The 57,671-nt window shown below is 65.5% G+C and carries 52 protein-coding genes (1 of these 52 running past the window's edge); 21 read left to right on the forward strand and 31 right to left on the reverse strand.

Going from position 1 to position 57,671, the window contains the following annotated elements:
• The 7 genes from IEY68_RS14850 to IEY68_RS14880 form a co-directional block, all read right to left on the reverse strand.
• The coding region (locus IEY68_RS14850) for a hypothetical protein (RefSeq protein WP_189094288.1) at window positions 1-206 on the reverse strand (206 nt) is incomplete at its 3' end.
• A 7-nt stretch (window positions 207-213) separates the two neighbouring features.
• A complete protein-coding gene (locus IEY68_RS14855; protein WP_189094289.1) occupies window positions 214-1,395 on the reverse strand; it encodes an amidohydrolase family protein in 1,182 nt (393 codons plus the stop codon).
• A 155-nt stretch (window positions 1,396-1,550) separates the two neighbouring features.
• Window positions 1,551-2,762: a CaiB/BaiF CoA transferase family protein gene (locus IEY68_RS14860; protein WP_189094290.1), complete on the reverse strand. Its 1,212-nt coding sequence runs from the start codon at window positions 2,760-2,762 to the stop codon at window positions 1,551-1,553.
• 64 nt (window positions 2,763-2,826) lie between these two features.
• A complete protein-coding gene (locus tag IEY68_RS14865) occupies window positions 2,827-4,425 on the reverse strand; it encodes a GMC family oxidoreductase (RefSeq protein ID WP_062997503.1) in 1,599 nt (532 codons plus the stop codon).
• A 350-nt stretch (window positions 4,426-4,775) separates the two neighbouring features.
• Window positions 4,776-5,060 carry a hypothetical protein gene (locus IEY68_RS14870; protein ID WP_062997501.1) on the reverse strand — a complete coding sequence of 95 codons (285 nt, stop codon included), beginning with the start codon at window positions 5,058-5,060 and terminating at the stop codon, window positions 4,776-4,778.
• A 40-nt stretch (window positions 5,061-5,100) separates the two neighbouring features.
• On the reverse strand, window positions 5,101-6,312 hold the full coding sequence (locus tag IEY68_RS14875; RefSeq protein ID WP_062997499.1) for an amidohydrolase family protein: 1,212 nt from the start codon (window positions 6,310-6,312) through the stop codon (window positions 5,101-5,103).
• A gap of 381 nt (window positions 6,313-6,693) precedes the next feature.
• Window positions 6,694-7,149 carry a MaoC family dehydratase gene (locus IEY68_RS14880; protein WP_062997498.1) on the reverse strand — a complete coding sequence of 152 codons (456 nt, stop codon included), beginning with the start codon at window positions 7,147-7,149 and terminating at the stop codon, window positions 6,694-6,696.
• Between the two features lie 186 nt (window positions 7,150-7,335).
• Here IEY68_RS14880 and IEY68_RS14885 point away from each other — a divergent pair, with 186 nt between their 5' ends.
• Window positions 7,336-8,016, forward strand: coding sequence for an SDR family NAD(P)-dependent oxidoreductase (locus IEY68_RS14885; RefSeq protein ID WP_062997496.1), 681 nt, complete (start codon window positions 7,336-7,338; stop codon window positions 8,014-8,016).
• Between the two features lie 137 nt (window positions 8,017-8,153).
• Here IEY68_RS14885 and IEY68_RS14890 read toward each other — a convergent pair whose 3' ends face one another.
• Window positions 8,154-9,353: an acetyl-CoA C-acetyltransferase gene (locus IEY68_RS14890; RefSeq protein WP_062997495.1), complete on the reverse strand. Its 1,200-nt coding sequence runs from the start codon at window positions 9,351-9,353 to the stop codon at window positions 8,154-8,156.
• 37 nt (window positions 9,354-9,390) lie between these two features.
• Entirely contained in the window at window positions 9,391-10,530 is a 1,140-nt protein-coding gene (locus tag IEY68_RS14895) for an acyl-CoA dehydrogenase family protein (RefSeq protein ID WP_062997493.1), read from the reverse strand.
• A gap of 101 nt (window positions 10,531-10,631) precedes the next feature.
• Here IEY68_RS14895 and IEY68_RS14900 point away from each other — a divergent pair, with 101 nt between their 5' ends.
• A complete protein-coding gene (locus tag IEY68_RS14900) occupies window positions 10,632-11,210 on the forward strand; it encodes a TetR/AcrR family transcriptional regulator (RefSeq protein ID WP_062997491.1) in 579 nt (192 codons plus the stop codon).
• A gap of 171 nt (window positions 11,211-11,381) precedes the next feature.
• On the opposite strand, the gene IEY68_RS14905 is transcribed toward IEY68_RS14900, so the two are convergent.
• Entirely contained in the window at window positions 11,382-12,173 is a 792-nt protein-coding gene (locus IEY68_RS14905) for a spirocyclase AveC family protein (RefSeq protein ID WP_229718791.1), read from the reverse strand.
• Window positions 12,174-12,248: 75 nt separating this feature from the next.
• Between IEY68_RS14905 and IEY68_RS14910 the strand changes: the two genes are divergently transcribed.
• Window positions 12,249-12,914, forward strand: a complete 666-nt coding sequence (locus IEY68_RS14910) for a TetR/AcrR family transcriptional regulator (protein ID WP_062997489.1) — start codon at window positions 12,249-12,251, stop codon at window positions 12,912-12,914.
• 65 nt (window positions 12,915-12,979) lie between these two features.
• Here the strand turns inward: IEY68_RS14910 and IEY68_RS14915 are convergent, their stop codons facing one another.
• The 3 genes from IEY68_RS14915 to IEY68_RS14925 form a co-directional block, all read right to left on the reverse strand.
• Entirely contained in the window at window positions 12,980-13,465 is a 486-nt protein-coding gene (locus tag IEY68_RS14915; RefSeq protein ID WP_062997487.1) for a MaoC/PaaZ C-terminal domain-containing protein, read from the reverse strand.
• Window positions 13,466-13,972 carry an acyl-CoA thioesterase gene (locus IEY68_RS14920; RefSeq protein WP_062998011.1) on the reverse strand — a complete coding sequence of 169 codons (507 nt, stop codon included), beginning with the start codon at window positions 13,970-13,972 and terminating at the stop codon, window positions 13,466-13,468.
• A 227-nt stretch (window positions 13,973-14,199) separates the two neighbouring features.
• Complete coding sequence (locus IEY68_RS14925; RefSeq protein ID WP_062997485.1) at window positions 14,200-15,048, reverse strand: NAD-dependent epimerase/dehydratase family protein; 849 nt, start codon at window positions 15,046-15,048, stop codon at window positions 14,200-14,202.
• A gap of 69 nt (window positions 15,049-15,117) precedes the next feature.
• Between IEY68_RS14925 and IEY68_RS14930 the strand changes: the two genes are divergently transcribed.
• On the forward strand, window positions 15,118-16,095 hold the full coding sequence (locus IEY68_RS14930) for an aldo/keto reductase (RefSeq protein ID WP_308434968.1): 978 nt from the start codon (window positions 15,118-15,120) through the stop codon (window positions 16,093-16,095).
• 76 nt (window positions 16,096-16,171) lie between these two features.
• On the opposite strand, the gene IEY68_RS14935 is transcribed toward IEY68_RS14930, so the two are convergent.
• From IEY68_RS14935 to IEY68_RS14965, 7 genes are read right to left on the reverse strand one after another with little or no spacing between them, the layout of a single operon-like run.
• On the reverse strand, window positions 16,172-16,756 hold the full coding sequence (locus tag IEY68_RS14935) for a (2Fe-2S)-binding protein (protein ID WP_189094291.1): 585 nt from the start codon (window positions 16,754-16,756) through the stop codon (window positions 16,172-16,174).
• Window positions 16,756-17,595: an FAD binding domain-containing protein gene (locus IEY68_RS14940; protein ID WP_062997483.1), complete on the reverse strand. Its 840-nt coding sequence runs from the start codon at window positions 17,593-17,595 to the stop codon at window positions 16,756-16,758. Before IEY68_RS14940 ends, IEY68_RS14935 begins: the two co-directional genes overlap by 1 nt.
• 10 nt (window positions 17,596-17,605) lie before the next feature.
• Window positions 17,606-18,334: an enoyl-CoA hydratase gene (locus IEY68_RS14945; RefSeq protein ID WP_062998008.1), complete on the reverse strand. Its 729-nt coding sequence runs from the start codon at window positions 18,332-18,334 to the stop codon at window positions 17,606-17,608.
• On the reverse strand, window positions 18,331-20,676 hold the full coding sequence (locus tag IEY68_RS14950; protein WP_062997481.1) for a xanthine dehydrogenase family protein molybdopterin-binding subunit: 2,346 nt from the start codon (window positions 20,674-20,676) through the stop codon (window positions 18,331-18,333). Before IEY68_RS14950 ends, IEY68_RS14945 begins: the two co-directional genes overlap by 4 nt.
• Window positions 20,673-21,407, reverse strand: a complete 735-nt coding sequence (locus tag IEY68_RS14955) for an SDR family NAD(P)-dependent oxidoreductase (protein WP_229718792.1) — start codon at window positions 21,405-21,407, stop codon at window positions 20,673-20,675. Before IEY68_RS14955 ends, IEY68_RS14950 begins: the two co-directional genes overlap by 4 nt.
• A 35-nt stretch (window positions 21,408-21,442) precedes the next feature.
• Complete coding sequence (locus tag IEY68_RS14960; protein WP_062997476.1) at window positions 21,443-22,249, reverse strand: MBL fold metallo-hydrolase; 807 nt, start codon at window positions 22,247-22,249, stop codon at window positions 21,443-21,445.
• Complete coding sequence (locus IEY68_RS14965) at window positions 22,246-23,028, reverse strand: SRPBCC family protein (protein ID WP_063916246.1); 783 nt, start codon at window positions 23,026-23,028, stop codon at window positions 22,246-22,248. The genes IEY68_RS14960 and IEY68_RS14965 overlap by 4 nt, the downstream gene beginning before the upstream one ends.
• A 207-nt stretch (window positions 23,029-23,235) precedes the next feature.
• Between IEY68_RS14965 and IEY68_RS14970 the strand changes: the two genes are divergently transcribed.
• Window positions 23,236-23,694: an acyl-CoA thioesterase gene (locus IEY68_RS14970; protein ID WP_062997474.1), complete on the forward strand. Its 459-nt coding sequence runs from the start codon at window positions 23,236-23,238 to the stop codon at window positions 23,692-23,694.
• A 63-nt stretch (window positions 23,695-23,757) separates the two neighbouring features.
• On the opposite strand, the gene IEY68_RS14975 is transcribed toward IEY68_RS14970, so the two are convergent.
• Both IEY68_RS14975 and IEY68_RS14980 read right to left on the reverse strand, forming a co-directional pair.
• Complete coding sequence (locus tag IEY68_RS14975) at window positions 23,758-25,305, reverse strand: solute symporter family protein (RefSeq protein ID WP_062997472.1); 1,548 nt, start codon at window positions 25,303-25,305, stop codon at window positions 23,758-23,760.
• Window positions 25,302-25,673, reverse strand: coding sequence for a DUF485 domain-containing protein (locus tag IEY68_RS14980; RefSeq protein ID WP_063916245.1), 372 nt, complete (start codon window positions 25,671-25,673; stop codon window positions 25,302-25,304). The genes IEY68_RS14975 and IEY68_RS14980 overlap by 4 nt, the downstream gene beginning before the upstream one ends.
• Window positions 25,674-25,897: 224 nt before the next feature.
• On the opposite strand from IEY68_RS14980, the gene IEY68_RS14985 reads away from it, so the two are divergent.
• From IEY68_RS14985 to IEY68_RS14995, 3 genes are all read left to right on the forward strand, one after another.
• On the forward strand, window positions 25,898-27,475 hold the full coding sequence (locus tag IEY68_RS14985) for a class I adenylate-forming enzyme family protein (protein WP_062997468.1): 1,578 nt from the start codon (window positions 25,898-25,900) through the stop codon (window positions 27,473-27,475).
• Window positions 27,476-27,556: 81 nt separating this feature from the next.
• Window positions 27,557-28,669, forward strand: coding sequence for an alcohol dehydrogenase catalytic domain-containing protein (locus tag IEY68_RS14990; RefSeq protein ID WP_062997467.1), 1,113 nt, complete (start codon window positions 27,557-27,559; stop codon window positions 28,667-28,669).
• Window positions 28,626-30,155, forward strand: coding sequence for an NAD-dependent succinate-semialdehyde dehydrogenase (locus IEY68_RS14995; RefSeq protein ID WP_062997466.1), 1,530 nt, complete (start codon window positions 28,626-28,628; stop codon window positions 30,153-30,155). The genes IEY68_RS14990 and IEY68_RS14995 overlap by 44 nt, the downstream gene beginning before the upstream one ends.
• Before the next feature lie 36 nt (window positions 30,156-30,191).
• Here IEY68_RS14995 and IEY68_RS15000 read toward each other — a convergent pair whose 3' ends face one another.
• Entirely contained in the window at window positions 30,192-30,848 is a 657-nt protein-coding gene (locus tag IEY68_RS15000) for a TetR/AcrR family transcriptional regulator (RefSeq protein ID WP_062997465.1), read from the reverse strand.
• Window positions 30,849-30,958: 110 nt separating this feature from the next.
• Here IEY68_RS15000 and IEY68_RS15005 point away from each other — a divergent pair, with 110 nt between their 5' ends.
• Complete coding sequence (locus IEY68_RS15005; protein ID WP_062997464.1) at window positions 30,959-32,080, forward strand: XdhC family protein; 1,122 nt, start codon at window positions 30,959-30,961, stop codon at window positions 32,078-32,080.
• Between the two features lie 220 nt (window positions 32,081-32,300).
• Here the strand turns inward: IEY68_RS15005 and IEY68_RS15010 are convergent, their stop codons facing one another.
• Together IEY68_RS15010 and IEY68_RS15015 are read right to left on the reverse strand one after the other, a co-directional pair.
• On the reverse strand, window positions 32,301-32,963 hold the full coding sequence (locus IEY68_RS15010; RefSeq protein WP_062997463.1) for a GntR family transcriptional regulator: 663 nt from the start codon (window positions 32,961-32,963) through the stop codon (window positions 32,301-32,303).
• A gap of 100 nt (window positions 32,964-33,063) precedes the next feature.
• Window positions 33,064-34,389, reverse strand: coding sequence for an MFS transporter (locus IEY68_RS15015; protein ID WP_062997462.1), 1,326 nt, complete (start codon window positions 34,387-34,389; stop codon window positions 33,064-33,066).
• Window positions 34,390-34,522: 133 nt separating this feature from the next.
• On the opposite strand from IEY68_RS15015, the gene IEY68_RS15020 reads away from it, so the two are divergent.
• Genes IEY68_RS15020 through IEY68_RS15045 form a run of 6 tightly spaced genes read left to right on the forward strand, consistent with a single transcriptional unit; the run spans window position 34,523 to window position 42,575 of the window.
• The gene (locus IEY68_RS15020) at window positions 34,523-35,665 is read left to right on the forward strand and encodes an acyl-CoA dehydrogenase family protein (RefSeq protein WP_062997461.1); all 1,143 of its coding nucleotides are present in this window, start codon (window positions 34,523-34,525) and stop codon (window positions 35,663-35,665) included.
• 1 nt (window position 35,666) lies between these two features.
• Entirely contained in the window at window positions 35,667-37,784 is a 2,118-nt protein-coding gene (locus IEY68_RS15025; protein WP_189094292.1) for an acetate--CoA ligase family protein, read from the forward strand.
• Window positions 37,778-38,152, forward strand: coding sequence for a hypothetical protein (locus tag IEY68_RS15030; RefSeq protein WP_062997459.1), 375 nt, complete (start codon window positions 37,778-37,780; stop codon window positions 38,150-38,152). The genes IEY68_RS15025 and IEY68_RS15030 overlap by 7 nt, the downstream gene beginning before the upstream one ends.
• A complete protein-coding gene (locus tag IEY68_RS15035; RefSeq protein ID WP_062997457.1) occupies window positions 38,149-39,018 on the forward strand; it encodes an alpha/beta fold hydrolase in 870 nt (289 codons plus the stop codon). The genes IEY68_RS15030 and IEY68_RS15035 overlap by 4 nt, the downstream gene beginning before the upstream one ends.
• Complete coding sequence (locus tag IEY68_RS15040; protein WP_062997455.1) at window positions 39,015-41,126, forward strand: 3-hydroxyacyl-CoA dehydrogenase NAD-binding domain-containing protein; 2,112 nt, start codon at window positions 39,015-39,017, stop codon at window positions 41,124-41,126. Before IEY68_RS15035 ends, IEY68_RS15040 begins: the two co-directional genes overlap by 4 nt.
• Window positions 41,127-42,575: an NAD-dependent succinate-semialdehyde dehydrogenase gene (locus IEY68_RS15045; RefSeq protein ID WP_062997453.1), complete on the forward strand. Its 1,449-nt coding sequence runs from the start codon at window positions 41,127-41,129 to the stop codon at window positions 42,573-42,575.
• An 839-nt stretch (window positions 42,576-43,414) separates the two neighbouring features.
• On the opposite strand, the gene IEY68_RS15050 is transcribed toward IEY68_RS15045, so the two are convergent.
• From IEY68_RS15050 to IEY68_RS15060, 3 genes are read right to left on the reverse strand one after another with little or no spacing between them, the layout of a single operon-like run.
• On the reverse strand, window positions 43,415-44,938 hold the full coding sequence (locus IEY68_RS15050) for an aldehyde dehydrogenase (RefSeq protein ID WP_189094293.1): 1,524 nt from the start codon (window positions 44,936-44,938) through the stop codon (window positions 43,415-43,417).
• 23 nt (window positions 44,939-44,961) lie between these two features.
• A complete protein-coding gene (locus IEY68_RS15055; protein ID WP_062997451.1) occupies window positions 44,962-46,317 on the reverse strand; it encodes an MFS transporter in 1,356 nt (451 codons plus the stop codon).
• Window positions 46,318-46,341: 24 nt separating this feature from the next.
• Window positions 46,342-47,742 carry an FAD-binding protein gene (locus tag IEY68_RS15060; protein WP_063916244.1) on the reverse strand — a complete coding sequence of 467 codons (1,401 nt, stop codon included), beginning with the start codon at window positions 47,740-47,742 and terminating at the stop codon, window positions 46,342-46,344.
• Window positions 47,743-47,896: 154 nt separating this feature from the next.
• Between IEY68_RS15060 and IEY68_RS15065 the strand changes: the two genes are divergently transcribed.
• The 5 genes from IEY68_RS15065 to IEY68_RS15085 all read left to right on the forward strand — a co-directional run bounded on the left by IEY68_RS15065 (window position 47,897) and on the right by IEY68_RS15085 (window position 53,936).
• Entirely contained in the window at window positions 47,897-48,673 is a 777-nt protein-coding gene (locus IEY68_RS15065) for an IclR family transcriptional regulator (RefSeq protein ID WP_062997447.1), read from the forward strand.
• Complete coding sequence (locus IEY68_RS15070) at window positions 48,670-49,875, forward strand: CaiB/BaiF CoA transferase family protein (RefSeq protein ID WP_062997445.1); 1,206 nt, start codon at window positions 48,670-48,672, stop codon at window positions 49,873-49,875. The genes IEY68_RS15065 and IEY68_RS15070 overlap by 4 nt, the downstream gene beginning before the upstream one ends.
• Window positions 49,872-50,732: a citryl-CoA lyase gene (locus tag IEY68_RS15075; RefSeq protein WP_062997443.1), complete on the forward strand. Its 861-nt coding sequence runs from the start codon at window positions 49,872-49,874 to the stop codon at window positions 50,730-50,732. The genes IEY68_RS15070 and IEY68_RS15075 overlap by 4 nt, the downstream gene beginning before the upstream one ends.
• On the forward strand, window positions 50,729-53,350 hold the full coding sequence (gene acnA, locus IEY68_RS15080) for an aconitate hydratase AcnA (RefSeq protein WP_062997441.1): 2,622 nt from the start codon (window positions 50,729-50,731) through the stop codon (window positions 53,348-53,350). The genes IEY68_RS15075 and acnA overlap by 4 nt, the downstream gene beginning before the upstream one ends.
• A gap of 121 nt (window positions 53,351-53,471) precedes the next feature.
• A complete protein-coding gene (locus IEY68_RS15085) occupies window positions 53,472-53,936 on the forward strand; it encodes an acyl-CoA thioesterase (protein WP_189094294.1) in 465 nt (154 codons plus the stop codon).
• A gap of 12 nt (window positions 53,937-53,948) precedes the next feature.
• Here IEY68_RS15085 and IEY68_RS15090 read toward each other — a convergent pair whose 3' ends face one another.
• Together IEY68_RS15090 and IEY68_RS15095 are read right to left on the reverse strand one after the other, a co-directional pair.
• A complete protein-coding gene (locus tag IEY68_RS15090; RefSeq protein ID WP_062997437.1) occupies window positions 53,949-55,133 on the reverse strand; it encodes a thiolase family protein in 1,185 nt (394 codons plus the stop codon).
• Between the two features lie 371 nt (window positions 55,134-55,504).
• Window positions 55,505-56,335 carry an SDR family oxidoreductase gene (locus IEY68_RS15095; RefSeq protein ID WP_062997434.1) on the reverse strand — a complete coding sequence of 277 codons (831 nt, stop codon included), beginning with the start codon at window positions 56,333-56,335 and terminating at the stop codon, window positions 55,505-55,507.
• A 76-nt stretch (window positions 56,336-56,411) separates the two neighbouring features.
• Here IEY68_RS15095 and IEY68_RS15100 point away from each other — a divergent pair, with 76 nt between their 5' ends.
• A complete protein-coding gene (locus IEY68_RS15100; RefSeq protein WP_189094295.1) occupies window positions 56,412-57,053 on the forward strand; it encodes a TetR family transcriptional regulator in 642 nt (213 codons plus the stop codon).
• Window positions 57,054-57,190: 137 nt separating this feature from the next.
• On the opposite strand, the gene IEY68_RS15105 is transcribed toward IEY68_RS15100, so the two are convergent.
• Window positions 57,191-57,671, reverse strand: the end of a protein-coding gene (locus tag IEY68_RS15105; protein WP_062997430.1) for an alpha/beta hydrolase. The gene runs 497 nt beyond the window's last position; only the last 481 of its 978 coding nucleotides appear in the window; its start codon lies off the right edge, out of view; the stop codon is at window positions 57,191-57,193.

The following is a 57,671-nucleotide window of genomic DNA, read 5'->3' on the forward strand; positions in this document are numbered from 1 at the left end:
ACCAGATCGGACCTGGCGGCCTTCATCGCTGCCAGCCGCCTCGACACGAGGTCCACCGCCGCCTCGGAACCACCGGATGCCTGCAAGGCAGCCAGTTGTTCTGTGGCCGTGGCGATCTCGTCGTCGAGTCGCTCCGCTGCTTCTGCTCGTGTCAGCAGGTCGGTATCGGTCCAGTCGTCCGCCGCGATCTGTTTGCCCTCGCTCACAGCGGCCTCAGCTCGACTGTCCCGCAGGCACCGGATCGGCGACCGGCAGGTTGTAGAGTCGTCGCGCGTTCAGTTCGACGATCTTGTGCACCTCTTCGTCCGGCACGTCCTGGAACGCCTCTTCCGCGCGTTTACGGCTGGCGGGCCAGAACGAATCCGAATGCGGGTAGTCGCACTCCCAGGTGATGCGATCGATGCCGACGCGCTCACGGTTGGAGAGACCGAAATCGTCCTCGATGAAGCAACCGTGGAAATGCTTGGCGAAGATCTCCGACGGCTTCACATCCTGGTTGATGTTCTGGTAGAAGCGGTGCTTGCGCCACACGTAGTCCGCCCGCTCGATGATGTACGGAATCCAGCCGATCCCGCCCTCGGACAGGCCGATCTTCAGATTCGGATGCTTGTGCAGCGCGCCGGAGAACACCCAGTCGGTGGTGGCGTGCATGCTGTTCGTGCCCATCAGGTTCGTCATCACCGCGAACGGCGCGTCCGGGGCGATCTGCGGGATCGAAGTCGCGCCGCCGCTGCCGAAGTGCTGGCACAACGGCATTCCGGTCTCCTCCGCGGCCGAGAACACCGGATCCCAATAGTCCGAGTGCACCGACGGCAACCCCAGCGCATGCGGAAGATCCGGGAACGAAATTCCCTTCGCACCTTTACCCGCGGTCCGATGAATTTCCTTGACCGCCTCCGTAACATCCCACAAAGGCAGTAGCACGATCGGTATCAGGCGGCCCGGTCCCGCCGCGCACCACTCGTCGAGTACGAAATCGTTATATGCCTGCACACACAGCAGTGCCAGATCCTTGTCCTCGGCCTCGAGGAACACGGTGCCGCAGAACCGCGGGAAAGACGGGAAGCACATCATGGCCTCGACGCCGTCGATATCCATATCCGCCAGCCGAGCCTTCGGGTCGTAGCACCCGGGGATCATATCGTCGTAGCGTACGGGGTCCAGTCCGTATTCCTCCGGCTTCTTTCCCGCCACAGCATTGAGACCGATGTAGGGATAGATCCGGTTCTCGTACACCCACACCTGCGCGGGTGGGCGCCCCTCTCCCAGTGACTGCTCCACGATCCGGGGGCCGGTCTCTTTCAACGCGGCCGGCAACCGGTCCTGCCACACCCTGGGGTGTTCGATCAGGTGGTCGTCGACAGAGATCAGTTTCATCCACGGCTGCAACGGCATTGCACATACTTCCTGTCATCGGTCGGCGCCGGCGATAACGCCCGGCGACGCCACTTCGGCGTCGCCGGGCAGCTACCGGCGCTTGCGGTTGTTCGAACGGCTATTGATTTGTACGGCGTGGGCCACGATCGACGTGGCAAGCTCGCGGCGTCGCTCTACAGCACTGCCGAATCGACTTTGAGCTCGACGATCCGATCCCAGTCGAGGCCGAGCTCCTGCAGAATCTCGTCGGTGTGCTCGCCGTGTCCGGGTGCGCACCGCAGCGGCGGCGACTGCTCGTCGAACTGCACGGGGTTGGCCGCCAGCGCGAAGGTGTTGCCGTTGGCATCGGTGGTCTTCGGCAGGTAACCGTTCAGTTCGACCTGCGGGTCGTCGTGCAATTCGAGTGCCGACTGGAACACGTCCCAGACGCCCTCGAAGCTCTCCAGCCGCTGCACCCAGTGCGCCAACGGCTTCGACTCGAACGTACGCCGCAGTTCGGCGATACATTCCTTCCGGTTGACGAAACGCACCTTGGCGTCGGCGAACCGCTCGTCCTCGACCATATCGACCCGCTCGATCCGTTCGCACAGATCCGACCAGAACCGATCGGCCTGCAGCAGCACCAATGCGAGGAAGCGGTTGTCCTGGGTCCGATAGATATTCGCCACCGGGTTGGGCATCTCCGCCAGGTCGAACTTCGGGATGTTCTGCCCGGTTACGCCCGCCCCGACGATATCCGGCGCGAGTTGCCAGATCGCGGTGGCCAGCAGCGAGACGTCGACAATGCTGGGCACGCCGGTGCGCTCGCGCTTGAACAGCGCGCCGACGATCCCCGACGCGATCGCGAAACCGCCGAACAGGTCACCGAAGGCCGGCCGCTGCGGCGAAGGATACGATCCGTCCTCGGCCGCCAGCGCGTCGCCGATACCACCCCGTGCCCAGTAGGCGGCAAGGTCGAAACCGCCGCGTTCGGCCTGCGGCCCTTTCGGTCCGTAGCCGTGCCCGCGGGCGAAGATGATCTTCGGATTGCGTGCGCGGATCGATTCGACGTCGATACCGAGCCGCCGCTGCGAATCCGGGAGCAGATTCGTCGAGAATACGTCGGCCTGCTCGATCAGCTTGTACAGGATCTCCCGGCCCTGCGGATTGGCAACGTCGAGACCGATACTGCGCTTACCGCGATTCGGCTGCTCGATGAAATGGTTGACACCGCCGGCGCCGGCCACCACACCGGAGCTGATCAGCGCACGCTGGGGATCCCCGGTCTCGGGATGCTCGACCTTGATGACATCGGCACCCCAGTCCGCCAGGACCGCACCGGCCGAGGGCACGAACGTCCACGCGGCGAGCTCCACCACTTTGACGCCTTGCAGAATCGATTCCACTACCAATCCCTTTCTTCTTGCAACGGTTGTAGAGCGCGTTCACACCGGCCGGGCAGGCGGCGGCTCACGCGTCTTCCAGAATCATTCGGGCAGCCAGGGTCGCCATGGCCATCAGCGGTGCGTTCAGGTTGCCCGCCACCATCACCGGAAGGACCGAGGCGTCCATGATCCGAAGGCCATCGATACCGCGGACCCGCAGCTTCGAATCGGCGACCGCCTCGTCGTCCGGACCCATCGCGCAGGCTCCGTACGCGTGGAAACTGGTACCGCCGTTCAGCAGGGCGTGCGCGATCACCGAGTCGTCGTCCTGAACCGCCCAGCCGGGCGAGGTCTCACCGGCGATCATGTCGGCGAAGGGGTGCTGCGCGGCGATATCCCGCATGCGCCGGAACAGCGCGACATACTTCCGGCGGTCCGACTCGTCGAAATCGTAGTTGGGAACGATTCGAGGGTGCGCGAACGGGTCGTCGGACACGACGTGCACACTGCCGGTTGTAGTGGGGCGCAACGGGTTACCGATGATCGAGGCGCCGGGCCGCTCTTCCAGGCTCACGTCGAGCGGCTTGATTCCCTGGGTGAACGGAGTCATGAGAATCTCCGCGTCGACGCGCGGCTCACTGGGATCGGTCTTCATGAACCCGACGAGATCGTAGGCCGGCGAAGCGATCGGGCCTTTGCGCGAAACCAGGTACTTCGCTCCGGCGACCGCCTGACCGATCGGACTGCTCAACCGCCTGTTGTAACCGAGGGCGGGATCGTTGAGCCGGAGCTGCAGGGTGATGTAGCGATGCTCGATCATGCGCTCCCCGACGGTGGGCCGATCCAGCACGACCTCGATACCCGCGGATCGGAGGATATCCGCGCCGCCGATACCCGACAGTTCGAGCAGTTTCGGAGTCTCGAGGTTGCCGAGCGACAAGATCACTTCCTTGTCCACACGGACCTGCTCGAAGCCCTTGCCGGTGGCGACGAGGACCCCCACCGCACGGTCACCTTCGATAACGATCTTCGTCACGGTCGCGCCGGTTCGCACGGTGAGGTTACCGCGCTTCTCGGCCGGCTTGATGAACACCTTGCCGGCGCTCTGCCGCACACCGTTCTTGATATTCGCCGGTGCGTATCCGGCACGTTCCTCATCGGAGCCGTTCAGATCGTCCACACGCTTCAGGCCGATGTTCCCGGCCGCTTCGAGCATCGCTTCGTCGACCGGATCGCCGCCCTGCTGCACACTGATGTGCAGTGGTCCCCCCGCCCCGCGGAGCTCGGACTCACCTAGTTCATGGTCCTCGATCTCCCGATAGACGGGCAGGATATCGTCCCAACCCCAACCCGGATTTCCGCGCTCCACAATGGAATCCCAGTCCGGGCGAGCTCCGCGGTTGTAGACCATTCCGTTGATGGCACTGGACCCACCGAGCACCCGGCCCCGGGACCACAGCTCCGTCTGGCCGAGCGGTCCGAACGGTTCCGTGCGGTAGACGAACGAGTGCTTCGGGTTCTCGATGGTGAAGGCGAAGCCCTTGGGAATGTGGAAGACCGGATTGCTGTCTCGCTTGCCCGCCTCCAGCAGGAGAACACGCACATGCGGGTCCTTGCTCAACTCCGCGGCCAGGGCGCAACCGGAACTGCCTCCGCCTACCACGATGTAGTCGTACGACGCCATCCAAACCTCTCGATCTCACCGGCATCACAGCGCCGGGATGCAGCTGTTCACACCTCAGGGACGAATGCGCCACCGGAATCTCGAGCCGAGACGAGCAGAAGGCGGTGTGATACGCGACACGCTATCCCACATTGCCCACCAAGTCAATTAATAATTTAGCTATTAATAGCCCTGCGTGACAACATCACAGTCGCACGACCTGCCTCGATCCGCGAACCGCTCCACACCAACTGACAGGGTGCCGCAGACTCCGACGGACGAAATGGAACGCGGCCGGCAGCGAATACGCGCCACCGAGAAGAATCGGAACCGCGGCCGGGTCATGAGCACGGGCCGAACGGACGCCGTCGTCAGGTGCTGACGTAAGCGGCGCCGGGAACTGCCACGCTGCCCGATGAGGCGATAGCCATGGCAAGTGCCGACGGCGCCACCGATGCCACGATCAGGCCGCCATCGGGCAGACAGCACAACTGGTCAGCGAGCACCGGCGCAGGACGGTCCTGTATCAGGGCGATATCGGCGAACCCGAGACGGTCACCCAGCTGGTCGAGGCCACCCCTCGACCAGCTCGGGGAGAAACTGCTCGGCCGGATCGCGGAACGAACGCCGGCCGAGTGGAGCAACCCGATACACATCCCACTGATCGTTCATTGCCCACAGCAGACGCCGAAACCCCTACGCGACAGCGAGTTCGGCGGGATTGCGCACCGGCAGACCCAGGAAGCGCCGGGCGTTGTCACCCATGAAGTCGTAGGTGCGCTTCTCGTCCATTCCTTCGGCGTACCGGAAGAAACCTTTCGGTTCTTCGAGGCCCTCGGGGTGGGGGAAGTCGGAACCGAACATCACCCGGTCCCAGCCGACGGTCTCGACGACGTCGGCAACCGAACCCTCCCAGAACGGACTGACCCAGATATTGCGGCGGAACACATCGATCGGGTGTTCCGGGAACGCCTGCGGCATCTTCTTGTAGAAGTCCTGGTAATCGTGGAACAGCGGCTGCAGCCACGCGGAGCCGTTCTCGATACTGGCGACACGCAGTTTCGGGAACCGCGTGAAGGTACCGTGAGTGATCAGGCTGGTGATCATATCGGTGATCTCGCGGTGTCCCAGCGCGATCCAGCGGAAGGCGCTCATCTCGGTGAACACCTGCGAGTTCGGCGGCTCCCACATATTGATGTAATCGTCCAGGGGCGGCTGGCTCGCGTGCAGCACAACCGGCAGGTTGGCCGCTTCGACCTCACGCCAGAACGGGTCGAACTCCGGCAGCGCCGGGCTGCGCCAGCCCTTCCAGTTCCGCACCGGAGCCGGCTTGATCAGGATGGCCTTGGCCCCGTTCTCCAGCACGTACTCCAGTTCACGCAGTCCTTCGTCGACCAGACCCAGGTTGATGACAGGAGTCATGAACAGGCGATTCTCATGGGTGAAGCCCCAGGTCTCAACCATCCACCGGTTGAGTGCGTGGATCATGGCACTGCACAATTCCGGATCCTCGCTCGCCGAGTGCTCGACGAGGTTGGCCAGCGTCGGGTAGATCAGCGCCTCCTGCACACCCTGTGCGTTGAGCGAATCGATCCGGGGCTCCGGGGCGCGGAAGGACGGGATCGCGTCCATCACACGCTCCCTGGCCATCTCGGTCAGGGTTTTGCCCTCGTGGTTCTCGGCGGCGAAGAACGCTTCCCACGCGCCGGGGGCGGCGACCTTGTCGAAGGTCGGATTCGGGATGTAGTCGCGAATCTTGCCGAGGATGGAAATGCGGGTCTGCCGGCCCAGCTGCACGAAATGCACGGCCGACTTGTACTTCTCGGGGAGGTACTTCGTCAGGGCATCCGGGGTTTCGTACATGTGCTGGTCGGCATCGAAGATCGGTGCGTCGGTGAACTGAGTCACGGGTCTCCCTCTCGGAACGGCGAACTGTGCCGGTGGTGCTACTACTCCACCGTAGGCTTAGTTGACAGAAACGTCAAGTTAACGAGTCGAGGCTAGCTCTCAGCTTCTGAAGCTGGGAACTCACACGCGGATGACTACGACGATAACGTCAATTGAGCACCTGGTAGACGTTCAAGCGGTAGAACGGCAGCCAGGGCTGCGGCAGTGATACGCACACTGTCATCGCTTGCCGGCGGCACGCTTGCGTCGGCGAGGTCGGCGTTCCGGGCGCGCCGGTCCGATCTCCACGAGGCATTTCGCACTATGCGGCCGAGCCGGGTCGCACGAGCCCGTCGTGATTCGGGATCGAGACTCGATGCCCGAACCGCGACGCTCCAGAGATCAGAAATAGTATCGAGCGATCAATTCGGCTACACAGGACGGCTTGGACTGCCCTTCGGCCTCGATGACGGTGCGGGTCTTCAGCTCGACACCGTCCTCGCCGATCCTCGCGCACTCGATCAAGGTGCTGCGCGCCCGGATCCGGCTTCCGCCGATGACCGGCGCCGGGAAGCGAACCTTGTCGAGCCCGTAGTTGACGCCCATCCGAACGCCTTCGATACGCCGCAGCTGATTCAAGAAGTACGGCACCAGCGAGAGCGTCAGGAAACCGTGCGCGAGGGTGCCCCCGTGCGGGCCGGCCGCAGCCCGTTCGGTATCCACATGGATCCACTGATGATCTTCGGTGTCATCGGCGAACCCATCTATCCGCTTCTGCCCCATGGTGAACCAGGGTGTCGGTCCCAGTTCGCGACCTACTGCCGCCTCGAGGTCGTCGATTCCTCGATAGATTTCCATATCCTCTTCCTCTACCACGCGGTCGCCCGCCGGCTACTCCAGGCGGCGGCCCGTGCCACCGCATCTCTCGAATCGGACGCGACGACACGACTCCCCGCGTCGCACCCACGTCCGGGTCTAATATCGCATTAATTGTACTATTAGAATGAGTAATCTATTAAGTGGCCGCAAGAGGAGGCGTTCGGAATGAAGGTCCTGGTGATCGGAGCAACCGGCGATGTGGGGCGGGGCGTCCTGACGGCCTGTCTCGCGCGGGGATGGGAAACCGTCGCCGTCGGCCGGACGGCAGAGAAACTCGCCGACCTCGCCGCAGAGTACAAGGACGAACGCCTGTCCACTGTGGTCGGTGACCTCGCCAGCGAGAAGACTACGGCCGCACTGGCCGATGCTGTCGACCTGGAATCCATCCACGCCGTCGTGGTGACCGTGAGCGGACCGTGGTCACCCACACCCGTCCGCGACTGCGGTTGGGACGCGGTGTCGGAGACATTCGACCGGCTGCTGCGCCCCCACGTGAATGCCGCCCGGGTGCTACTCCCCCAGCTCCCCAGCGGGGCGACATACCTGACCGTCGGTGGCGGGATGGCGGACGCGATCTTCCCGGGCATGGCACCGGTCGCTATGTCACAGGCCGCTCAGCGCAACTTCGTCCGGGCGTGGCACAAGGAGCACCGCGACGCACCGGTCGCGGTGCGCCAGCTCACGATCGCGGCCATGGTCAACGGTCTCAGCACCCGAGAGGTGGCCGGGCCGGACTGGCTGACCGACACCGAGATCGGCTCTCGAATCTCTGCGATCCTCGCCGACCCCCAGGCATTTCCCGGGCCGGTGCTGAACTTCTCCGTCGCCGACAGGAATCCGGCCTGATCGAGCGGAACGACGCGCCGCCGGACGAAACGCAGGCCGACCCGCTGTCGGGCCTGCGTTTCGCCACGAACGCGTCGACACCCTGACGGCCGGCCGCAGACCCTTGGATGTCCCCTGCGGCCTGCGAACGGAACGCGTCAAGCCACGCTGGAACTTGCCGGAACGCGCAGAATCAGGGCGTCACCTTGGCCGCCCCCGCCACACAGCGCGGCAGCACCGACACCGCCGCCACGGCGTCCGAGTTCCAGAGCCAGATGCAGCGTGATCCGGGCGCCGGACATACCGATCGGGTGGCCGAGCGCGATAGCACCACCGTTGACGTTCACCCGATCGGCTTCGATACCCAGGGCACGAGTGGAGGCGATACCGACTGCGGCGAACGCCTCGTTGATCTCGACCAGATCCAGCTCGGCCGGGGCGATACCCTGCGCGGCACAGGCTGCGGTGATCGCGTTCGACGGCTGCCACTGCAAGCCCGAATCCGGGCCGGCGACCATACCGTGCGCACCGATCTCGGCAATCCAGCTCAGCCCGTGCGCCTGCGCGTACTCCTTGCTGGTCACCACCAGCGCGCACGCACCGTCGTTGATAGTCGAGGCATTGCCCGCGGTGATGGTGCCACCGTTACGGAACGCACCGGGCAGCCGGGACAGAGTCTCGCCGGTGGTGTCCGGGCGGATGCCCTCGTCCCGGGTCAGCCGGGTACTCGGACCCTTGCGGGCCGGGATCTCGACCGGGATCACCTCCCCATCGAAAACCCCGCTGTCCCAAGCCTTGGCGGCCAGCTGATGTGAGCGCGCGGCGAAGGCGTCCTGGTCTTCGCGGGCGATGGTGTCGCGGTCGTTGCCCGCCTCGGTCAGCAGCCCCATGGGCTGATCGGTGAAGGCGTCGTGCAGTCCGTCGTAGGCCATATGGTCGAGCAGGGTGACCTCACCGTATTTGTAGCCGGTGCGGGAACCGGGCAGCAGGTGCGGTGCCCGGCTCATCGACTCCATACCACCGGCGACGATCACCTCGAAGGCACCGGAACGGATGAACTGGTCGGCCAGGATGATCGCCTCGACGCCGGACAGACACACCTTGTTGATGTTCAGGGCCGGTACCGACATCGGGATACCGGCTTTCACCGCGGCCTGCCGGGCAGGCATCTGACCCGACCCGGCGGTCAGCACCTGACCCATGATCGTGTACTGGACCCGGTCCCGGGCGACGCCCGCTCTGTCGAGGGCGCCGCCGATGGCGACGGCACCGAGCTCCGCTGCGGTGAATCCGGCCAACGCACCTTGCAGGCGGCCGATCGGAGTGCGGGCACCGGCGATTATCACGGAAGTGGGCATATCGACCTCTCGAAACTCTGCGGAAGCGGCGGTCCGGTCAGCCGGCGAGGTGGCGGCTGATGACCAGGCGCTGGATCTGGTTGGTGCCCTCGAAAATCTGCGTGATCTTGGCTTCCCGCATATAGCGTTCGACCCGGAAATCGCGCGTGTAGCCGTAACCACCGAGTACCTGCACGGCATCGGTGGTGACCTTCATCGCGGCATCGGTGGCGACGAGTTTGGCCACCGACGCGTTGCGGGAGTACGGCAACCCCGCATCTCGGCGCCGCGCGGCATCCAGATAGGTGGCGCGGGCCGAATCCACAGCGGCGGCCATATCGGCCAGCAGGAAACCCAGCCCCTGATGGTCGATGATCTTGCGACCGAATGCCGTCCGCTCCTGCGCGTACGCCACCGCCGCGTCGAGCGCGGCCTGCGCAAGCCCGACGGCGACCGCGGCGATCCCCAACCGGCCGGAATCCAAGGCGCTGAACGCGATCTGCAAGCCCTGCCCCTCCGCTCCGATCCGGCGTTCGTCCGGTACGAAGGCGTCGTCGTAGTGCGCGGAGGTGGTGGGTACGGCATGCAGGCCCATCTTTTCCTCCGGCTTACCGAAGCTCAGCCCCGCGGTGTCGCGCGGCACCAGGAAGCACGAGATCCCCTTGGATCCCTCCCCCGTGCGCGCGAACAGGTTATAGAAGTCGGCGATACCACCGTGGGTGATCCATGCCTTCGAACCACTGACCCGGTATCCACCATCGACCGCGGTGGCCTTACAGGCGAGCGCCCCGGCGTCCGAACCGGCCTGCGGTTCGGACAGACTGTAGGCGCCGATCGTGGCGCCGCCCAGCATCTCCGGCAGCCACCGACGCTGCTGCTCCTCGGTTCCGAACGCCATCAGCGGGTGGCAGGACAGGCTGTGCACACTCACCGCCACGGCCACCGCGGCCCAGCGCGCGGCGATCTCTTCGAGCACCTGTAGGTAGACCTCGTAGGGCTGACCACCGCCACCCCACTCCTCGGGATACGGCAGGCTCAGCAGGCCCGCCTCCCCCAGCGTGGCGAATACACCCTCCGGGTAGGTCTCCGCTTTTTCGTGGTCGTCGACGATCGGCGCCAGCACCTTGTCGGCCACATCGCGGGTCAGCTGGATGAGATCCCGGGCCTCGTCGGTGGGCAGGAGTCGATCGACGGCCACAGAAATCTCCTCGCGGTGGTACGCAGCACAGTACTCGGATGCGCTTCAGAGTACTGTCCACGGATCAGTACTGCAAGGCGCTCCGCAGTACTATCGCCTGCATGGAACAGCGCACGGCCTTCGCGACCACCCGCCGTACCGAACTCTTCGACGCACTCGTCGCACTGTTCCTCGCCGAGGGCTTCGCACATCTCACCCTCGATGCCATCGCCGCCCGGCTCAAATGCTCCAAATCCACCCTCTACACCCTGGCCGGCAGCAAGGAACAGCTGGTCACCGCAGCCACCGTGCACTTCTTCAAACGCGCGACAGATACCGTGGAAGCCGAAGTCGCCACCGGCAAAGGGCCGCGCGAACGCATCACCACCTACCTCACCGCGGTCGGCGAAGCGCTGGCCGCGGCCTCGGATCAGTTCATGACCGACCTCGACCACTTCACTCCGGCGCGCGCGGTCTACGAACGAAACACCCGCATCGCCGCCCGCCGCGTCCAGGAACTCATCGACGAAGGTGTCGCCGCCGGCGAATTCCGCGGCGTCCACGCCGCATTCGCCGCCGACCTGGCCGCCACCATGATGGTCCGCATCCAGCAGGGCGGCGTCCGCACCGGCACGGGTCTCGACGACGCCGCGGCCTACCGCGAACTCGCCACCGTCCTCACCCACGGAATCAGCACCTGACAACCCATTTCCCGGCTTGCTCCTCGGGCTGCAGCGCTGCGCGGCCGGCACGTTCTTCGAACGCAGCACCCGGTTCACGCCGGCGCTCTCGCTGCCCTGGAGAGCATGGTCACGGTTTCTTCCGCGCACCGATGCGGTCGGAGAGCCAGTGCGAGATAGCGACTTCACGGCTCATGGGTTGGGCACCCACGGGTTATCGGGGAAGAACAGGATGCGGGCGATCACCAGAGGCAGCGTCAGGAACACCGCGTACAGAACGTTCATGCCCAAGATCCAGGCAATGATCTGATGCATGCGCTGCCCCCATCCGGCGATAGCAGGTTTGACGCCGAGCACTCTTTCGAACCACGGGCGCCCGGTTACATCGCGGCGGTCGAGGCTCACGACCACGGCGACAGCAAAGAGAGACAGCGGAATACCCTGATAGATCAGCTGCAGGCCGCCCTTCTCGGTATGGATGGTCGGCCCGATCGACTCCAGGTATTGGAACCAGTTCGTCACATAGGACACGCCGTCGGCGGTGACGAAGTTCCACAACATGAATGGAATGAACACGGTTATCAGCAGGGCCACGGTGTAGTTCACCGTCGAGTAACGGCGGCGGAACCAACGGAACAGAGCCGATACCGCCGCGAACCCGCCCGCGTAGAACCAGCCGTACCCGGCCAGCACATAGACCGGTTTGTTCGGGGTGGTGTACGGGGAAGACCCCCATGGCAACAGTGCGAGATCAGGGTTGTAGTACAGGTAGGCACCCCAGTCGGCGTAGAACTCCTGCCACCACATGGTGAAGCACCCGATGAAGAGCAGTGCCGCGGTGTCGGGCTGCCCATTCTTGCGCCAACGGTAGAGCAAGAACGCTGCCACACCGGCGAAGGCGATCCACCCGCCGATCTCTACCAGCCATGCGGCGTTCGACGGCGGAAGGGGGCCGCCTGCTACAAGTTCGGTCCGTGCGGGCATCAAGGCGCCTCCTTTAACATGTGTCCGACATAATTTGCAATCTGTCGGACCCGATACACTTAAGGTGACTGTGTGATGTTTGTCAACCTCGAGCTGGATGGAGGCGAATTGGCTCGGCCGGAACGCAATCAACGTGGCGCCTGGGGTGCCGATCTGCCGTTGAACGAAGAAGAGGCCCGAGAGCGACTACTCGCCGCCGCCGAAGCCTGTTACGCCGAACGCGGACCGAGCCGCACCAAAATGGGCGACATCGCCCACAAGGCCGGCGTGCACCGCTCGACGGTGTATTACTACTTCCCGAACAAGGACGCCGTGCTCGCCGCGGCGTTCGTGCGAGCCCTCGCTGGAGTGCTCGCAGCAGCCGAGCACTGCTGGCACACCGATGAGCCGTTCCTCGATCGGCTCGTCAACGCTTGCCTCGTCGGCAACGAGGCGGCCCGCCGATCCCCGACAGCCCGTCTGCTGATCACCAACGACGAGGCGACACACACCTATCAGGTGGCGGAGGCGTCCGAGATCTGGCGCTCGACTCTCGGGTACGCGCTGGGCGAGAGGCTCGCGGTCGCCGCAGCCGCCGGCGATTTGCGCGACGACCTACCAGCAGAAACTTTGGCGCGCTGGGTAACCCGCGTCAATTTCAGTCTCATGGCCGAACCCCCGGACATCGAAGACGGCGGCGAAGAAGGAGTGCTACGCCACCTGCTGGCGCCGTCACTGGCACCGCGCCCCGCGACATCTTGACGGCTGGGTTCTGTATCGAAGTGAGTTGACAGAACCAGCACTGCCACAAGGTGGCGCCCGCGTCGTCAGAGAACAGGGCGGCTATCGATCACAGCTGCGGATGTCCGAGCTCGTAGGTACATCTCGGTGACCATGGTCAGAACCCTCACCCCCTCGCTTGTCACAAGCTCCGCGGCGGCAGTCACGAGTCCGCGCGATCGATTGTCCAGTTCGATCCCCTCGATAGTCAATGAACCGGTGAGCACATCGTTCGGACGCAACGGAGACAAGAACTTCACCTCTCGAAACTGACGCCCGGCAATCATGTTCCATCGGGAATAAACGCTGAGGACGACCAATCGCTGACATATCGCGATCGTGTGGATACCGCTCCCGATCACACCGCCGAAATAGCCTTCGCCTGCCACCACATGATCGGTATGGAACAGTTGGGGATCCCATTGCCGGGCAAATCCGATCAGCTCCTCCTCGGAGACCGGGTGCACACCCAACTGATACGAGTCACCGACGCGGAGATCGTCTGCACAGGCGACCTCAGGTATTCGGTCCATTCACCTCGTCCATTCGTCTCGCCCGGATGGGCGTAGCTGCAGTTCTCGGAGCATCTCTCGCGCAAAGCCCACTATCGGCGTAGGTCCTTCGTCACCCACCGCGACGAGCACGGTATCGCAGACACTGACACATACTCCGTCACGAAAGAGCGCCGAAGAGGCCACGAACGAGGTCCGGCCGATGCGACCAACGCCCACACCGGTCTCTATCACCGCGGGCCAATGCGCTTCGGCGAGGAAGTGGACGACGTTTTGCGATGTGATCAACCGCAGTTGTCGCGCACCCGGGTCGTGCACGCCGGGGAAAACCCGCGCAGTCAGGGTGGCTCGCGCGTCTTCGTGCAACGACTCCAGCGCCAGATTGTTCAGATGCGCATTCGGGTCCATATCGGCATAGCGGGCCCGGGTCTCCCCGGTCACGGGATACAGCTCGAGCCTGGACCGCGCGGGATGCGGCCGATGGGTCGTCGCCGACAGTGACTCAACCGATTCGACGCCGCTACTCATGAATTCGCCCTCTCGTACCAACCGGGGGTCTCTCGTTCGAGCCGTCCGGCACTTATATCAACTAGTTATACTAGTTCATGAGGTTAACCCGGCCACTCCGGGAGATATCACATTCATCCATCCGGTACGCAGCCGACGGATCATTTCGGTGAGCATCCACCGGACCCAGCGGCCGCCGGACAGCTCGAACGAATCACAAGAGGTCCGACGAGGAGAGGTGAGCGGAATCACCGCCAGCCGAACTGCGGCTCGTAGCCGAGCTCGCGGCGCGCCTTGTCGATACAAAGTAGTGTCTCGTGGCCGATGAGCTCGCGGGTGATGGGAATTTCGGGGAACTGCTCGGCGACGAGCTCGGCGGTCGGTCGGTCCATCACGGTGTCCGCGTTCGCGATGACGAATACCTCGTAACCCACGATCGCCCGTTCGAGCGCTTTTCGCACCGCCTGGGCACCGTCGCGGGTGTCGATATAGGCCCACAGGTTCCAGCGCCGGAGCGTCGCGTCGGCCTGATGCTCGGCGAAGCGTCCGTAGTCGGCGTCGTCGAGCACATTCGAGAACCGCAACGCGGTGAGCGACAGGCCCGGATTCCAGCGGGCGATCTCCACGGCCATCGTCTCTTCGAGGTGCTTGGCCAGCGAATACGACGATTCCGGGCGAGCCGGGTAGTTCTCGTCGACGGGCAGATAGGGCGGCGGGGTCTTGAAAGGGATTCCGAGCAGCGTCTCGCTCGACGCCCATACAACCGTGCCCACGCCGGCGCGGACCGCCGCCGTGAACAGGTTGTAGGTGATCATGAGATTGTTCTCGAATGTCGCCGAGTTGGTGGCCAGACCCGGCCCGGGGATCGCCGCCAGATGCACGAGCGCGTCGATTCGGCGGAACCTGCTGTCGACAGTGGTCAACACCTCCGTCGCCTGGCCGAGGTCGCGCAGGTCGGCGACCACCGACGGAACGTCGCGGTCGGGGTGCGTTACCTTGTCCACGACGACCGGTTTCCACCCGTGTGCGCGCAGGTCCGCCACGACCGCCCGGCCGAGCTTGCCGCTGCCGCCGGTCACCACCACTCGTCGCGCCATCGAATCTCCCTGTGTTCGGACGTCGATTCCTGAAATATAACCTAGTTTACTTATAATGAAAGGTAGGCGATGAACATGAAGTACGTGAAACTGGGCAACAGCGGCCTCGACGTGTCCCGCTTGGCACTCGGCTGTATGAGTTACGGAACCCCCGGGGCGGGTGGACACTCATGGACGCTCGGCGAGGATGACGCCCGCCCGCTCCTCCGTCGGGCAGTGGAGGCCGGGATCAACTTCTTCGACACCGCCAATGCCTACTCGGCCGGGACGAGCGAGGGGATCGTCGGCCGCGCCTTGCGCGAATTCGCACAGCGCGAGGACGTCGTGATCGCCACCAAGCTGTACATAGGGATGCGTCCGGGCCCCAATAGTCGCGGACTGTCGCGCAAGGCCATCTTCACCGAGGTGGATGCGAGCCTGCGACGACTCGGCACCGACTACATCGACCTGTACCAGATCCACCGGTGGGACTACGGCACCCCGATCGAAGAGACCTTGGAAGCGCTGCACGATGTGGTCAAGGCCGGAAAGGTCCGCTACCTCGGCGCCTCCTCGATGTACGCATGGCAGTTCGCCAAGGCCCTCTTCACCGCCGAGAATCACGGCTGGACGCGCTTCATCTCCATGCAGAACCACTACAACCTGCTCTACCGCGAAGAGGAACGGGAAATGCTGCCACTCTGCGCGGATCAGGGCATCGGAGTGATCCCGTGGAGCCCGCTGGCCCGCGGACGCCTCGCGCGTGAGTGGAACGAATCCAGCGCCCGAGCAGACACCGACGAATTCGGCAAAACTCTGTACGGCGAGAACGACCGGCCGATCGTCGACGCCGTCGGAGCGATCGCCGAGAACCGCGGACTCAGCCGTGCTCAGGTGGCGCTCGCCTGGGTGGCCGCCGGTCCGACGGTCACTGCTCCCATCATCGGAGCGACGAAATCCGCGCACCTCGACGACGCCCTGACCGCGATCGATATCGAACTCACCGAAGCCGAGCGCGCGGCTCTTGTTACGCCCTATCGCCCCCGGTCGACCGCTGGGTTCATCTGAGCCGGCGACTCACGAAGCGATGATCGGGATCTCGGCGCTGCGGTAGTAGACCGGCGGCATACCCGCGTTGTCCTCGTTATGCGGGCGAAGAGGGCTCTGGACCCGCAGCGACTTCGGCCTGCGTTCCGGATCTGCTCCCCTGCGCCGAGCCTTCCCGCTCGGCGGCCGTGCCTTCCCGAAAGGGCTCCCGGCCCGTGCGGTTCATCTCCGCGGCTGCCTCCTCGACAGCGTCGACGATTCCGATATATCCGGTGCACCGGCAGATATTGCCCGACATTTCTTCTCGGATCCGCTCCCGGGTGGGCTCGACTTCCCGGTGCAGAAGATCGAGCGCCGACATGAGCATCCCCGGGGTGCAGAACCCACACTGGAGCCCGTGCCGGTCGCAGAAGGCCCGCTGCAAGGGGTGCAGAGTGCCGTCGTCGGCGGCCATGCCTTCGACTGTGGTCACCGACGATCCATCGGCTTGTACGGCGAACATCAGGCAGGCCCGCACGGGGCCGCCGTCGACCAGGACGGTGCACGCACCGCAGACCCCGTGCTCGCATCCGAGATGGGTACCGGTCAGCCCGAGATCTTCGCGGAGGGCATCGGCAAGGGTCTTGCGGGGCTCGATGTCGATCGCGACTCTTTCCCCGTTGACCGTCAATTCGATACGCATCAATGCGCTCCTACCTTGTTTCCTATCGACTGGGTCAGCGCGCGCAGTGTGAACTCCTCGACCATCGCAATCCGATACTCGGCCGAGGCGTGCAGATCGGAAGCCGCAGTGATCTCGTTCGCGGCAGCGCGCGCGGATTCGGCGATCCTCTCGTCGGTCATCGGCCCATCCGCAAGGATCGACTCGGCCGCGACGGGACGGATCGGGATCGTGCCGACACCCCCGATGGCTATCCGAAGGACCCCGCCCACCTCTGCCACCGCGACCGTTACGAGGCCGAAATCACCGTGCCGGCGGGAGAATTCGGCGAACCCGTACCGCTCCGGAACCGGGAAGTCGACAGCGATGACGATCTCGTTATCGTCCAGGGAGGTCTCGAGAGGGCCGACGAAGAGATCGTTCACCGATAGTGCGCGGATACCTTCAGGGCCCTGGACGTGGACGAGCGCACCCAACGCGGTGGCCACCACCGGTAACTCCGCGGAGGGATCGGCGTGGGCGATACTGCCGCCGGTGGTTCCGCGCGTCCGGATGGCGCTGTGGCCGATCCACTTCGCCGCCTCCGACAGCAATGGGAGATGTACCTGCTCGACCAGCATCGAGTGCCGGACGAGCGCGCCCACCCGCACGGTGGAGTCATCGATGGTCTCGATCGTGTCGAGTCCGGGCACTCGGTTGATGTCGATCAGAATCGCCGGACGTCCGAGGCGCATCGCCAGCACCGGGACGAGGCTCTGTCCCCCGGCCAGGACCTTGCCCTCACCGTCGGCGGATTCCAGGGTTTTCACCGCCTCGGCGATACTCGAGGGCCGGCTGTAGTCGAACGGTGCAGCCTTCATGGGCGCGCCCTCACTTTCCCACGAATTTCGGCATACGGTTCTCCGCCCGCGCGAGTTGGCTCTCGGTGAAGTCCGCGCTCGCCCAGCATTGCTCGAATTCCTCGTCGAGGCGGGTCTCCCAGGTACCGGGTTCGGTCAGCGCCTGCACAGCGTGCTTGGAGTATTTCAGCGAAAGCGGCGCATAGGACGCGATCTCCCGCGCGAGTGCCCGCGCGTCGTCGGTGGAGCCGATTCTGTCCGCCAGCCCCCGGGTGAGGGCGGCGGGTGCGTCGAGGGTATCGGCGGCGAGCAGCAGCGCACGCGTGGTCGCTCCCCCGGCCAACGCCGCGAGACGGCGGATCGTCCACGGGTCGACGGCGAGGCCGTTGCGGGCCGTCGGGACCGCGAACTTCGCGGTAGGTGCGACGATGCGCAGATCGCAGGCGATGGCCAGTTGCGTACCCGCTCCTATCGCGGGCCCGTTGACCGCGGCGAGCACTGGAATCGGCGCCGAGGTGATCGCGCCCAACGCGGTGTAGAGGGCGGCGCGGAACCCGTCACCGTAGACCCCGCCCAAGTCCGCACCAGCGCTGAACGTGCTGCCTGCTCCGGTGATGACCAGCGCCCGGCTCCCCGCCGACACGCATTTGCCGACCGAGGCCGTGAGCTGGGTCAGGTGTGCGAGGTCCAGGGCGTTACGCTTTTCGTGACGATCGAGGGTGATCTCCGCGACGTCTCCGTGCTCGGTGACGGTGATCATCGCATCGCCTCCCACAAGGTGGCCGGTGTGATCGGCAGATGGTGGATCTCGATAGCGACCGCGTTGTGTACCGCGGCGGCGAGCACGGCGTTGGGGCCGAGCGTGCCGCCCTCGCCGACTCCGCGCACCCCGAGTGGATTGTCGGCCGGGACGGAGATGTGCTCGATGATCATCTCCGGCACCTCGTGACTGGTCGGCATCAGGTAATCCATCAGCGTTCCGGTCGACAGGTTGCCGGCGTCGTCATAGACCAGGTGTTCGTACAGGGCCCCACCGATACCCTGCGCGATGGACCCGACTATCTGCCCCTCCACGACCATGGGGTTGATGACGCGGCCCGCATCCTCGGTGCAGACCCATTTGAGGATTCTCAGGTCACCCGTCCTGCGATCTATCTCGATCGTGGCCGCCTGGGCTCCCGCGGCGAAGGCACCGCGGATCGGATCGAAGAATCGGGTCGCCTGCAGGCCGGGTTCGATTCCTTCCGGGAGCCGATTGGATTCCAGATAGGCGATCCGGGCCAGCTCTGCCAGCGTGGCCAGCGGTTTCGTGTCATCCGGACCCCAGACCTCGCCGCCTCTGCAGTCGAGGTCTCCGGCGTCCACTCCGTGCAGCGCGGCGGCGAGTTCGAGCACCTTCGCTTTCACCGCTTCCCCGGTCCGGTGTGCGGCACCGCCGCCGATGACGGCCTGCCGCGAGGAAAAGGCCCCGAATCCCCACAGGGATTCGTTGGTATCGCCGATGCGCACGTTGACATCCTCGTAGGGCACGCCCACCGCGTCGGCGACGATCTGGGCGATGGTCGTCTCCGACCCCTGTCCCTGGGTAGTGACTCCACTGAGCACTGTCACCTTGCCGTCGGGATCGACACGCACAGTGCACGCGTCGTGGCCGGTGCGGAAAGGCATCCGCGGGCCGGCCGCGGCGGCCCGCCCGAGTCCGGTGAGTTCGTTGTAGCAGGCGAAACCGATACCGATCGGGTTCTCACCCGTTTGCCGTCTACGCTGTTGTTCTGCGAGGAATTCGTCGTAGCCGATCGCCTCGACGCATTTGTCCAGACATGCGCCGTACCAGCCGGAGTCGTCGACGAGCCGACTGGGCATACGGTACGGGATCTCTTCCGGAGTCACGAGGTTCTTCCGTCGGATCTCGAGAGCGGTCATCCCCAACTCGGCAGCGGCGGCGGTCAGCACCGATTCCATCGCGAACACGGTCGCGGGCCGGGCCACTCCGCGGTACGGGCCCGCGTAGGCGGTATTCGTGGTGACACCGCGGGTAACACACCGGTAGTTGTCGAGCCGGTAGGGTCCGGACAGCAGGCCACCGGCCATGAGGGGTTCGATACCCGCGGTCCACGGATACACCGAGTAGGCGCCGACATTGCAGGTGATGTCCGCGTCCAGGGCGAGCAACGTGCCGTCCTTCGCGAACCCGGCCTTGACGAGGTACCGGTGATCGCGGGCGTGGGCGGCGGCTTGTAGATGCTCGGCTCGGTCTTCCACCCACTTGAGTGGGTATCCCCTCATCTCGCGTGCCATCACGCACAACGCGAGATCCTCCGGGTACAGCACAGCTTTGGTGCCGAAACCGCCGCCCACATCGGGAGCGATGACCCGGACGTTGGACTCCGCCAGACCGAGCAACTCGGCGAGCATATTCCGTACCAGATGCGGAATCTGCGTACCCGACCACAGGGTGAGTTTGTCGTCGACCGGATCCCACAACGCGACTCCCGCCCGGCATTCCATCGGATTTCCGGCGTGCCGATTCGTGGTGAGTTCCCGTTCGACGACGACATGCGACCTCGCGAAGGCCTCCTCGACATCTCCGGCGTCGAACTTTCGTTCCAGCAGGACGTTGTCGGGCGCCTCTTCGTGAACCGGGACCTCCGGCGGCTGCCACGCGATCACCGTGGCGGGCAACTGATCGTAGTCGATATCGATCCGTTCGATCGCGTCCTCTGCGAGGTAGCGGCTTTCCGCGACGACCGCTGCCACCGCCTCACCCGCGAAGCGGACCTTCTGCCACGCCAGGATCGGCTGCGCCGTCTCGACGTAACTGGTGAGCGCTGACTGCGCGCGTAGTGCGATGGACCGGAACGCGGGCAGCGCGCCCGCGAACACGCCGTGAACCCCCGCCAGGGCCTCCGCCGCGGCAAGGTCGACCTTCGTGATGGTGGCGTGACCGTAGGGACTGCGCAGGAAGGCGATATGCCGCATCCGCGGCAGGTCGAGATCGGAAACGTAACGGCCGTGACCGGTGATCAGTCGCGCGTCTTCCTTACGGCGAACGGACCTGCCCACGGCACCGGCAACGGGTTCAGCAGCGTGCTCGATCGTCATGGCATCGAATACCCACCATTGACGGACACGATCTGGCCGGTGGTCCAGGACGACCTCGGCGAGGACAGCAGCAGGATCGTGGGGGTGACATCGTCGGGCGTTCCGAAGCGGCGCAGCGGATACGCCGCGAGAATGCGCTTCATCTTCGCGTCGTCGGCGTTGCCGGTATGGGCGTCGAGGCTCCCGGTCTGCACGAGTGCGATCGAGACGGCGTTCGCGCGGATCTTGTGGCGTGCGAGTTCCTTCGCCAGCGATTTGGTCAATCCCACCGTGGTAGCGCGGGTGGTCGCGGTGACGAGGAGACGGGATTCGCCCACGCGGCCGGAGTCGCCCATCAGGTTGATGATCGAGCCCTCGACATTGCAGTCGACCATTTGCCGGGCGACGGCTTGGGTGACACGCAGCGTGCCGGCAACGGTGATCTCGATCTGCGGAGCCCAATCCTCCTCCGTGGTCTCCAGGAACGGCTTGCTCTGAGTTACGGCGGAGTTGTTGACGAGGATGTCGATCGGCCCGAGTTCGGATTTGACCGCCTCGACCGCGGCATTCACAGCAGCCCCGTCGGCCAGGTCGGCGCCGACCGCGATCGCGCGCACTCCCAGTGCCGCGGCTTCCTTTGCAGCTTCCTCGGCGCCGTGGGCCGACGCGTTGTAATGGAAGGCGACGTTCGCGCCTTCCGCCGCGTAGGCCGCGCCGATCGCACGGCCGAGGCCTTTGCCCGCGCCGGTCACCAGGACGGTCTTGTCTGCCAGACCGAGGTTCATTGTCAGTTCTCCTTGTTGTAGGTCCAGCGCGGTGCACCGTCGATGGTGGTCAGCCGGCCGGCTTGCATGCCCGGGAAGTGGGCGGCGAGGATATCGGTATCGGTATCGGCGAACTCCGAGACGAAGTCGGCGCGGACGGCGGCGGCCGCGACGGAATCGAAGTCGAACGCGAAATGCCAGTGCGGTTCGACGAGTTCGATCGGGGTGTGGGCGAGATCGCCGATCAGTGCGGCGCGCTGTCCCTCGCTGGAGACGATGAGGGTGGTCGAGCCCGGCGTATGCCCCGGGGTGTGGCGGGCATCCAATCCGGGGGCGAGGGTCGCATCACCGGCGAAGAGCTCGAGTCGGCTCTCGAGCGGCCTGAGCTTGCGCACGGCGCCGGGTTCGGCGGACGGGCTTTCGACGAAATGCTCCCAGTCGAGCTCGTGCACGCGATACGCGGCATTCTCGAAGACCACAGCGCCCTTCTTCGACGCCCATCCGACATGGTCGAAATGCAGGTGCGTGAAAATCACATCGGTGATTTCGCCCGGCTCCAGCCCCTGCGCTTTCAGGCTCTCGAGAAACTGGCCGCCACGGTACTTTCCGTTGTCGATCGTCCCGACGCCCGCATCGACGAGGATGTTGCGATCGCCCGAGCGGATCAGATACCCGCCGACGGCGAGTTCGAGACGCCCATCGTCGGTGAGCAGTTCTTCGTGCTCGTCCCAGGGGTCGCCCGGGACCTCGGGCCGGAGCAGTACCTCACGGGGATCCTCCTGGCCTGCGCCGTCGAGGAGGGGCGTCAACAGCAGCGAACCCAATTTCATCGGATCTCCTCGGTGTTGCCCGGGTTGGACGTGTTGATCGGACCGGTCTCGGCGAACGGCCCGTTGTAGCCGGAGTAGGTGGGAAAAATGAGGTTGATGGTGAGCGGGAGGCCCGCAGCCGGGTAGCCGCCGAATGCCCCGGGCCGGGCGGGCCCGGCTCGGCCGCGCCCCCTCCTGGTCAAGAGCACGATCAACGTGACCACTGCGGCCAACGCCCCGGCGCCGGGTAATGCGTACTTCGCCACGATGCCGCTCATGCTGCCCATGACATCGAGGGGCTCGACCTCGTCGATCGTCTTGGGTCGCGCTGGGGCGCCCCCGGTCAGGTCCGCTGCGCCGCCGGATATCTCGGCTTCGAGATTCCGCACGAACTGACCGAGAAGTTTGTTGGAGACATCGGCGATTACGCCGCGTCCGAAACCGGCGACGCGGCCGGACAGTGCGAGATCGGTCAGGACGTGGACGCTGGTACCGGTTCCCTGCTCCGACAGGGTGACAGTGATCGTCGCCTTGGCACCGCCCTGACCACCCACATCTTTACCCTCGGCCCGGATAACGATCCGGTGGCCGGTGGCATCCTTCTCGACGAAGCGGCCGGCCCCCTTGTACTGGGCCGAGACCGGCCCGACCTTGATCTTGACAGCACCCTCGAAGTCATCGCCGTCGATACCCAGGACCGCGGCACCGGGAAGACACGGGATCACCCGCCCGATATCGAGGAAGACGTCCCAGGTCTGCGCCACCGGGAGATCCACGGAGAAGGTGTTGATGAGTTCCACAGAGCCATCCTAACTAATACTCGTTAGTATCGAGGTTACGGAGCACGTCCAGCCGTGTCAAACCTCCCCGGAGGCTCGCGGAGCACCGTTTCGCAGCCGAATCCGGGAGGGCCGATCGGCAACGCAATTGCCCACTCCAGCAATGGATTCGGCCATATCCGTCCGGGACACCCGGGTGCTTTTCGAACGAGAGACAGGAGAACGATCATGAGCGCCGAAACAGTCGATCTGCGCGAGAACCCGACCGTGGCGGACTTCCCGGTGCGCCGTGCAGTCACCACACGGTGGTCCGACAACGATATGTACGGTCATCTGAACAACGCCGTCTACTACCAGCTCTTCGATGCGGCGATCAACAGCTGGATCATCGAGCGATCCGGACTCGACCCGGTCGGCACCGCCGCCTTGGGTGTCGTCGTCGAGTCCGGGTGCCGATACCTCGAGCAACTGCAGTTTCCGCAAACCCTCGAGGTCGGCATCCGCGTAGCCCGGCTGGGCCGTACCAGCGTCACCTACGACCTCGGACTCTTCACCGCCGGCACGCCGGCGACGGCGACGGTCGCCGCTCGCGGCCGGTGGGTCCACGTCTATGTCGATCGCGGCACGCGGCGCCCGGTACCGATTCCCGCCGATCTGCGCCGGCTTTTCGAGACGGCCACCGGATAGTCGCCCAACGACCGCACCCGGTTCTGTGGCTGCACACACCGCCGCAGCCACAGAACCGCGATCCTAGGATTCCTCGGCGCCGAGCCCGACCTGCGACCGCACACGCAGCTCGGTGAAGGCCGGCTCCTGACGGGGGTCCGGTTTCCCGACCATGGTTCCGACCCAGCAGGCCACGAACCCGACGGGGATCGATACCAACACCGGGAAGGTCAGCGGGAAGGGCGCATCCGCGGCGCCTCCCGGCCACACCTGAGGGCCGAGGATGATCAGCACGACGGAGCTGACCAGGCCGGCACCGATTCCGATCACCGCCCCGAGAGTGTTGAAGCGCCTCCAGCTCAGACTGAGCGCGAGAGCCGGGAAATTCGCACTCGCCGCGATCGACAACGCCAACCCGACGAGCAGCGCGACATTGATTCCCGGTCCGAGTAGAAGTGTCAGCACGATCGCGACCACCCCGACACCGGCAGCCGCAATCCGGGCGACGATCGCACCTTCGCGTTCGGTCGCAGTGCGTCGCTTGACGACATTGAACCAGAGGTCATGGGACAGAGCACCCGACGCCGACAGCACCAGGCCGGCCACCACAGCCAGAATAGTGGCGAACGCGACCGCGCTGACCAGGGCGATGAAGACATCGCCGCCGAAACTTCCCTCGCCGCCGCCGAGGTACTGCGCGAGCAACGGGGCGGTCAGGTTTCCGCCGGCAGTTTCTTTTTCCGATCCGGCCGGAAGGATCGCGCGAGCTCCGTACCCGATGATCGAGGTCATGATGAAGAAGACACCGATGATTCCGACAGCCCATCCCACCGAGCGTCGCGCGGCTCGAGCATCGGGAACAGTGAAGAATCTGATCAGAATATGCGGAAGCGCGGCCGTGCCGATGGCGTAGGCGACCGCCGAGGACAAGGTGTTGAGCGGGTTCGCGCTCGACCCGCCCGGGGCCAGGTAGGCGTCGCCGGCGGGATGCTTATCGGCGGCCGCTTCGAACAAGCTCAGGGGGTTGAAATCGAACTTCCAGAGGACGCTCACACACAGGGCCGCGCCGACGATCAGCAGCAGCGCCGCCTTGATGATCTGAACCCAGGTCGTCGCGAGCATACCGCCGAATACGACGTAGAACAGCATCGCGACGCCTGTAATGATCACGGCGGGCGTGAAGTTCATTCCGGTCAGCGCTCGGATGAGTACGCCCGCGCCGACGAGTTGGGCGATGAGGTAGAAGACGACCACCACCAGTGTGGCCAGCGAGGTGGCAGCCCGCACGGGACGCTTGCTGAAGCGGAACGAGAGCACGTCCGCGATCGTGTACTGGCCGGCATTGCGCATCTTTTCCGCGAACAGCAGCAGGATCAACAGGAACGAGAAGATCGCGGCCGTTGCCAGCACCCACCCGTCGAACCCGGTGAGGAAGATCAAGCCGGTGAAACCGAGAAAGGTCGCCGCCGACATCAGGTCCCCGGAGATCGCGAACCCGTTCTGGACGCCGGTGACGCTGCGGCCGGCGGCATAGAAGTCCGATTGGGTGCTCGTCCGACGAGCGGCCCAGAACGTCACGATGACCGTGACGGCCAGTACGGCGGCGAAGAAGAACAGCCTGGTGGGGTTCATGCGGGGCCTCCAGACGAAGAGGTGCCCGTAACCGCCTCCAGTGCTCTGTTTTCGAGCGGGACGAAGACCCGTGTCGACGCACGGAGGTACGCGGCGGTGACCACCCACACGAGAACGAACTGCGACAGGCCGAGGGCATATGCCACCGTGACCCCGCGAGCGACGAACTGCCCCATGAAGTTATGGGCGTAGGCGGTCAGAATTACGAATGCGCCGAACCACAGAATCGAGCCCGCGAGTGCGACTCGGACGAATCCGGTTCTGCGATCGACCAATTCCGCGAAGTCGGGTGAGGCCGCGACCTGCTGGAAATCGGGGTCGACAGGTGCGTACCGAGTACGCCCGATCGTGGAGTGATCCACTGCCATGATTCCTCTCGAACAGGCCGCTGGAGATGGCAGCCACGTATAACTAACTAATATGCGTTAGTATGTGGGTGTGATCGCCCTCACGTCAAGAGGTCGCAATGACGACGACCCGGCAACCCTGCGATCACACACACCCGCACACCATCGCGCCGCCACACCCCCCTTTCGCCGGGGCTACCCGAGCGGTACGCTAACTAACGCTCATTAGTAGACTCGGAGGTATCGTGCTGCACACCGACGTGATCGTGCCCGTCCCCCAACTGCTGGCCAAGCACGCCGCGGAGCGACCCGGACAGGTCGCTTTTCGAGACCCGGGCCAGGCCGTGACCTACGCCGAACTCGATTCTCGAACGGCTCGCCTGGCCGGCCATTTCCGTGAACTCGGCCTGCAATCAAGCGACCGCTTTCTGATGTATCTGGACAACTGCGTCGAAGTAGCGGAAGGGTATTTGGTGGCCCCGCGTGCCGATATCGTGACCGTCTGCGCCAATCCCGGCGGGACGAAGCACGAGTTCGAGCACATCCTCAGGGATTCCGGCGCCACCGCCGTTCTCACCGACCGCGCACATCTGCCGACCGTGCTCGAGCTGATCGACGGCGGGGCCGGCCGCGCGCCCGTGAAGTTCGTCGTCGTCACCGGCACACCCACCCATCTCTCCTACGCGGGCGATACGAAAGTGGTGTTCTACGACGATCTGGTCGCGCAGGAACCCGCACGCCGCGCGCCCGACTCCACCCACCTCGACGCGTGGTGCTGGATGCTCTATACGTCCGGAACCACCGGCCGGCCGAAGGGGGTGCGCCTCACCCAGCGCAGCTGCCTGTGGGTGGTGGGCGCGTGCTGGGTGCCGATCGCCGGGCTGAACGAATCCGACGTGCTGCTGTCCGCACTCCCCCTCTTCCACTCCTACACCCTGGTGCTGTGCGTCCTGGGAGTGGCCGCCACCGGGGCGAGCGAGTACCTCCTGCCCAAGTTCTCCCCCACCCAGGTGCTTCGGGCGGCAGCCGAGGACGGGATCACCTTCCTACCCGGCGTACCGACGATGTTCCGGTACCTCATGGATTCGGCCGGCGGCACCCGGCTCGATGCGCCTTCGCTTCGCCTGTGTGTCTCCGCCGGCGCGCTGATGGCCACCGCGCTCAACGAAGCATTCGAGGAATTCGCCGCGGTGCCGTTGCTCGACGGCTACGGAATCACCGAAACATCCACCATGGTCACGATGAATTCACCGACCGGCGGCAGGGTCCTCGGTTCCTGCGGCCTGCCGCTGCCCGGCCTGACGGTCCGCCTGATCGATCCCGCGACGGGCACCGACGCCGCACCCGGCGAGGAAGGTGAACTGTGGGTACAGGGACCCAACGTGATGCAGGGCTACCACGAATTGCCACAGGCGACCGCGGACGTGCTGACCGATGGCTGGTACCACACCGGCGATCTGGCCCGCCGCGACGAGAACGGGTTCATCCGGATCAGTGGACGGGTCAAGGAGTTGATCATCCGCGGCGGGGAGAACATCTATCCGGCCGAGATCGAGGATATTCTCATCGCTTGCGCGAGTGTGGCCGATGCGGCCGTCGTAGCCGCGCCGCACGATGCACTCGGGGAGGTCCCCGTCGCGTTCGTGGTCGCCGTGGGCGACGACGGTATCGACGAGGACGAGCTGCGAACCCGCTGCGCCGAGGCATTGTCCTACTTCAAGGTCCCGACCGAATTCATCGCGGTCCCCGAGATTCCGCGTACCGGGTCGGGGAAGATTCAACGCCACCTGTTGCGGCGGCAGGAACCGTCCACCGTCGAATAGTCAGCCGCCACAGCGCATATGGCACAGCCGAGGAGCAGGCAGCGGCTGTTCATCGCAGCACGCAGACGAAGGAAATCATTGATGAAGGTTCACGGAGCAGTCCTCGAGGCGAGCGGCAGGCCCCGGCCGTACGCGGAATCGACGCCGATCTCGATCGCCGAATTGGAACTCGACCCTCCCGGATACGACGAAGTCCTCGTCCGGATCGAAGCGGCAGGCGTATGCCATTCCGACCTCTCGGTGGTCGACGGCAACCGTCCGCGGCCGATCCCGATGCTGCTCGGTCACGAAGCCGCGGGCCGGATCGAACAGCTCGGCGAGGGGGTATCGGATCTGACGGTCGGCCAGCGCGTTGTCATGGCGTTCCTGCCGCGCTGTGCCGATTGCGCCGAATGCCGGACCGAAGGCAAGCTGCCCTGCGCCCCCGGCAGCGCGGCGAACAACGCGGGAACCCTCCTCGGTGGAGATATCCGGCTGCACCGCGGCGGCGGCGATATCAAGCACCATCTCGGCGTCTCGGGCTTCGCCACACACGCGGTCGTAGACCGGCATTCGGTCGTTCCGGTCGGAGACGATGTTCCCCCGGAGATCGCGGCCGTACTCGGTTGTGCCGTCCTCACCGGTGGCGGCGCCGTCGTCAATGCCGGCCGGCCGGGACCAGGACAGACCGTCATGGTCGTCGGGCTCGGAGGTGTCGGTATGGCGGCGCTGATCACCGCGGTGTCCCTCGGGGAAGGCGAGGTGATCGGTGTCGATTCCAATCCCGACAAGCTCACCCAGGCGGCCGAGCTGGGCGCGTCGGCCACGTTCACTCCGCAGGAGGTCGCGGAACTGAACATCAAGGCGCCGATCGTCATCGAGGCAGCGGGTCATCCACGCGCTTTCGAGACCGCCGTCGATGCCACCGCCCCCGGCGGCACGACCGTGACCGTCGGACTCCCGGCACCGGACGCCCGTTCCTCGATCTCGCCACTGGGGCTCGTGGCCGGGGCACGCACCATCATCGGCAGCTATCTCGGATCCGCGGTCCCCGCTCGCGACATTCCGTTGTTCGTCCAGCTGTGGCGCGAGGGAAAGCTCCCGGTCGAGAAGCTCATCTCGTCCCGAATCGCCCTGTCGGACATCAACGCCGCGATGGACCAACTCGCCGATGGCAACGCCATCCGGCAAGTCATCGTCTTCGAAGAGAAGTGAGGAAGCATTGACCACCACCCGGACTTCCCCGCGGGCACTGCTCACATCCGTGCCCACCTGGCTCTACATCGACGGGAAGTGGCGTGCGTCGACCGACGGCGGGACCTTTGCGGTACATGATCCCGCGACAGGTCTCGAACTCGCCTCCGTAGCCGATGCCACCGAGGCCGACGGATCGCAGGCGCTCGCCGCGGCTACCGCGGCCCAGAAGTCCTGGGCGCGAACAGCTGCACGTGACCGCGCCGAACTACTCCGCGCGGCATTCGAGGCAGTGATCGCTCGATCGGACGACTTCGCCCAGCTGATAACGCTCGAGATGGGCAAACCCTTGGCAGAGGCGCGCGGCGAGGTCGTATACGGCGCCGAATTCCTCCGCTGGTTCTCCGAAGAGGCCGTTCGCGTCTCGGGCAGGTACTCGACCGCACCCGACGGAAAGACGCGGCTGCTCGTCCACAAGCGGCCCGTGGGGCCCTGCCTGTTCATCACACCGTGGAACTTCCCATTGGCCATGGCTACCCGCAAGATCGCCCCCGCCATCGCGGCCGGCTGCACGATGGTGATCAAACCCGCCGCGCTCACTCCGCTGACCACACTGTTGTTCGCGCAGGTACTCGAAGAGGTCGGGCTGCCCGCCGGCGTCCTGAACGTCATCCCCACCTCGCGCGCCGGCGCCGTCACCGAGCCCCTCATCGCAGACCCTCGGCTCCGGAAACTGTCCTTCACCGGATCCACCGAAGTCGGGCGCCGACTGCTCGCCGACTCGGCACAGCGGGTTCTGCGCACCTCCATGGAACTCGGGGGCAACGCGCCGTTCCTCGTCTTCGCCGACGCCGACATCGATGCCGCCGTCGACGGTGCCATGGTCGCGAAATTGCGCAATATGGGGCAGGCCTGCACCGCGGCGAATCGGTTCATCGTTCACGAGTCCGTCGCAGCGGAGTTCGCGAGCAAGCTCGCGCACAAGATGCAGCAACTGGTTGTGGGGCCCGGTATCGAACCGGATTCTCAGATCGGCCCGCTGATCGATGCGGGCTCCCGCGACAAGGTGCACGACCTGGTCCAGGATGCCGTGCGGACCGGCGCCTCGATCGTCGCCGGTGGCGATCCACTGCCCGGCGACGGGTACTTCTATTCACCGACCGTGTTGACCGGGGTGGATGCGGATACTCGCATTCTGCGCGAAGAGATCTTCGGGCCCGTGGCGCCGATCACGACGTTCCGGGACGAACAGGACGCTGTCCGGCTCGCCAACGACACCGAATACGGCCTCGTCGCCTACGTCTATACCCGCGATACCTCGCGCACACTGCGCGTGAGTGAGGAGATCGAGTCCGGGATGCTGGGAATCAACGTCGGTGTCGTATCCAACCCGGCCGCGCCGTTCGGCGGGGTCAAACAGTCGGGCCTCGGGAGAGAGGGTGGCGTCGAAGGAATCGAGGAGTACCTCGACATCCGGTACGTCGGGCTCGCGGACCCCTACGCCTGATCCGGTCTCCGGAAGCCGGCCGCCGCGACCGGACGGTCAGCGCGTGGCGGCCGGTTTCCGTGCCCGGCCGCGGCGTGCGGTCGGTGTCTGTCTGGCTCCGACCATGCTCAACGCGTATTCGCTGTACTGCCGGGCCACCTCCTCGGCGGTCAACGCCCCGCCCTCGTGGAACCATCGCGCAATACTCACACTCATCTCGCGAATCGCGAACGACGCGAGTTTGGGGTTCTCGACCGTGAAGACGCCCGCCTCCTGGCCGTCGATGATGATCTGCCGGAACTCCCGCTCGTGGCGACGCCGAATCTGCTGGGCCGTAGTCCGTTCCGGCTCATCGAGACTCGTCGAGTCCTGGTTCACCACCAGCGCTTCGCGCGGATGAGTGGCGTGGTGCAACGCATATACCTCGGTGGCCGCACGAAGCCGCTCCACCGGACTGTCGATCTCCGCGATCACCCGGTCGAAATCCCCTACGACACGATCGAGAGTCCCCAGGACTATCTCCTTCAACAGCGAGCTCTTCGACTCCATGTGGTTGTAGAGGCTCGGTGTCCGGATATCGAGCCGCTCCGCCACCTGTTTGAGCGAGGTGCCGTGATAGCCGCGTTCCGCGAACAGAGTCAGTGCCGCATCGAACACGTCCGCCCGCGTGACAGACGGTCCGGGCGCCGAACGCTTGTCGATATAGCCAGTCATCGTCCCATCTTCCCAGCCATCGCTATCGGTCTTGCTCCGCCACTCCAGCAAAAGTACAGTTTAACGAATGTTAGTTAGTTTACTTCGACGCTCTTCCAAGGAGGTGTGGCGTGCGCGAGATCCTCGATCAACTCGTGATGTGGAACCGTGAGAACATCGCCTACGCGGTCGCAACCGTGATCCAGACGTTCGGCAGCGCGCCCCGCGGCCCCGGGGCGGCGATGGCCGTCTCGGAGAACAACGTTGTGGTGGGCAGTATCTCCGGAGGTTGTGTCGAGTCGGCGGTCGTCGCCATCGCCGCAGACGTCATCGCGAGCGGTGCGGCGTCCTACCAGCGGTTCGGAGTGTCCGATGACGACGCCTTCGCCGTGGGCCTGACCTGCGGCGGGACCATCGAGGTATTCGTCGTTCCACACACCCCCGCCTTCGCGCGAACGCTGGACGGATTGCACCGTGCCGTGCACGCTCAGGCACCCGTCGCGCTCGGCACCACGCTGTCGGGACCGAACCCGGCACACCTGCTCTTCGACGGGACGCTTCATGGATCCACGGGTTCGGCAGCCCTCGACCGCGCCGTCGAAAGCCGGATGGCCGGGCTGCTCGCCGCCGGCGCCAGCGACGTCGTCGAATGCAGTGCCGGAGAACGGTGCCATTCGACTGCCGGACTGTTCGTCACCAGCTTCGCCCCGCCTCCACGAATGATCGTTTTCGGGGCCATCGACTTCGCTCACGCAGTCGTCCGTGTCGGCAAACTCATGGGCTACTTCGTCACGCTGTGCGACGCGCGACCGGCATTCGCTACACGCGCGCGATTTCCGGAAGCCGACGAAATCGTCATCGATTGGCCGCACCGGTATCTGCGGTCACAGCATCTCGACCCGCGGGCGGCGCTGTGCGTCCTGACACACGACGAGAAGTTCGACGTGCCGCTGCTCGAGTACGCGCTACGTCTGGACGTGGGTTACGTAGGTGCGATGGGGTCCCGCCGCACCTGCCTCAACCGCGAACGGGAGCTGCGGCTGCTCGGCCTCGGCGACACAGAGCTCGACCGGCTACACGCCCCCATCGGGCTCGACATCGGGGGGCGGACCCCCGCGGAGACGGCGATCTCCATCGCGGCCGAAATCGTCAGCGCGCGTGAAGGACGCCCGGGAAAGCCGCTGCGCGAAAGTCGTTCGCCGATCCACGCTCGAATCGATGAGGCACCGAAAAGGGCAGCGCGACTTGCATGATGAACGCCAGTTGCCCCGGAAGCGCGAGGAAACCTGAGCCCACCTGCACATTCTCAGCCAGGTGTTGGATCACGTCCGAGTCGTATCGCGCTCGATCGCGGCGCCGGTCGCGAGCGGGGTTGCCGGAGGCCTTGCTGAGCGAGCAGCGGCTGCACGAAAGAAAGATGCCCACCGTGGCCGAGCGATGCCGATGTGGTCGCGGATGGGTGCGGACCAGGTCTCAGAACTGCTGCTGGAGGGATAGACGGAGATCTCGGGCCTGCGCAATGTGCAACTCGGCGAGTTCGCCTGCTGCCTTCTCGTCCCGCTGTTCGACGAGTTCGATGATACGACTGTGTTGGCTGTGGGCTTCCTTCCATCGGCCAGGAACACTGAGTGTTGTCGCAGGAAGCTGAGCCACCTGGAGGGTGAGCCGGGCTTGCAGGTCGAGCAGCGCCTCGTTGTGTGCCGCGGCGGCGAGGGCCCGATGGAAAGCACGGTTTGCGATCATCAAGTCCAGGGGTGTCGACACGTCCGGATCGAGCGCATCCTCGCGTTCCCACATCGAACGCATCCGCAAAATGTCGATTTCGCCGCGTCGGGCGGCAGCATCCTGGGCGATGGCCCGCTCGAGCCACGTACGGGCTCGATAGATGTCATTGATCTCTTCCGGTGTACGCACGCGAATTCTCGCCATCGCGCCTTGGCGGATGACCATTCCGTCCTGTTCGAGGCGCGTGAGAGCTTCGCGGATAGGTGTCCGGCTGACCCCGTATCGTTCACTCAGAGCATTCTCCGACAGTCGGTCGTTGATACCGAGCCGTCCCTGCACGATGTCTTCGGATATTTGGGTGTACAGCGCGAGTGACCCGCCCAGGTGCTCGTTTCCGACGTCACTCGACATTCGCTCACTCCTCCACTGAACGGTGCATGGCCCTGTATACATCCAGTGTAGAGGCTGCCCGCCCGGTATGGTCGCAGGCAGCCTCCCGACCGTCGTTCCCCTACAGGGAAATTCGCTCACGACGCCCGTCGGCAGGGTCGTCGGGCACGGCCGCCGCTGCCGGCTGGGCCAGGTAGGCGGCCACGGCGCTGATCGCCGCGGTGGCCATCATGTATCCGACGAATATCCAGGGTCGGTCGTCACCGGCAGCGACGAGAGCCGTCGCGATGATCGGCAACGGCCCGCCGAACAGGGCCCCTGCGACCTGGACGCCGAGGGAGAGCCCACTGTAGCGAACCCGGGCGGGGAAAAGTTCGGCGAAGAAGCTCGGCTGGGTGCCGTACACCGAACCGTGGGCGAGCCCGAACGCGATGGCGAGGGCCACGGTCAGCAGAACGCCGTTCTCCTGGTCGAGAACGAGGAAGAACGGAGCGGCGGTGATTCCGAGTGCCATCAGTCCGGCGATGTACACCGGGCGCCGTCCGACGCGGTCCGAGAGGATCGCGAAGTAGGGCATCGCGATCACTTCGACGGCCGCTCCGACGGCGACGGCGATCAGGACGGTCTGCCTATCGAAGCCGAGCGTGGTGGTCGCGTAGGACAGGACGAAGGTCGCGAAGGTGTAGAAGAAAGTGTTCGGGCCCATATGGGCGAGCACGAGTAGCACCACCTGCCTCGGATACACACGCACCACCTCGACAATCGGCATCTTCGCCACATTTCCGGAATCGACGTTGTCGGCGAAGGCCGGGCTTTCGGTGACATTGAGCCGGATGAACATGCCGATCAGCACCAGCGCGATGCTGGAGAGGAACGGTATGCGCCAGCCCCAGGAGAGGAACGCATCGTCGGGCAATTGGTTGAGCAGCAGGAACACCAGGGTGCCGAGAATCAATCCGAGGGGAACGCCCATCTGTGGCCAGCAGCCCCAGAGCCCGCGCTTGCCGTCGGGAGCATGCTCGACTGCCATGACGACACCGCCGCCGTATTCGCCGCCGACCGCGAACCCCTGCAGGATCCGCAGCGTCACCAGCAGGATAGGCGCGAGGACCCCGATCGACTCGTAAGTGGGTAGGGCACCGATCAGGGCCGTGGCGAAACCCATCAGCAGCAGGGTGAAGACCAGCATCTTCTTGCGGCCCATGCGGTCGCCGAAGTGACCGGCGATGATTCCGCCGAGGGGACGGGCCAGCCACCCCACGGCGAAGGTGGCAAAGCTCAGCAGGGTGCCTGCGACCGTGGAGAACTCCGGAAAGAACAGCTTGTTGAAGATCAACGCGGCAGCGGTGCCGTAGATGAAGAAGTCGTACCACTCGACCGTCGAGCCGACCAGGGTGGCCAGCGCCACCCGCCCTGGCGTGGTCGGCCGCTTCCGGGCTAAAGACATGAGGTAATTCCTTCGGGATTCGAGGCGGTGGGACCGCTAGATCACCACCGATGTTTGGTGATGGCCATCACCAGCGGTAAGCTGTATACAACACCATGGTAATGAATCCAGGCAAGGTTTGAAGGAGGAATCAGTGCCAGGACTGGCTGAGGAACAGGCAGCGTTCGCCGAATCGGTGCGCGCGTTCGGGCTCAAACATCTCGCGGGTGGCGCATTGGCGAGAGCGCATGACCCCCACTACTCGTGGGAGACTGCCAAGTCCCTCGCTGAGCAGGGTCTGTTGGGGCTGACGATCCCCGAAGCCGACGGCGGGCAGGGAGCCACGCTCATGGACGCAGTGATCGCCATTCAGGAGTTGGCGTTGATCTGCCCGAAGAGCGCCGATATCGTGCAGGCCGGCAACTTCGGTGCCATCCGCACGTTCGCGGAGTTCGCCACGCCGGACCAGAAGCGTCGATACCTGGCGGGTTTACTCGAGGGCCGGGAGCTGATCGCCCTCGGGATGAGCGAGCCGGAGGCGGGCTCTGCGGTGACCGAACTGAAGACGAGCGCCGCAGAGGACGGGGACGAGTACGTCATCAACGGGACGAAGATCTGGTCTACGCACAGTTCGGATGCGACGCTGTACCTGGTGTATGTACGGTTCGCCCCGGGCGCCGACGGTATCGGTTCGGTGTTGGTCGAGCGCGGAACGCCAGGGTTCGAGATCGGCGAACCGAGTGCCTACATGTCCGGCGAGGTGTGGTCTCAGCTGTACTTCGACAACTGTCGTATCCCGAAGCGCAACGTACTTCTCGGCGCCGGCGGCTTCAAGAAGCAGATGAGCGGGTTCAACGTCGAACGTATCGGTAACTCCGCTCGCTCGATCGCCATCGGCCGACTCGCATTCAATATTGCTCGCGAGCACGTGAGTCAGCGTGAGCAGTTCGGCCACACCCTCAACGAGTTCCAAGGCTTGCAGTGGAAGTTCGCGGAGTCGGCGGTGGCATTGGACGGAGCGCAACTGCTTCTCGAACGCGCCGTCGTGAATGCGACGGATGGGCTTCCTTCCGCGTACGACACAGCGGTGGCGAAACTGGCGGCAAACGAGGCCGGGTTCCTCGCTGCCAACAATGCGATGCAGGCCATGGGCGCCATGGGCTACAGCACCGAGTCGCTCGTCGAATACTGCATGCGTCGTACGCGCGGATGGATGATCGCCGGCGGATCGACCGAGATCTTGAAGAATCGTATCGCCGAATCGGTATTCGGTCGTCGCTTCAGTCAGCGAGGTTGAGATGGCTTCGACCATATCGACCGATCTGGCCACCGCGCTGTACGCTCCCCGCTCGATTGCGCTGGTCGGCGCCTCTGCGGACCCGGTGAAAGCGTCCTCACGTCCGCTTGCGTTCCTCCGGGCCAGTGGTTATGCCGGCACCGTCTTTCCGATCAACCGTAAGGGTGGTGAGCTGGGTGGGGAACCTGTCTACCGGACGGTCGCCGACCTCGCCACGGCGCCCGATCACGCCTTCATTATGACACCGACAGCTTCGGTTCTCGAGACCGTCGCCGAATGCGGGCAGGCGGGCGTGCGGGTGGCGACGATCTTGTCCGGTGGATTCGGTGAAGCGGGTCCGGAAGGGCAGGCGTTGCAGGAGCGGATTCTCGCGACCGCCGCCGAGTACGGGCTTCGTCTTCTCGGGCCCAACAGCCTGGGAGTGGTCAACACTCACAATGGTCTGACGCTCACGGCGAATGCCGCGTTCGCCGAGCCGGATATGCCGCGGGGTGGGCTGTTCGTGGCCTCGCAGTCGGGCAGCATGATCGGTGCTCTTCTCTCCCGCGGAGCCGGACGCGGGATCGGGTTCTCGCGGCTGATTTCTGTCGGCGCGGAGATGGATTTGAGCATCGGCGAGGTCTGCGCCGCCACCCTCGACGACCCGGAGATCACCGGCTATCTGCTGTTCCTCGAAACCATTCGGCACGCAGAAGGGTTCCGCCGGTTCGCCTACGGTGCCGCGGAACGAGGCAAGCCCGTCGTGGCGTACAAGTTGGGTAAGACCCCGATGGCCGCGGAACTGGCGGCTTCACACACCGGGGCCCTTGCCGGTGAAGACGCAGTCGCGTCTGCCTTTCTCGCCGATCTCGGAATCGTCCGGGTGCACACCCTCGACGCGCTGATCGAAGGGGCGCCGCTCGTGGCGGCCGTTCCGCCGCGCACCCCGGGCCGGGACCGCCGGGTCGGGGTCGTGACGACCACCGGCGGAGGCGCGGCGATGGTCGTGGACCAACTCGGTGTGCACGGCATCGAGGTGGCACCTCCGTCCGAGGACACACTCGCCCGAATGCGCGACGCCGGTGCGGCCGCCGAGCCCGGATTGATCACCGATCTCACGCTCGCCGGGACGCGTCCGGAGGTCATGCGTGCGGCCCTCGATGTGCTGACCACTGCGCCGGAGTTCGACCTCATTATCGCGGTGGCAGGTTCGTCGGCCCGGCATGCGCCGGAGCTAGCGGTGGCTCCCATCATCGACGTGGCGAGCGCAGGCCGCGCGCATCACCCGATCGCGGCGTTCATCGTGCCCGAGGCACCCGAGGCGCTGAGAATGCTGTCGGCGGGCGGCGTTCCGAGCTTCCGCACCCCGGAAGCTTGTGCCGACGCGATTGCCGCAAGTTTGAACCGACTTCCGGCCCGCGCGACGCGTTCGACCGCCGTCGGCGGGGTGCCGACCCTCGTCGACGAGGCCCACTCGTACCGGATCCTCGAAGCCGCCGGTATCCCGGTCGCCCCGTACGTGGTCCTGACGATCGACGATCTCCTCGCCGACGGCGCACCCGAACTCGCATACCCGGTGGTGGTGAAGGCACTTTCGGATCAGCTGCCCCACAAGAGTGACGTCGGTGGTGTCGTGCTCGGTGTCGGCAGCGATCAGGATTTGGTCGGCGCCGCCTGCCGTATCCGCGCCGACGTGGCGCGACTGGCCGACGTCACAGTCGATGATGTGCTGGTCCAGCCGATGGTTGCTGCGGTCGGCGAGGTGCTCGTAGGGTACAGGGTCGATCCGGTGACCGGGCCGCTGGTGGTGGTGGCGGCCGGGGGAACCCTTGCGGAGGTCTACGCAGATCGCAGCATCCGCATGGCGCCGGTGGACCAGGGCACCGCTCGCGAGATGCTGACCGAGATCACTGCGTTCGAGGTGCTGCGCGGCTACCGCGGTGCTCCTGAAGGGGACCTCGACGCGCTGGTGGCAGTCGTCGTCGCCGTCTCCCAACTCGCGGAATGCGCCGAGATCGACGAGGCCGAAATCAATCCCCTGCTCGTGCGGCCGGCCGGGCAGGGAGTCGCCGCCGTCGACGCCGTAGTCCGTGTCTACGGGGAGTCGCCTGTAACGAAGGGAAGCAATACACCGTGCTGACAATCGAGAGTCTGCCCGACCGGGTCAACACCGATGAATCGCTGGTCCGTCGCGGGCATTACGTCACCGCCGCGATGCTTCTCGATCTCGAAGACGCCAGCTACATCGTCCACGTGCGCGCCGGGCGGATAGAGGCCGTCGAGCCGAAGCCGGCGGTGATGCCGGTGTGGACGTTCGCACTACGAGCCCCCCGCGCTGAATGGGAGAAGTTCTTCGCACCGCGGCCGCAGCCAGGATCGCACGACATCATGGCGCTCCTGCGACGCCGCGTGATGACCGTTGAAGGCGACTTGCACCCGTTCATCACCAACCTGCAGTACTTCAAAGACATCTTGGCGACACTTCGCGATCAGGAAGGTGCCCAGTGAGCGCACGGATCGAACCCATCACCGGCCGCTATCTGCGACTTCCCCTCGGCGGCGTCGAGCAGCGGATCTACGTCGAGGAAGCCGGTAGCGGTATTCCTCTGGTGTGTCTGCACACCGCGGGAGCCGACGGGCGACAGTACCGTCACCTGCTCAACGATCCTACGGTGACCGACCGGTTCCGGGTCATCGTCTTCGATATGCCCTGGCACGGCAAATCCTCTCCCGCCCCGGGCTGGCGTGAAACCGAATATCAGCTCACTGCCGAGTATTACAGTGACCTCATCTACGCGGTATCGGAGGCCTTGGACCTGGACCGGCCGGCCCTCATGGGCTGCTCGATCGGCGGCCGAATCGTTCTGAAACTTGCCCGCGAGGCGCCCGAGCGATTCCGGGCACTCATCGGCCTGCAGTCCGGTCCCCACGTCGCGCCGTACTACAGCCGGGAGTATCTTCATCGACCCGACGTACACGGCGGCGAGCTCTGTGCCGCGCTGATGTCCGGGCTGATAGGGCCGGACGTCCCGGCCGCTGACCGCGACGAAACGCTTTGGCATTATGCCCAAAGCGGTCCGGGTGTGTTCAAGGGCGATCTTCACTATTACAAGGACGAGGGCGACCTCGATTCCGATCTCGCCGCAATCGACGTCTCCAAGTGCCCGCTGTATTTCCTCACCGGTGAGTACGACTACTCATGCATGCCCGAGGACACTCTGTACCTCGAGAAGATGATCCCGGGTACCGAGGCGGTGATCATGAAGGGACTCGGGCACTTCCCGATGAGCGAGGACCATGACCTGTTCATGAACTACCTTCGCCCGGTCCTCGACCGCATCGAAGCCACCGGCCGAGAGGCGGCGTCACGATGACGACGGTGGATACCGAACAGGTCGGTGGCTCGGCCCACCCGGTCGAGTACCGAGTCGATGGCCGGGTTGCGGTCCTTCGAATCGACAATCCACCGGTCAATGCCAGCACCGCTCGAGTGCGCGCCGCGATCATCTCCGGAATTGCCCGGGCGGCGAACGCCGAAGACATCACCGGGATCGTTCTCATCGGGAACGAGCGGGCGTTCATCTCCGGATCGGACCTGACCGAGTTCGCTGAACCGCTGCTTCCCGAGCCGCAACTACCCGAAGTGATCGCCGCCATCGAACAGTGCCCGAAACCGGTCGTTGCGGCCCTTTCCGGGATGACGCTCGGGGGCGGATTGGAGCTGGCCCTCGGGTGCGATGCCCGGATCGCTGCACCGTCGGCGGTGGTGGGGTTGCCCGAAGTGAGTCTCGGGATGATCCCCGGGGCAGGCGGTACCCAGCGGCTGCCCCGGCTGATCGGTATCGCCGCGACCATCGAATTGGTGTGCACGGGGACACGCCTGACAGCTCCGCAGGCACTCGATGCCGGCATCGTCGACGAACTGTGTGCGACCGAGGAGGACCTGCTCGGATGCGCGCTCGCGCACGCGAGCCGGCAGGAAACCAAGCGGATCCTGGCGCGCGCCCCCATCCGGCCCGATGCCGTCGGGTCGGTCGAGGCGGCAGCAGCCGAGGCCATCCGGCAGATCGGGGCCCGCCCTCGCGTCGTCGCCGCAATCGGCGCCACCATGCTCGCCGGCGCCGTCCCCGGTTCGGACGCTCTCGCATTCGAGCGCGGCGAATTTCATCGCCTCCGGGTCGGACGTGAGGCTCAGGCACTGCGGCACCTGTTCTTCGCCGAACGCGCTGCCGGCCGCGACCAACGCGGTGGCGACGCCTCACACATCAATATCGTCGGGGTTGTCGGCGCGGGCACCATGGGCATCGGGATCGCCCGAGCATTCCTCGACACCGGCCTGAACGTGGTTCTGCTCGAGGCGAACCGCGACGCCCTCGAGTCCGGTACGCAAAGACTCCAGCAGGGGTACGAGCGCGCGATCACCCGCGGCCAACTCGACGAGACAGCGGTGCGGGCGCGTCTCGCTACGCTCACGACCACGATGATCTACGCGGATCTGCAGCCATGTGACCTGATCATCGAGGCGGTGTACGAGGACATGAACGTCAAGCAGAACGTCCTGCGCCAGGTCGAGGAGGTCGTCCGTGCGGATATCCCGGTGGCAACCAACACCTCGTACCTCGACCTCGACGAACTCGCCGCTTCTACCTCCGATCCCGGCAGGATCGTCGGCTTGCACTTCTTCAGTCCCGCCCACGCCACCAAGGTCCTCGAAGTCGTCCACGGGACGGCTACCAGCGAGGCCACCACGGCAACCGCTGTGGCGCTGGCCCGCCGCATGCGGAAGACGCCGGTCGTCGCCGGGGCGGGCTTCGGATTCATCGGCAATCGAATCTTCAACGCCTATCGGCAGCAATGTGAGCTCATGCTCGAAGAGGGCGCTTACCCTCGGCAGGTCGACGATGCGCTCGAAGAATTCGGGTTCGCTATGGGCCCGTTCACGGTCGCTGATCTATCCGGCCTGGACATCGCCTGGCGAATGCGGCAGAACACCGCAGCCCACCGCGACCCGCATGTGCGCTACGCCGACATCGCCGATCTGCTGTGTGAACAGGGCAGGTTCGGGCAGAAGGCGCAGCAGGGCTGGTACCGGTACAACGCCGGATCTACGCAACCACTGACCGACCGCGCTGTCGAGGACCTGATCGACGCCGAGTCGCGCCGAAAGGGAATCGCGCGACGTCCGTTCACCAACCGCGAGATCGTTCGGCGGGCCCTCCTTTCCATGGCCAACGAAGCCGCGCTGCTTCTCGCCGACGGCATCGCCGCGCGCCCTTCCGACATCGACCTGATGATGACCCTGGGGTATGGATTCCCGCGCCATCACGGTGGCCCGGTTTTCTGGGCCGCGCACGAGGACCTCGACACGCTCTCCGCCGAGCTTCAACAGCTACGACAGCTCACCGGAAGCGGATACCGCGCCGGAGATCTCACGTTGCTCACGGCGGTCCCGGCCACATCCAGAGCAAAGGCGGTTCGCTAGATGACCACCCGCACGATCGCCTATCCAGACCTTTCCTCCTACATCGGCGGGACGTGGACGCGGGGCTCCGGCACCGAAGAGGTCACCGTCCTCAACCCGGCCACGGGCACCGAACTCGGCGCCGTACCGCTAGGGATCAACGACGACTTCGTAGCGGCACTGGACGCCGCCGACGCCGCGTTCGGTTCATGGCGGCGCACATCTCCGACTACCCGCGCCGAGATCCTCCGGCGTGCCGCGGCGATAATGCGCGCCAGGGCATCCGAGTTGGCCGACCTGATCACCGTCGAACTCGGCAAACCCACCAGGGAGGCGCGCGTCGAGGTCGTCACCGCCGCGGAACATATCGAATGGGCGGCCGAGGAAGGCCGCCGCGGCTACGGGCGAGATATCCCCGCTCGCACTCCACGGACCGTGCAGACCGTCCGGCGGGAGCCGTTGGGTCCGATCGCCGGTTTCGCCCCGTGGAACGCACCCCTCATCACCCCGGCGCGCAAGATCGCGTACGTGCTCGCCGCGGGATGCACGCTCGTGCTGAAACCGTCGGAGGAAACCCCCGGCTGCGCGCTGGCCCTTGTCCGCGCGTTCGAGGAGGCGGGGCTTCCCGAAGGGGTCCTCAATGCGATTTTCGGGAAGCCGGAAAGCGTCAGCACCTACCTGCTGAGCGATTCGCGGGTCAAAGGCGTGACGTTCACCGGATCCACCGGCGTGGGACGGGCACTGGCATCCCTTGCTGCCCCGTCGATGAAACGACTGATACTCGAACTCGGGGGAAACGCTCCCGTCATCATCAACGCGGATGTAGATGTCAAGGCGGTGGCAGAGTCCGCCGTGCGGGCAACCTACCGAAATGCTGGACAGATCTGTACATCGCCGAGCCGGTTCCTGATTCACGACAGCATCCACGACGACTTCGTGCAAGCGTTCACGCAGTCCGCGAGAACACTCGTCGTCGGCAACGGCCTCGACGAACGCACCGATATGGGGCCGGTGGCCAACGAACAGCGAGTGGCGGCGATGGCCATGCTCACCGAGGACGCACGCCGACGTGGGATCGACATCCCGCTCGGCGGACACCGGATCGGCGAGGCCGGCTCGTTCTGGTCGCCCACACTCTTGGCGGGCGTCGACGACGAGTGCCTGATCTCCAATGCCGAACCGTTCGGTCCCATGGCATCGACCAGGCCGTTCCACAGTCTCGACGAAGCTATCGCGGTCGCCAACCGGCTACCGGTAGGGCTGGCATCCTATGTATGGACGAACAGCCTTTCGGACGCGACACGGCTACTCGACGAGATCGAAGCCGGCTCCGTCGTGGTCAACCGTTGGCAGGCATCCCTCCCCGAGACCCCGTTCGGCGGATACGACGACAGCGGAGTAGGTACCGAAGGCGGCATCGAAGGCGTATCGGCCTTCCAGCGCATCAAATACACCTCATTCGCTGCGTAGCGCGCCACAGCCCTCGACCCCGTTGCCGGCGACCTGGCGGGTGCCGGTCCGCGTGCGAAGCAACCGGGCGGAAGCCGGCTACAGAAGGCAGGAATCATGGAAGAAATAGAATTCTCGTTGCGAAGCGCGGCATTCAGAATTTGCTCGCACTCTATCCACAACACGCCGATGACGACAGGTACACCGACTGGGCGAATCTCACCGCTGTAGATTTTCCTCGGCATCGCTGGCGGGCCTTACCATCCGGTCGCGGGCCGACGCACACCCGTCGAGGATGTGGCGCGGACCAGATCCTCGGTGTCCTTGCCCCCGCCGATGTACTTCGACGGCACGAAGTCGTCGTCTTCGGCGAACGTGCCCTCACTTCATTCGCCGTCGGTGCGCTGCGACAGCACCCCGGTCCCTGAGGTGAACACGAAGGTCATACCGGTTCCGGTGAGGGGATCGATCATGGCCGACACGTCATCCGCTCGGCCTCCGTTATCAGCTGCGCAGCGAAGTCGCTGGCCTGCTCCAGCGGAACCACCTCGGTTCGGCACCTGGTGAGCGCCCGCGTCCACCCGCCACGGCCTCCGCGAAAGCACCAGCGCAGACCACTCGCATACCGAGGTCGCGGATCTCCGCCACGATGCCCTCGATCGTGGCCGCGTCCACTTGGCGCCGGTCTGGACGCCACAGCCCAGCGGGGCGGCGACGGCCGGCAGATCGGCATCGCCGCGCATGCCCATGGGCTGGGCGTCCTCGACCGAGGCGAACGTCTTGCCGGACCAGCCGGCGGCCCCCAGATCGGACGTAGCCGCCGACCGCCGTCGACGCCGCGCACACCGGCGCGTACTCGGTTAGGCGCGTGGGTTGAACGGATCCGTGATCGTGTTGCCGGTGTCGATCCACACGGTCTTGACTTCGGTGTACTCCTCGATCGCGTGGAATCCGTTCTCCCGGCCGAGCCCGCTTTCCTTGAAGCCGCCGAACGGAGCCACGTAGTTGGTCTTCCGGTAGTTGTTGACCCACACGCTCCCGGCCCGGAGTCGTTTGACCATCCGGTGCGCGCGCGCCACGTCACGGGTCCAGACACCGGCAGCCAGGCCGAACGAGGTGTCGTTGGCGATCCGGACCGCGTCGTCCTCGTCGGTGAACTCGATGACCACGGCCACCGGACCGAAAACCTCTTCCCGCGCGATCCGCATATCGTTGGTGACGTCGGTGAAGACGGTCGGTTGCACGAACAGGCCCCGGCTCAGTTCCGGGTCGGTGGGGCGTGCTCCCCCGGTAGCGAGTTTGGCCCCGTCTTCCTTGGCGACCTCGATGTAGTGCAGGACTTTATCGAACTGCGCCCGGCAGGCGACCGTGCCCATTTCGGTGTCCGGATCGAGGGGGTTGCCCAGTTTGATCTGTGACGTCCGCTCGGCGAGGGCCTCGGCGAACTGCTGGTAGATATCGGTGTGCACGAGGACCCGGGAACCCGCCATACAGGTTTGGCCGGTGGCCGCGAAGATCCCGGAGATCACACCGTTGACCGCGTTCGGCAGGTCCGCGTCGGGGAAGACGATGTTCGGCGACTTGCCCCCCAGTTCGAGGGAGACCCTGGCGAGGCGTTCCGCAGCGGTGACGGCGATCTTCTTGCCGACAGCGGTCGAGCCGGTGAACGCGATCTTGTCTACCCCGGGATGGGCCGCCAATGCCGCACCCGCCGGCCCCGCCCCGGTGACCACATTGATCACTCCGTCGGGAAAGCCGGCGTCCTGAGCGATCTTGGCGAGAACGAGGGTCGAGACCGGAGTGATCTCGGAGGGTTTGATGACCACGGTGTTACCCGCGGCGAGTGCCGGGCACAGCTTCCACAGCAGCAGTGCCAGCGGACTGTTCCACGGTGTGATGGCGGCGATGACACCGATCGGTTCGCGAACGGTGAACACCTGCATATTCGGCACGCTGCTGGCGAGGGTCTCACCGGTCGGGCTTTCCGCGACACCGGCGAAGAAGTAGCAGTGATTGGCCAGGGCGAGAGTCTGACCTGCTACTTCACGGATCAACTTGCCGTTCTCGAGAACCTGGATACGGGCTAGTTCGTCGGCGTTGTCACGGATGAGGTCGCCGAACTTGCGCAACAGGGTGGCCCGCTGCAGCGGTGTGGACTGTGACCAGGGTCCTTCATCGAACGCGCGGCGCGCGGCCGCGACCGCTTCGTCGATATCGGCCGCCGTCGCGGACGGCACCTTCGCCCACGGCTCGGTGTCGAATGGGTTGATCGAGTCGAAGGTGGCACCGTCGGACGCAGCCCTCCAGGCGCCGTCGATGAACATGTCGTACCGTTCGATGTCGCTGCCGGCCCTGGTTGTGGCGGTCGCATCGGTGGCGGTCATGAGGGATCCTTCCGAGTTCGTCTTCATTTGGTCAGACTGTGTTGCATGGTCACGCTGGTCTCCGCCACCGGTTCATCGGTCGCGGCCGCCACGCTGCGGCGTTGCGGGATCGCCGCTGCGGCCACGACGGAGACGACCGCGGCGGCGATGATCATCAGGGACAGTGGCCACCATGTACTTCCTCCGTTCCCGACGATAGCCTCGGCGATAAAGGGGGTCGGGGCGCTGAAGAGCAGCCCGCCGAGCGCGTTGCTCAGGGCGGTGCCGCTGTAGCGAACCCTGGTGTCGAACCGGTCCGCGATGAGGCTGGACACCACGGAGTAGGTGGTGGCGTGAGCGCCCACCATCATGATCACGATGACGGCACACGTGAGTACGGGCGCTTCGCCGCGGAGCAGCCAGAAGAACGGGAACGCCGCGAGGATCGTGAAGATCGCGCCGCCGATGAACACACGCAGGGCCCCGAATCTATCACTCACCGCCGCCATGACGGGTAGCGCGGCCAGATCGACTATCGCCGCGATCATCACCATGAGCAGAGCGGTATCGCGTTCGAACCCGAGCGAATGCGTGGCATAGCTGAGGAAGTACACCGAGATGATGTAGAAGACCACGTTGACCGATGCCTGCAGGCCGATGCCGATGGCAAGGCTTTTCTTGGCGCGCGCGAACACATCTCGGATGGGCAACCGGGCCGTCTCGCCGGCTTCTTTGAGCTGCTGGAACTGTTCCGATTCGGTGACACCGAGCCTGATCGCCAGCCCGATGAGGACGAGAACGAAGCCGGCGAGGAAAGGAACTCGCCACCCCCAGTCGAGGAGTTGCTCATCGGGAAGGACAGCGACCGCCGACATCACCGCGGTCGCGAGCACGAGCCCGAGGGGGCTGCCCATCTGCGGTGCGGCCCCGTAGAGCCGCACTTTCGACGCGGGAGCGTGCTCGACCGACATCAGCACCGCCCCGCCCCATTCTCCGCCGACCGCCAAGCCCTGGAAGAGCCGCAGGACCACGAGCAGGATCGGCGCCCAGATCCCGATCGAGTCGTAGGACGGGAGTACACCGATCAAACCGGTCGCGGTGCCCATGATGCCGAGCGTGGCGATAAGCGTTGTCTTCCGGCCGAGCTTGTCACCGAAGTGGCCGAAGATCGCCGCACCGAGTGGCCGCGCGACGAATGCGACACCGAGCGTTGCGAAGGAGGCGAGTCGCCCGGTGTGCTCGTCCACCTCGGGAAAGAACTGGTCACCGAAGACCAGCGCCGCGGCGAGGCCGTAGATGAAGAATTCGTACCACTCGATCGTGGTACCGACCAGACTCGCGATCGCGGCCCGTCGGGGTGTGTTGCTCGAACCAGTTGTGGCCGGCGAGGTCTTGACCATGATTCCTCTTGATGGTTGATGCGCTCATTCAGGAGCGTCGGCGGACTTCGTTATCCGATGCGCGGCGGCTGTGCCCGCGAGGCGACCGAAGACGAGCGCTCGGAGAACGGAGGTGGCGCCGGGATATTTGTGGTGATAGATGCCTGCGATCTCGCCGACGGCGAACAGGCCGGGAATGGGTTCGCCCGCGCGGCTGAGCACCCGGGCCTGGGCATCGGTCCTGAGTCCGCCGAAAGTGAAGGTGATCGCGCAGGTCACGGGCCACGCGACGAAAGGGGGCTCGTCGATCGGGCGCGCCCAGTTCGATTTCGGCGGTTCGAGCCCCTGGGTCGCGACTCCGTCGAGGACGGTGACATCCAGCGGCCCGGTAGTCGCCGCGGCGTTGTACCGGTCGACAGTGTCGGTCAATGCCTCGACATCGAGGTCGAGCCGGCGCGCGAGCGCCTCGATCGTCGAGGCGGACTCGGGTTCGCGGTCGGTCAGCACAGCGCGGGCGATGTTGTGCCGCATGAGCTTCTGATCGGCGATCACGTAGGCGAACTGGTCGGCCTCGTGCCAGATACGGTAAGCGACCGATTCGAAGGTGTTGTCCGGCGTATCGGAGCCCTCGTCGACGAACCGCCGAGCCCGGTGATCGACCAGGATCCCGTAGGGATAGACCATGACGAGCGCTTCCGCACTGTGACTCCGTGCGTCCACAGGTTCCCCGTGGAAGCGTTCGAATTGGCCGTCGGTATCGGCTCCGGCGCGCAGTCCCATCTCGAGACCTTCACCCTTGTTGGCGCGTCCTCCGGGTGCGATGGGCGCGAGTTCGTGCCCCCTCTCGCCCAGGTACCGGTCCAGTAGCGCAGCGCTTCCTTCGAATCCTCCGGATGCGAGAACAACGGTCCGGGCGAGGAATCGCCGGGTCCGCCCGGAGCTGTCGAGCGCTGCTACGCCGACGACGGCTCCGGCGGCATCCTGGATCAGATCCTGGGCGGTCACGCCGTACTCGATGGTTCCGCCGAGGTCTCCGATGCGGGCCGAGAGAGTTTCGACAATGGACGCACCGCCGCCGACCGGCATGAGCCGCGGTCCTTTGGACGTCAAGAAGTAGGTGATATCCGATTTCGTGGCGACGCCGTGGTGGCCGAGCCACTGCACTGTCGGCTGAGCCAGCTCCGCGAGGCGGTCGATGATGGACCTATCGGTCCGCCCCTTGCTGAGCTCGGTCATCCGGGCGGCGAAATCGGCCGCGGGGGCACCGTCCTCCTCGAGTCGGAAGAACGCTCCGGTCCACGCTGTGTTGCCGCCGCGGTCCTTCTCGGATGTGCGCTCGAGAACCACGACCCGCCCACTCGGTGCGGATTCGAGAAATTGCAGCGCGGTGGCCAGCCCGCCGGCGCCGCATCCCACGACGACAAGATCTAGTGGTTCGTCACTCACCGAGGTCCTTCTTTCTTCCAACGCTCCACTGCACGGTTCAAGCAAACCATTGAGCAGTTTGCGTGTTCTGCGTCACCGATAAAAACACGAACACAAGTCGTAGTCAATCCGCATCTCGGTTTACACGAACCATAGAGTGGTTTAAAGTCGCGGTATGGCTGAGACTGACACCGCGTCCATACGTGCGGACGGAGGCGTTCGGAGCATTGCGCGCGCCGTCGAAGTGCTCGAATTGTTCGATGTCGAGCACCCCACTCGCTCCCTGCGGGAACTCGTCGAATCGACCGGCCTCCCGAAGACGACTGTGGTGCGCCTGCTCGCGACACTGGATTCGCTCGGACTCGTCGCGGACCGGGGCGACTCGACCTACGGATTGGGCGCGGGGTTCCTGCGCTGGGTAACGCTGTCGCAGTCACTCTGGGAGGTCAGCACGGAGGCGCGCCGGATCATGACGCAGTTGGTCGATACCTGCGGCGAAACCGTCAATATCTATATCAGGCAGGACCTGAACCGGGTCTCGATCGCCCAGGTCGAAGGAACCACCACCGTGCGCAGTGTCGTAGCGATCGGGGTGCCCTATGCCCTCGCCACCGGCGCTGCCGCGAAGATCCTGCTCACCGGCGCGCCGGATCAGGTGATCCGCGGTCTCGTCGAGGCGCGACCGGACCTCGAGCTCGAGCCTTTACACCGGGAGATAGCCAGTATCAGGGAGGCGGGCTACTCGGTGACGCACGGCGAACGCGAGCTGGGCGCATCCGCGGTGGCCGCGCCCATCCACTCCTCCGACGGCCGGGTGATCGCCGCGCTCTCGGCCAGCGGGCCGACGTCACGATTCACCGCGGATCGCGTCGGTCGCTACGTCGACGCGGTAACGGCCGCGGCAACCGAGATCAGCGCTGCCGGACTCGGCAGTGTGGAGGTATTCCTGTGACCGCCGACCTACTCGAAGGTGTCCGCGTCCTCGATCTGACCAATGTGCTCGCCGGGCCCTTCGCCGGCTATCAGCTGGCCCTGATGGGCGCCGACGTGATCAAGGTCGAGACACCGGGTACCGGCGATCTGGCACGCCAGCTCGGCGCCGACCCGCAATTGAGCGAAGAGCACCTCGGCGTCTCGTTCCTGGCCCAGAACTCGCAGAAGCGCTCGGTCACGGTCAACCTGAAGACCCCCGGCGGCAAGGAAGTATTCGACAAGCTCGTCGCCGCCGCCGACGTACTGGTCGAGAACTTCCGGCCCGGTGTGCTCGAGCGGCTGGGTTTCGGCTGGGAGCGACTGCGCCAGATCAATCCCCGGCTCGTGTACTGCGCCGTCTCCGGGTTCGGCGCCACGGGGCCGATGCGCGGCCGACCAGCTTACGACCAGGTCGTTCAGGGCCTGTCCGGCATCATGAGCGTGACCGGCACACCCGAGACCGCGCCGCTACGTGTCGGATACCCGGTGTGTGACAGCTTCGGCGGACTGGCGGCAGCGTTCGCGATCGCCTCTGCGCTGTTGCGGCAGCGCCGGACCGGGGAAGGCGCATTCCTGGACACCTCGATGCTCGACGCCGCGCTCACGTCCATGGGGTGGGTCGTATCCGATCATCTCATCGCCGGCCGAGAGCCCCTCCCGATGGCGAACGAGAACATCACCTCGGCACCGTCGGGCACCTTCGACACCGGTGCCGGCGCACTCAATATCGCGGCGAACAAGCAGGAACAATACGAAGAACTCTGCACAGTTCTCGACCGCGCGGAGCTGATCGAGGATCCGCGGTTCCGCACCAGGGAGGATCGCAAGCGCAACCGCGATGTCCTGCGCGGCGAGCTCGAGGCGTCACTGAAGGCGAAAACCGCTACCGAATGGGACGAGATCCTGCTCCACACAGGTGTGCCCGCCGCACCGGTCGTCTCCGTTCCCGACGCGCTCCGGTCCGAGCAGGTCGCTCATCGCGAGCTCGTCACCAGCATCGATTCACCGGCCTCGGCGGGCGGCTCGGTGCGGGTACTCGGACTACCCACCCACGTCGACGGCCGCCGGGTCGCACCCAGCTCGCCGCCGCCCACCCTCGGCCAGCACACCGACGAGATACTCACCGAACTGGGCTACGACCGAGCAGATATCGCCCGGTTGCGCGGGGAGACCGCGATATGAGCGAGGCCCGCGAGAACGCGATGGACCGCACGTCCAGTCGCGATGTCACCGACTGGTGGTCGACGTCGGTGAGCGATATCGAACCCGGAACGATCCGACTGCGCGGATACCCCGTCGAGCAGCTGATCGGGAACGTGAGTTTCCCCGAGATGATCTGGCTGATGGTCAGAGGCGATCTGCCCAGCGCCGGGCAGGCCACACTGCTCGAACGAGCACTCGTGGCCGCCGTGGACCATGGGCCGCAGGCACCCTCGATCGCCGCGGCACGGATGGCCGCCACGTGCGGTGTCGGGCTGCACGGTGCAATGTCCACGGGTGTCGGGCTGCTCGGTGATGTACACGGCGGCGCCGGTCAGCAATGTATGGAACTGCTGGGCGCGATCCGTGCACGAACACGCGAGACCGACCTGGAAGAGGCTGTCGCGCAAACTATTACCGAGCACCGGGCCGAAGGGAGATACATTCCCGGATTCGGCCACCGCTTCCATCCGCGGGATCCGCGCCGCGACCCGCTGTTGTCCGCCGTCCACACCCAGGTCGAGGCGGGCACAATCGACGGGCACTACGTGCGGATCGCCGAGGAACTCGAGCGGCAACTCGCGGCCGGGCGCGCTCGGCCCGTTCCGATGAACATCGACGGGGCGACCGCGGTGATCTACGCCGAACTCGGCTTCGCCCCCGAACTCGGACGTGGGCTGTTCATCCTGTCGCGATCCGTCGGAATTCTCGCGCACTCCTGGGAAGAGCGCACAGGCGGACGACGGATCAAGGGCCCCATCCCCCCGCCGCTACTCCCCACCTATACCGGCGTTCCGCCGCGGACCGTCCCCGCGCGAACCCCGGGAGCGCATTCATGACTGTCGACTCCTTCCACGCGCTCCGCCGCCTTCCCGGCACCACAGCGCAATTCTTCGACCTCGGTGCCGCGGAGAAGGCGGGGGCGGGAGCCCTGCACCGACTCCCCTACGCCATCAGGGTGCTCGTCGAGAACGCCCTGCGGCACGAGGACGGACGCACCGTGGGCGCCGACCACATCCGCGCGCTCGCGACCGGTGATCGATCGGTATCCATTCCGTTCACACCGGAACGGGTGCTGTTGCAGGATGCCTCGGGAATTCCGGTACTCGCCGATATGATCACCGTGCAAGAGCGAGCCGCCGCGGACGGAATCGACCCCGGTGCGGTGTCCCCGCGCAAGCGGATGGATCTCGTGGTCGACCACGCGCTCGAACTCGATATCGCCGGAACCTCCGATGCGGCGACCACGAATCTGGCCCTCGAATACGACCGCCACGCGGACCGCTACCGGTTCCTGCGGTGGGCACAATCGCGTTTTCCGACACTGCGGGTCGTGCCGCCCGGTCTCGGCATCTGTCATCAACTCAATCTCGAAGTGCTCGCCGACGTGGTTTCCGCGGACGGTCCCGGACCCGGGGCCCTAGCACGGTTCGATTCGGTCGTCGGAACCGACAGTCACACAACGATGATCAACGCACTGTCGGTCGCCGGCTGGGGCGTCGGCGGGATAGAGGCGACCGCGGCCGCGCTGGGCCAGCCCATCCTGATACCCGTCCCCGCGGTCGTGGGTGTCCGCGTCACCGGCGTACTGCGACCCGGCATTCTCGCGACCGATGTAGCACTCACCCTCACCTCGATGCTCCGAGCCCACGGCGTGGTTGCGCGCATAGTCGAATTCCACGGGCCCGGGCTCGCCGGTCTGTCGGTGCCCGATCGAGGGACCCTCGCGAACATGGCCCCCGAGTACGGCGCGACAATGGCCTACTTCCCAGCCGACGAACGCACGCTCGCCTACCTGGCCACCACAGGGCGGCCCGAAGCGACAGTCACGCTGGCACGTGCCTATCTGACCGCGCAGGGCATGCTGTATACCTCCGAACTGCCGGCACCCGAATACGACGAGGTTCTCGAACTGAACCTCTCGGAGGTGCAGCGGACCATGGCCGGTCCCTCCCGGCCGCACCAGACCTTCGCCGCCGCCGGACTCGCGGAAACGGTCCCCCGGCCGGGCCCCGAGGATGCCGGTGACACCGGGCGCCTGCGCGACGGCGACGTGGTCATCGCGGCGATCACCAGTTGCACCAACACCTCCAATCCGAAGGCCATGGTCGCGGCCGGACTACTGGCCCGCAATGCCGTCGCGCGGGGACTCACCCGGGCACCCTGGACGAAGACCTCGCTGACGCCGGGATCCCGGAGGACCGCCGACCTGCTCCACGCCGCGGGGCTCCAGAGCGCACTCGACGATCTCGGCTTCACTGTCGCCGGATTCGGTTGCGGCACCTGCATGGGTAACTCCGGACCACTCGACACCGGGATCACCGAACAGATCAATGAACATTCACTGTCGGTGGCGGCCGTACTCTCGGGAAACCGCAACTTTCCCGGTCGAATCCACCCGGACGTCACACACTCCTACCTCACCTCACCACCCATGGTCGTGGCGATGGCGATCGCCGGACGTACCTCGATCGCCTTCCCGGACGAGCCGCTAGCGTTCGACCGCCACGGACGACCCGTTCTGCTGGACGAGATCTGGCCGTCCGACGAGGAGATAGCCGCCGTCGTCGAGTGCGATGAAAAACGCTCGCTCACCCACGTCGAATTGCTTCCTGTCACCACGCCCGAATGGGAATCCCTCCCCCGACCCGAGGGCAACCACTACGACTGGGACAGCGAAACCGGGCTGATCCGCCGCCCCCCGTTCGCCGACACGGCGCTGACCAGGCCGGTCGCCACCGGTGACATTCTCTCAGCGAGACCGCTGCTGCTGCTCGGTGACGGCATCACCACCGATCACATCTCGCCGGTCGCCCGAATCCTGTCCGAATCCCCGGCGGGCCGTTGGCTGGCCGAGCGCGGGGTGCCTCCGGAGAAATTCGGCAGCTACAGTGCCCGCCGCCTCAACCATGACGTGATGGTCCGCGGCGGCTTCGCCAACCCCAGGCTCGAGAACAGGCTGACTCCGGGCGAACAAGGACCGTGGACACGCCTGATGCCCGAGGGAGACATCGTCCCCGTACACGAGGCAGCAGCGAACTACGCGGCCCGCGAGGTGCCCACGGTCGTCGTGGCCGGCCACTCCTACGGGGCAGGGTCGGCCCGCGATTGGGCGGCGAAAGTGACCAGGTTGCTCGGCATCCACGCGGTGATCGCGCAGAGTTTCGAGCGGATTCATCGCACCAATCTGGTCGCCATGGGGATTGTGCCCGTGGAGTGCCCGGATTTGTCGCCCGCCGATCTCGACGGGAGCGAACAGTTCGACATCACCGGTCTGGCCGCCGGTCCGGACCTGCGGACACCGGTGCAGGTGACCGTCCGGACCGCCACGGGCGCCGAGCACCGGTTCGATGCCCACGCCCGGATCGACACCCCGGTCGAAGCCGACTGGATCCGGGCGGGTGGCCTGATCGCGCATCTGCTGACCACCGCGAGCCCGGCGAGCCCATCCCGCTGACGCCTACCGGTCGAGCGCCTTCGACGGCGCCGTGACCGTCAGCTGTCCGACGACCGCCGCGAATCCGGATACCGGTGCGGCACAACCCATCCAGACCAGCGTCCGTCCACAGGAAGTCCCGATGTCACTCGAAGATCCACGCCGCCGCAGCCCCGACTATTACCCGTTGACATTTCAGTACACACCAGTGTTCGGCGATGTCGACTCCTACCGGCACCTGAACAATGTGGCTCTGGGTCGCCTCCTCGAAGAAGGACGCGCTCAACTCAACCGGCTGACCTTCGCCGAATCCGGCGCCGGAACTCCCGAGCTCCACTTGGCCTCGACGACAATCGACTTCCTCTATCCGGGCGCCTACCCCGATCCCGTGGTCTGCGCGACAGGTGTAATACGCATCGGCAACACATCGTTCGGGATCGCCCAGGGCCTTCTGCAGAACGCACGCTTCCTCGCGGTGAGCGAGAGCGTTATGGTCAAGACGATCGAAGGCGTACCGACCGAAATCACCGACAGTGAGCGAGTGGGCCTCCGCGGGCTGCTCGTGACTGCCGCGGACGCCGAGTTGCCGGGAGGAGGCCCGCACTGACCGCGATCGTCGTCAATCGCCGACTCGAATCACGATCGCGGCGGCCGTATCACCGGCGGCGCAGCCGGTGAACAAACCCACCCCGCCACCGCGCAGCGTCAATTCGGTCACCAACTCGGCGATGGCACGCATTCCGGTGGGAGCTTGCGGATGCCCCCAGATGAGGCTGCAGCCGTACGCATTCATCTTTGCGATATCGACCCCGGTCTCCCGGGCGAAAACGATATCGTTGACCGCGAACGGATTATGCGTGGTGACGGCGTCGACATGATCGATCGTCAGGTCCGCGGCCTCGAGTGCGCGCAGCGCCGCAGGCACCGGCGCCTCGGGCATATGCGTGCGGGCGACCCGCGCGAATCCTGTGGCCAGGACCTGGACGATCGGGCCGGCGGACAGCTCGCGGGCCTTGGCCGGCGTGGTCACCATCGCACCCGCGGCGCCGTCGGCCGGATGGGTCTGCGAAGCACCGGTATGCACCCCGCCGGAAATGGCGGGCGTCAGCGAGCGGATCGCTTCCCGCTCGACCGGACGCACCCCACTATCCTCGGCGATCGTCACAGATCGGCGGCGCTCGGCCACCTCGATCGGGACCATATAGGAACGCTGGAAGCGCCTGTCCTCGGCGAGCGCCGCCCGGTATTGGTCGTACCGCAGCGCGGCGACATCATCGATCTCCTCCCGGGAAATTCCACGCTCACCGGCAACCGTCTCGCCGGCGGCGATCATCGACGTGCCGGCCCAAGGGTCGCATGCGAAGTTGGCTTGGACGAAATCCTCGACGAGCGGCGCACCACCGGCCGCGGCCGGACTCGGGTACACGATGGTCGGCCCGTTGCTGGTCCGGTCGGTCGTGATCACCAACTCGGTTCCCCCGCCCACAGCGACTGCCGCGGCCGCGGCATGTAGGGCCGCCACGGCCGTCGCACAGGCCTGGCTGATCGTCGGTCCGGTCACCGCCGGGATCCCGAGCCGACCGGCGATCGTCGGTGGACCGAAGAAGGATCCTGGTTGCGGCACGGTGAGGCCGAGCACGACTTCGTCCACACACGCGATATCGACTCCACGGTCGGACAATGCGCGCCCGGTGACAGCCGCCGCCAGATCCACGCTGGAAATGTCCGCGAGCGCACCCTGCCACCGCGCGAATGGCGACGACCAGATCAAGTCGGCCGGAATCGCCACATTGTCGTACTTCATCCGTTTTCCGTTTCCTTCGTCGGTGGATTCGGTTCCAGCGCAACGCTCCTGGCAGGCGATTCTGCAATCACCGATCCAGGGGGCAAGCGATCGAATACTAACTAACAGTCGCTAGTAATGGACGATATGTCCTGGCCCGAGTCGGTGTCAATCACCGGGCACCGCCGACGGGCGTGAACTGCGGATCAGCAACCCGCCTGCACACAGCACAGTTTCACGGATCTCGCACGGCAGCATTCCCGCCGACTGCACAACTCGCCCACCCGGGCCCGCCGAGCGGCGCCGCCATTCAGCGACGCCACCCACCGGCACCCTTCGATATCCAGCCGCACTCCTGCCGTACGCGAGCCGAAGCCGCCTCGCCGACGAGGTCAGCCCTGCGCCTCCTCGGCCACGTCGGCCCAATCGGTCCAGGTCTGCAATCGCTCGGCATAGACGGAGGGGAGGATCTGGAGCGGCATGGAGCCGAAGAACACCCGCAACGGCGGCTCTTCGGCGTCGACGATTTTCAACAAGGCGGGGCCCACCGCCTGCGGGTTACCGGGCTGTCCGTACTTCGGCGCCCGAGCCAGTGCCGCCCGGATACCGTCGTAGGCAGGGAGAGGTTCGGCGCGTACCGCCGACGATCCGGACCAGTCGGTGGCGAAGCCGCCGGGTTCGACGAGCGTCACCTTGATGCCGAAGCCGGCGACCTCCTTGGCCAGCGCCTCGGACAGGCCTTCCAGGGCCCACTTCGAGGCGTGATAGCCGCCCAGGTTGGGAAAGGTGGTCACTCCGCCGACAGTCGAGATCTGGATGATGTGCCCACCACCCTGTTCACGTAACAACGGCAGGGCCGCCTGGGTGACCCACAGCGCACCGAACAGGTTCGTTTCGAACTGGTCGCGGATCTGCTGTTCGGACAGTTCCTCGACCGCGCCGAACAGGCCGTAGCCCGCGTTGTTCACCACGACGTCCAGACGCCCGAACGTCTCGTGCGCACGGGCGACAGCCTTGTCGACCGCGGCCCGATCCGTGACATCGAGCGACAGCGGAAGCACGGCGTCGCCGTACTCCGAGACGAGGGACGAGAGGGATTCGACGTCGCGTGCCGTGGCGGCGACTTTGTCACCGCGCGCCAGGGCCGCTCGGACGAATTCGCGGCCGAAACCGCGGGACGAACCGGTGACGAACCAGACCTTGCTCACGAGTGCCTCCTTCATTGAAACCGGGAATCTCAATGAGATACTAACTCTATATGAGACTGAGTATCACTTTGCGGTTGTGTAGCATAACCTCATGCCCGGCCGCTCCGAACCATCGCCCCAACCAGGTGATGCGGCTCCCGGACTGCGTGAGCGAACCCGCCGTGCGATGAAGGCCGAGGTCGCCGAGGTGGCCATGCGACTGTTCGGCGAACAGGGCTTCGCCAACACCTCGGTCGACCAGATCGCCGGCGAAGCCGGCATGTCACGTGCGACGTTCTTCCGCTACTTCGGAACGAAGGAAGACGTCCTGTTCGACAACCTCGAGGAGATCGGTCGCACGCTGGCCGTAGCGCTTGCCGAGCGGCCGGACGACGAAGACCCTTGGGTCTCGTTGCGCCGTACCTTCGACGCGATCACCGCGACGTTGACGTCCGAACCGGAACGCTCGCTCAGGCTGACACGCATGCTCAGCGAAACGCCCTCGTTGCGGGCCCGGCACTGGGAAAAGCAGCTGGGCTGGCAGGAACAATTGATGCCCGAAGTCCTGCGCCGCGTCGGCGCGCACGCGACCGATACCCACGATCCGCGCGCCCGGGCACTGGTCTCGTCGGCCCTGGCCTGCCTCGATGCTGCCACCGAGGCGTGGCTGGCATGCCATGGTGAGACCCCGCTTCCCGCACTCATCGACCGCGCGATGGGAGCCCTCGGGCCCCACCCGGCACACCTCCGCTGACGCGGGCCGGGAACCGCCGCCCACCGGCGGCGATCCTGCGCGCCATCTACCGACCCGCGCAGCAACACGCCCACCCATAACCCGACGACCGTGCCGTCATCGACTCATCGCCACGCGGAAGTGAGCCCGACCGCTTTTCAGATCACCGTTGCGATCCAGGCGGCCATGCGGTCCCACAGAATCGCGCGGTTGCCCGCGAAGTTGTGGCAATGTGCGGATCCTTCGACGAGATGCAATGTGACATCGGAGGAGGAGCGGTAGTTGCCCGGCTCGGCGTGTGGACGGGGCGATACGTCGAGTACGCCCCCGAGCCCGAGGAACACCGGCACCTCGATCGCCTCGGCGAACTCGGCGACGTAACCGGGTGTGGTGACTTCGGATGCGGCGCGAACCGGGACCGCCGCCTCGACCGCGTCGTCGGCGGCGATAACTTCGTCGGGGACATCGGGCGCGTGGAAGATCGAGCGAAGGTGCGCCCGCGGCACGATACAAGAGTTGGCTTCGGGACCAACGCCGTTGATTTCCCGGAAGGTGCGTTCACTCTCCGCGATGCGGTCCTCGAGCTCGCCGGCGGTATTCGATTCGTCATACACGTTGGCGATGTCGACGCCATAGCCG

The organism is Nocardia jinanensis (genome assembly GCF_014645735.1).
Taxonomy (GTDB): Bacteria; Actinomycetota; Actinomycetes; order Mycobacteriales; family Mycobacteriaceae; genus Nocardia; species Nocardia jinanensis.

What these genes read in the sequence shown, in the direction of transcription:
- IEY68_RS14855 (WP_189094289.1), bottom strand. Translation starts at nt 1,395, where the DNA reads ATGCCGTTGCAGCCGTGGATGAAACTGATCTCTGTCGACGACCACCTG.
- IEY68_RS14865 (WP_062997503.1), bottom strand. Translation starts at nt 4,425, where the DNA reads ATGGCGTCGTACGACTACATCGTGGTAGGCGGAGGCAGTTCCGGTTGC.
- IEY68_RS14870 (WP_062997501.1), bottom strand. Translation starts at nt 5,060, where the DNA reads ATGTGTATCGGGTTGCTCCACTCGGCCGGCGTTCGTTCCGCGATCCGG.
- IEY68_RS14880 (WP_062997498.1), bottom strand. Translation starts at nt 7,149, where the DNA reads ATGGAAATCTATCGAGGAATCGACGACCTCGAGGCGGCAGTAGGTCGC.
- IEY68_RS14885 (WP_062997496.1), top strand. Translation starts at nt 7,336, where the DNA reads ATGAAGGTCCTGGTGATCGGAGCAACCGGCGATGTGGGGCGGGGCGTC.
- IEY68_RS14890 (WP_062997495.1), bottom strand. Translation starts at nt 9,353, where the DNA reads ATGCCCACTTCCGTGATAATCGCCGGTGCCCGCACTCCGATCGGCCGC.
- IEY68_RS14900 (WP_062997491.1), top strand. Translation starts at nt 10,632, where the DNA reads ATGGAACAGCGCACGGCCTTCGCGACCACCCGCCGTACCGAACTCTTC.
- IEY68_RS14905 (WP_229718791.1), bottom strand. Translation starts at nt 12,173, where the DNA reads ATGCCCGCACGGACCGAACTTGTAGCAGGCGGCCCCCTTCCGCCGTCG.
- IEY68_RS14910 (WP_062997489.1), top strand. Translation starts at nt 12,249, where the DNA reads ATGTTTGTCAACCTCGAGCTGGATGGAGGCGAATTGGCTCGGCCGGAA.
- IEY68_RS14915 (WP_062997487.1), bottom strand. Translation starts at nt 13,465, where the DNA reads ATGGACCGAATACCTGAGGTCGCCTGTGCAGACGATCTCCGCGTCGGT.
- IEY68_RS14920 (WP_062998011.1), bottom strand. Translation starts at nt 13,972, where the DNA reads ATGAGTAGCGGCGTCGAATCGGTTGAGTCACTGTCGGCGACGACCCAT.
- IEY68_RS14925 (WP_062997485.1), bottom strand. Translation starts at nt 15,048, where the DNA reads ATGGCGCGACGAGTGGTGGTGACCGGCGGCAGCGGCAAGCTCGGCCGG.
- IEY68_RS14930 (WP_308434968.1), top strand. Translation starts at nt 15,118, where the DNA reads ATGAACATGAAGTACGTGAAACTGGGCAACAGCGGCCTCGACGTGTCC.
- IEY68_RS14935 (WP_189094291.1), bottom strand. Translation starts at nt 16,756, where the DNA reads ATGCGTATCGAATTGACGGTCAACGGGGAAAGAGTCGCGATCGACATC.
- IEY68_RS14940 (WP_062997483.1), bottom strand. Translation starts at nt 17,595, where the DNA reads ATGAAGGCTGCACCGTTCGACTACAGCCGGCCCTCGAGTATCGCCGAG.
- IEY68_RS14945 (WP_062998008.1), bottom strand. Translation starts at nt 18,334, where the DNA reads ATGATCACCGTCACCGAGCACGGAGACGTCGCGGAGATCACCCTCGAT.
- IEY68_RS14950 (WP_062997481.1), bottom strand. Translation starts at nt 20,676, where the DNA reads ATGACGATCGAGCACGCTGCTGAACCCGTTGCCGGTGCCGTGGGCAGG.
- IEY68_RS14960 (WP_062997476.1), bottom strand. Translation starts at nt 22,249, where the DNA reads ATGAAATTGGGTTCGCTGCTGTTGACGCCCCTCCTCGACGGCGCAGGC.
- IEY68_RS14970 (WP_062997474.1), top strand. Translation starts at nt 23,236, where the DNA reads ATGAGCGCCGAAACAGTCGATCTGCGCGAGAACCCGACCGTGGCGGAC.
- IEY68_RS14975 (WP_062997472.1), bottom strand. Translation starts at nt 25,305, where the DNA reads ATGAACCCCACCAGGCTGTTCTTCTTCGCCGCCGTACTGGCCGTCACG.
- IEY68_RS14980 (WP_063916245.1), bottom strand. Translation starts at nt 25,673, where the DNA reads ATGGCAGTGGATCACTCCACGATCGGGCGTACTCGGTACGCACCTGTC.
- IEY68_RS14990 (WP_062997467.1), top strand. Translation starts at nt 27,557, where the DNA reads ATGAAGGTTCACGGAGCAGTCCTCGAGGCGAGCGGCAGGCCCCGGCCG.
- IEY68_RS14995 (WP_062997466.1), top strand. Translation starts at nt 28,626, where the DNA reads ATGGCAACGCCATCCGGCAAGTCATCGTCTTCGAAGAGAAGTGAGGAA.
- IEY68_RS15000 (WP_062997465.1), bottom strand. Translation starts at nt 30,848, where the DNA reads ATGACTGGCTATATCGACAAGCGTTCGGCGCCCGGACCGTCTGTCACG.
- IEY68_RS15010 (WP_062997463.1), bottom strand. Translation starts at nt 32,963, where the DNA reads ATGTCGAGTGACGTCGGAAACGAGCACCTGGGCGGGTCACTCGCGCTG.
- IEY68_RS15015 (WP_062997462.1), bottom strand. Translation starts at nt 34,389, where the DNA reads ATGTCTTTAGCCCGGAAGCGGCCGACCACGCCAGGGCGGGTGGCGCTG.
- IEY68_RS15025 (WP_189094292.1), top strand. Translation starts at nt 35,667, where the DNA reads ATGGCTTCGACCATATCGACCGATCTGGCCACCGCGCTGTACGCTCCC.
- IEY68_RS15040 (WP_062997455.1), top strand. Translation starts at nt 39,015, where the DNA reads ATGACGACGGTGGATACCGAACAGGTCGGTGGCTCGGCCCACCCGGTC.
- IEY68_RS15045 (WP_062997453.1), top strand. Translation starts at nt 41,127, where the DNA reads ATGACCACCCGCACGATCGCCTATCCAGACCTTTCCTCCTACATCGGC.
- IEY68_RS15050 (WP_189094293.1), bottom strand. Translation starts at nt 44,938, where the DNA reads ATGACCGCCACCGATGCGACCGCCACAACCAGGGCCGGCAGCGACATC.
- IEY68_RS15055 (WP_062997451.1), bottom strand. Translation starts at nt 46,317, where the DNA reads ATGGTCAAGACCTCGCCGGCCACAACTGGTTCGAGCAACACACCCCGA.
- IEY68_RS15065 (WP_062997447.1), top strand. Translation starts at nt 47,897, where the DNA reads ATGGCTGAGACTGACACCGCGTCCATACGTGCGGACGGAGGCGTTCGG.
- IEY68_RS15075 (WP_062997443.1), top strand. Translation starts at nt 49,872, where the DNA reads ATGAGCGAGGCCCGCGAGAACGCGATGGACCGCACGTCCAGTCGCGAT.
- acnA (WP_062997441.1), top strand. Translation starts at nt 50,729, where the DNA reads ATGACTGTCGACTCCTTCCACGCGCTCCGCCGCCTTCCCGGCACCACA.
- IEY68_RS15085 (WP_189094294.1), top strand. Translation starts at nt 53,472, where the DNA reads ATGTCACTCGAAGATCCACGCCGCCGCAGCCCCGACTATTACCCGTTG.
- IEY68_RS15090 (WP_062997437.1), bottom strand. Translation starts at nt 55,133, where the DNA reads ATGAAGTACGACAATGTGGCGATTCCGGCCGACTTGATCTGGTCGTCG.
- IEY68_RS15095 (WP_062997434.1), bottom strand. Translation starts at nt 56,335, where the DNA reads ATGAAGGAGGCACTCGTGAGCAAGGTCTGGTTCGTCACCGGTTCGTCC.
- IEY68_RS15100 (WP_189094295.1), top strand. Translation starts at nt 56,412, where the DNA reads ATGCCCGGCCGCTCCGAACCATCGCCCCAACCAGGTGATGCGGCTCCC.